At 57.5% G+C, this 55,241-nt stretch carries 59 protein-coding genes and 1 tRNA gene (2 of these 60 only partly in view); 32 read left to right on the forward strand and 28 right to left on the reverse strand.

Going from position 1 to position 55,241, the window contains the following annotated elements; genetic code table 11:
• The 8 genes from AC2FD8_RS10665 to AC2FD8_RS10700 form a co-directional block, all read left to right on the forward strand.
• A protein-coding gene (locus AC2FD8_RS10665) for a cysteine desulfurase family protein (RefSeq protein WP_496855939.1) crosses the window boundary here: on the forward strand, positions 1–494 show its 3' portion. The gene continues 550 nt to the left of window position 1, outside the view; 494 of the gene's 1,044 nt are visible here — the last part of the coding sequence; its start codon lies off the left edge, out of view; its stop codon occupies positions 492–494.
• An 18-nt stretch (positions 495–512) separates the two neighbouring features.
• Positions 513–2,033 carry a Fe-S cluster assembly protein SufB gene (gene sufB / locus AC2FD8_RS10670; RefSeq protein ID WP_496855941.1) on the forward strand — a complete coding sequence of 507 codons (1,521 nt, stop codon included), beginning with the start codon at positions 513–515 and terminating at the stop codon, positions 2,031–2,033.
• A 72-nt stretch (positions 2,034–2,105) separates the two neighbouring features.
• On the forward strand, positions 2,106–2,861 hold the full coding sequence (gene sufC, locus AC2FD8_RS10675; protein WP_496855943.1) for a Fe-S cluster assembly ATPase SufC: 756 nt from the start codon (positions 2,106–2,108) through the stop codon (positions 2,859–2,861).
• Entirely contained in the window at positions 2,861–4,141 is a 1,281-nt protein-coding gene (sufD, locus tag AC2FD8_RS10680; RefSeq protein ID WP_496855944.1) for a Fe-S cluster assembly protein SufD, read from the forward strand. Before sufC ends, sufD begins: the two co-directional genes overlap by 1 nt.
• 1 nt (position 4,142) lies before the next feature.
• Positions 4,143–4,628 carry a YIP1 family protein gene (locus AC2FD8_RS10685; protein ID WP_496855946.1) on the forward strand — a complete coding sequence of 162 codons (486 nt, stop codon included), beginning with the start codon at positions 4,143–4,145 and terminating at the stop codon, positions 4,626–4,628.
• Positions 4,625–5,185 (forward strand): Yip1 family protein, encoded by a 561-nt coding sequence (locus tag AC2FD8_RS10690; protein WP_496855947.1) that lies wholly within the window; start codon positions 4,625–4,627, stop codon positions 5,183–5,185. The genes AC2FD8_RS10685 and AC2FD8_RS10690 overlap by 4 nt, the downstream gene beginning before the upstream one ends.
• Before the next feature lie 11 nt (positions 5,186–5,196).
• On the forward strand, positions 5,197–6,417 hold the full coding sequence (locus AC2FD8_RS10695; protein WP_496855949.1) for a cysteine desulfurase: 1,221 nt from the start codon (positions 5,197–5,199) through the stop codon (positions 6,415–6,417).
• A gap of 66 nt (positions 6,418–6,483) precedes the next feature.
• Positions 6,484–6,560, forward strand: a tRNA-Arg gene (locus AC2FD8_RS10700).
• Positions 6,561–6,672: 112 nt separating this feature from the next.
• On the opposite strand, the gene AC2FD8_RS10705 is transcribed toward AC2FD8_RS10700, so the two are convergent.
• A complete protein-coding gene (locus AC2FD8_RS10705) occupies positions 6,673–7,254 on the reverse strand; it encodes a hypothetical protein (RefSeq protein WP_496855951.1) in 582 nt (193 codons plus the stop codon).
• A 398-nt stretch (positions 7,255–7,652) separates the two neighbouring features.
• Positions 7,653–8,222 (reverse strand): peptidoglycan L,D-endopeptidase MepK, encoded by a 570-nt coding sequence (gene mepK / locus AC2FD8_RS10710; RefSeq protein WP_496855953.1) that lies wholly within the window; start codon positions 8,220–8,222, stop codon positions 7,653–7,655.
• Between the two features lie 357 nt (positions 8,223–8,579).
• Between mepK and AC2FD8_RS10715 the strand changes: the two genes are divergently transcribed.
• Genes AC2FD8_RS10715 through AC2FD8_RS10730 form a run of 4 tightly spaced genes read left to right on the forward strand, consistent with a single transcriptional unit; the run spans position 8,580 to position 12,821 of the window.
• Positions 8,580–10,184, forward strand: a complete 1,605-nt coding sequence (locus AC2FD8_RS10715; protein ID WP_496855955.1) for a L,D-transpeptidase family protein — start codon at positions 8,580–8,582, stop codon at positions 10,182–10,184.
• 37 nt (positions 10,185–10,221) lie between these two features.
• The gene (gene lpxD, locus AC2FD8_RS10720) at positions 10,222–11,313 is read left to right on the forward strand and encodes a UDP-3-O-(3-hydroxymyristoyl)glucosamine N-acyltransferase (RefSeq protein ID WP_496855957.1); all 1,092 of its coding nucleotides are present in this window, start codon (positions 10,222–10,224) and stop codon (positions 11,311–11,313) included.
• Positions 11,314–11,345: 32 nt separating this feature from the next.
• On the forward strand, positions 11,346–11,603 hold the full coding sequence (locus tag AC2FD8_RS10725; RefSeq protein ID WP_170373697.1) for an acyl carrier protein: 258 nt from the start codon (positions 11,346–11,348) through the stop codon (positions 11,601–11,603).
• A gap of 9 nt (positions 11,604–11,612) precedes the next feature.
• Positions 11,613–12,821 (forward strand): beta-ketoacyl-[acyl-carrier-protein] synthase family protein, encoded by a 1,209-nt coding sequence (locus AC2FD8_RS10730; protein ID WP_496855959.1) that lies wholly within the window; start codon positions 11,613–11,615, stop codon positions 12,819–12,821.
• Positions 12,822–12,897: 76 nt separating this feature from the next.
• Here the strand turns inward: AC2FD8_RS10730 and AC2FD8_RS10735 are convergent, their stop codons facing one another.
• On the reverse strand, positions 12,898–13,488 hold the full coding sequence (locus AC2FD8_RS10735; protein ID WP_496855961.1) for an invasion associated locus B family protein: 591 nt from the start codon (positions 13,486–13,488) through the stop codon (positions 12,898–12,900).
• Positions 13,489–13,937: 449 nt separating this feature from the next.
• Here AC2FD8_RS10735 and AC2FD8_RS10740 point away from each other — a divergent pair, with 449 nt between their 5' ends.
• The gene (locus AC2FD8_RS10740) at positions 13,938–15,485 is read left to right on the forward strand and encodes a helicase HerA-like domain-containing protein (protein WP_496855963.1); all 1,548 of its coding nucleotides are present in this window, start codon (positions 13,938–13,940) and stop codon (positions 15,483–15,485) included.
• Between the two features lie 32 nt (positions 15,486–15,517).
• Here AC2FD8_RS10740 and AC2FD8_RS10745 read toward each other — a convergent pair whose 3' ends face one another.
• From AC2FD8_RS10745 to AC2FD8_RS10775, 7 genes are all read right to left on the reverse strand, one after another.
• Positions 15,518–15,790: a hypothetical protein gene (locus tag AC2FD8_RS10745; protein ID WP_475216016.1), complete on the reverse strand. Its 273-nt coding sequence runs from the start codon at positions 15,788–15,790 to the stop codon at positions 15,518–15,520.
• 163 nt (positions 15,791–15,953) lie between these two features.
• Positions 15,954–17,267: a branched-chain amino acid ABC transporter permease gene (locus AC2FD8_RS10750; RefSeq protein ID WP_496855965.1), complete on the reverse strand. Its 1,314-nt coding sequence runs from the start codon at positions 17,265–17,267 to the stop codon at positions 15,954–15,956.
• Positions 17,264–18,274: a branched-chain amino acid ABC transporter permease gene (locus AC2FD8_RS10755; RefSeq protein WP_496855967.1), complete on the reverse strand. Its 1,011-nt coding sequence runs from the start codon at positions 18,272–18,274 to the stop codon at positions 17,264–17,266. Before AC2FD8_RS10755 ends, AC2FD8_RS10750 begins: the two co-directional genes overlap by 4 nt.
• Positions 18,274–18,546 (reverse strand): hypothetical protein, encoded by a 273-nt coding sequence (locus tag AC2FD8_RS10760; protein ID WP_496855969.1) that lies wholly within the window; start codon positions 18,544–18,546, stop codon positions 18,274–18,276. The genes AC2FD8_RS10755 and AC2FD8_RS10760 overlap by 1 nt, the downstream gene beginning before the upstream one ends.
• 2 nt (positions 18,547–18,548) lie before the next feature.
• On the reverse strand, positions 18,549–19,262 hold the full coding sequence (locus AC2FD8_RS10765) for an ABC transporter ATP-binding protein (RefSeq protein WP_496855971.1): 714 nt from the start codon (positions 19,260–19,262) through the stop codon (positions 18,549–18,551).
• A 120-nt stretch (positions 19,263–19,382) separates the two neighbouring features.
• Positions 19,383–20,171, reverse strand: coding sequence for an ABC transporter ATP-binding protein (locus tag AC2FD8_RS10770; RefSeq protein WP_496855973.1), 789 nt, complete (start codon positions 20,169–20,171; stop codon positions 19,383–19,385).
• A gap of 127 nt (positions 20,172–20,298) precedes the next feature.
• On the reverse strand, positions 20,299–21,480 hold the full coding sequence (locus tag AC2FD8_RS10775; RefSeq protein WP_496855975.1) for an ABC transporter substrate-binding protein: 1,182 nt from the start codon (positions 21,478–21,480) through the stop codon (positions 20,299–20,301).
• Positions 21,481–21,631: 151 nt separating this feature from the next.
• Here AC2FD8_RS10775 and AC2FD8_RS10780 point away from each other — a divergent pair, with 151 nt between their 5' ends.
• Together AC2FD8_RS10780 and AC2FD8_RS10785 are read left to right on the forward strand one after the other, a co-directional pair.
• Positions 21,632–22,729: a PQQ-dependent sugar dehydrogenase gene (locus AC2FD8_RS10780; protein ID WP_496855977.1), complete on the forward strand. Its 1,098-nt coding sequence runs from the start codon at positions 21,632–21,634 to the stop codon at positions 22,727–22,729.
• Between the two features lie 81 nt (positions 22,730–22,810).
• Positions 22,811–23,338 (forward strand): GNAT family N-acetyltransferase, encoded by a 528-nt coding sequence (locus tag AC2FD8_RS10785; protein ID WP_496855979.1) that lies wholly within the window; start codon positions 22,811–22,813, stop codon positions 23,336–23,338.
• Between the two features lie 19 nt (positions 23,339–23,357).
• On the opposite strand, the gene AC2FD8_RS10790 is transcribed toward AC2FD8_RS10785, so the two are convergent.
• Positions 23,358–24,362, reverse strand: coding sequence for a GlxA family transcriptional regulator (locus tag AC2FD8_RS10790; protein WP_496855981.1), 1,005 nt, complete (start codon positions 24,360–24,362; stop codon positions 23,358–23,360).
• A gap of 169 nt (positions 24,363–24,531) precedes the next feature.
• Here AC2FD8_RS10790 and AC2FD8_RS10795 point away from each other — a divergent pair, with 169 nt between their 5' ends.
• Entirely contained in the window at positions 24,532–25,902 is a 1,371-nt protein-coding gene (locus AC2FD8_RS10795; protein WP_496855983.1) for a class II 3-deoxy-7-phosphoheptulonate synthase, read from the forward strand.
• Between the two features lie 54 nt (positions 25,903–25,956).
• Here the strand turns inward: AC2FD8_RS10795 and AC2FD8_RS10800 are convergent, their stop codons facing one another.
• Positions 25,957–26,643 carry a PAS domain-containing protein gene (locus tag AC2FD8_RS10800; RefSeq protein ID WP_496855985.1) on the reverse strand — a complete coding sequence of 229 codons (687 nt, stop codon included), beginning with the start codon at positions 26,641–26,643 and terminating at the stop codon, positions 25,957–25,959.
• Positions 26,644–26,885: 242 nt separating this feature from the next.
• Between AC2FD8_RS10800 and AC2FD8_RS10805 the strand changes: the two genes are divergently transcribed.
• From AC2FD8_RS10805 to AC2FD8_RS10860, 12 genes are all read left to right on the forward strand, one after another.
• Positions 26,886–27,776, forward strand: coding sequence for a YicC/YloC family endoribonuclease (locus AC2FD8_RS10805; RefSeq protein WP_496855987.1), 891 nt, complete (start codon positions 26,886–26,888; stop codon positions 27,774–27,776).
• Between the two features lie 17 nt (positions 27,777–27,793).
• Positions 27,794–28,435 (forward strand): guanylate kinase, encoded by a 642-nt coding sequence (gene gmk, locus AC2FD8_RS10810; protein WP_496855989.1) that lies wholly within the window; start codon positions 27,794–27,796, stop codon positions 28,433–28,435.
• On the forward strand, positions 28,432–28,956 hold the full coding sequence (locus AC2FD8_RS10815) for a gamma carbonic anhydrase family protein (protein WP_496855991.1): 525 nt from the start codon (positions 28,432–28,434) through the stop codon (positions 28,954–28,956). The genes gmk and AC2FD8_RS10815 overlap by 4 nt, the downstream gene beginning before the upstream one ends.
• A gap of 21 nt (positions 28,957–28,977) precedes the next feature.
• Complete coding sequence (locus AC2FD8_RS10820; protein WP_496855993.1) at positions 28,978–30,024, forward strand: sensor histidine kinase; 1,047 nt, start codon at positions 28,978–28,980, stop codon at positions 30,022–30,024.
• A gap of 184 nt (positions 30,025–30,208) precedes the next feature.
• Positions 30,209–31,249, forward strand: a complete 1,041-nt coding sequence (locus tag AC2FD8_RS10825; protein ID WP_496855995.1) for a substrate-binding domain-containing protein — start codon at positions 30,209–30,211, stop codon at positions 31,247–31,249.
• 84 nt (positions 31,250–31,333) lie between these two features.
• Positions 31,334–32,791 (forward strand): phosphate ABC transporter permease subunit PstC, encoded by a 1,458-nt coding sequence (gene pstC / locus AC2FD8_RS10830; protein WP_496855997.1) that lies wholly within the window; start codon positions 31,334–31,336, stop codon positions 32,789–32,791.
• Positions 32,788–34,149, forward strand: coding sequence for a phosphate ABC transporter permease PstA (pstA, locus tag AC2FD8_RS10835; RefSeq protein WP_496855999.1), 1,362 nt, complete (start codon positions 32,788–32,790; stop codon positions 34,147–34,149). The genes pstC and pstA overlap by 4 nt, the downstream gene beginning before the upstream one ends.
• 12 nt (positions 34,150–34,161) lie before the next feature.
• Positions 34,162–34,959 carry a phosphate ABC transporter ATP-binding protein PstB gene (pstB, locus tag AC2FD8_RS10840; protein ID WP_496856001.1) on the forward strand — a complete coding sequence of 266 codons (798 nt, stop codon included), beginning with the start codon at positions 34,162–34,164 and terminating at the stop codon, positions 34,957–34,959.
• Positions 34,960–34,975: 16 nt separating this feature from the next.
• Positions 34,976–35,683 carry a phosphate signaling complex protein PhoU gene (gene phoU / locus AC2FD8_RS10845; protein ID WP_496856003.1) on the forward strand — a complete coding sequence of 236 codons (708 nt, stop codon included), beginning with the start codon at positions 34,976–34,978 and terminating at the stop codon, positions 35,681–35,683.
• Between the two features lie 12 nt (positions 35,684–35,695).
• Positions 35,696–36,385 (forward strand): phosphate regulon transcriptional regulator PhoB, encoded by a 690-nt coding sequence (gene phoB / locus AC2FD8_RS10850; protein ID WP_496856005.1) that lies wholly within the window; start codon positions 35,696–35,698, stop codon positions 36,383–36,385.
• 127 nt (positions 36,386–36,512) lie between these two features.
• The gene (locus tag AC2FD8_RS10855; protein WP_496856006.1) at positions 36,513–37,742 is read left to right on the forward strand and encodes an acyl-CoA dehydrogenase; all 1,230 of its coding nucleotides are present in this window, start codon (positions 36,513–36,515) and stop codon (positions 37,740–37,742) included.
• A 120-nt stretch (positions 37,743–37,862) separates the two neighbouring features.
• Complete coding sequence (locus AC2FD8_RS10860; protein WP_496856008.1) at positions 37,863–38,630, forward strand: SDR family oxidoreductase; 768 nt, start codon at positions 37,863–37,865, stop codon at positions 38,628–38,630.
• On the opposite strand, the gene AC2FD8_RS10865 is transcribed toward AC2FD8_RS10860, so the two are convergent.
• The 4 genes from AC2FD8_RS10865 to AC2FD8_RS10880 are packed head-to-tail and all read right to left on the reverse strand — an operon-like array spanning position 38,627 to position 42,627.
• Complete coding sequence (locus AC2FD8_RS10865; RefSeq protein WP_496856010.1) at positions 38,627–39,496, reverse strand: acyl-CoA thioesterase; 870 nt, start codon at positions 39,494–39,496, stop codon at positions 38,627–38,629. The genes AC2FD8_RS10860 and AC2FD8_RS10865 overlap by 4 nt on opposite strands.
• A 51-nt stretch (positions 39,497–39,547) precedes the next feature.
• Positions 39,548–40,771: a serine hydrolase domain-containing protein gene (locus AC2FD8_RS10870; protein ID WP_496856012.1), complete on the reverse strand. Its 1,224-nt coding sequence runs from the start codon at positions 40,769–40,771 to the stop codon at positions 39,548–39,550.
• 18 nt (positions 40,772–40,789) lie between these two features.
• Positions 40,790–41,812, reverse strand: a complete 1,023-nt coding sequence (locus AC2FD8_RS10875; protein ID WP_496856014.1) for a phosphotransferase family protein — start codon at positions 41,810–41,812, stop codon at positions 40,790–40,792.
• Positions 41,809–42,627 (reverse strand): SDR family NAD(P)-dependent oxidoreductase, encoded by an 819-nt coding sequence (locus tag AC2FD8_RS10880; RefSeq protein WP_496856016.1) that lies wholly within the window; start codon positions 42,625–42,627, stop codon positions 41,809–41,811. The genes AC2FD8_RS10875 and AC2FD8_RS10880 overlap by 4 nt, the downstream gene beginning before the upstream one ends.
• Positions 42,628–42,731: 104 nt before the next feature.
• Between AC2FD8_RS10880 and AC2FD8_RS10885 the strand changes: the two genes are divergently transcribed.
• The 3 genes from AC2FD8_RS10885 (at position 42,732) to AC2FD8_RS10895 (ending at position 45,050) form a co-directional block, all read left to right on the forward strand.
• Positions 42,732–43,733 carry an NADPH:quinone oxidoreductase family protein gene (locus AC2FD8_RS10885; RefSeq protein WP_496856018.1) on the forward strand — a complete coding sequence of 334 codons (1,002 nt, stop codon included), beginning with the start codon at positions 42,732–42,734 and terminating at the stop codon, positions 43,731–43,733.
• A 115-nt stretch (positions 43,734–43,848) separates the two neighbouring features.
• Positions 43,849–44,298 carry a type II 3-dehydroquinate dehydratase gene (gene aroQ, locus AC2FD8_RS10890; RefSeq protein ID WP_496856020.1) on the forward strand — a complete coding sequence of 150 codons (450 nt, stop codon included), beginning with the start codon at positions 43,849–43,851 and terminating at the stop codon, positions 44,296–44,298.
• Positions 44,295–45,050: a LuxR family transcriptional regulator gene (locus AC2FD8_RS10895; protein WP_496856022.1), complete on the forward strand. Its 756-nt coding sequence runs from the start codon at positions 44,295–44,297 to the stop codon at positions 45,048–45,050. Before aroQ ends, AC2FD8_RS10895 begins: the two co-directional genes overlap by 4 nt.
• A 364-nt stretch (positions 45,051–45,414) precedes the next feature.
• Here AC2FD8_RS10895 and tsf read toward each other — a convergent pair whose 3' ends face one another.
• The 5 genes from tsf to AC2FD8_RS10920 form a co-directional block, all read right to left on the reverse strand.
• Complete coding sequence (gene tsf, locus AC2FD8_RS10900; protein ID WP_496856024.1) at positions 45,415–46,290, reverse strand: translation elongation factor Ts; 876 nt, start codon at positions 46,288–46,290, stop codon at positions 45,415–45,417.
• Between the two features lie 77 nt (positions 46,291–46,367).
• The gene (gene rpsB, locus AC2FD8_RS10905; protein WP_496856026.1) at positions 46,368–47,150 is read right to left on the reverse strand and encodes a 30S ribosomal protein S2; all 783 of its coding nucleotides are present in this window, start codon (positions 47,148–47,150) and stop codon (positions 46,368–46,370) included.
• A 166-nt stretch (positions 47,151–47,316) separates the two neighbouring features.
• Positions 47,317–48,171, reverse strand: a complete 855-nt coding sequence (olsA, locus tag AC2FD8_RS10910) for a lyso-ornithine lipid O-acyltransferase (protein WP_496856028.1) — start codon at positions 48,169–48,171, stop codon at positions 47,317–47,319.
• Complete coding sequence (gene olsB, locus AC2FD8_RS10915; protein ID WP_496856030.1) at positions 48,158–48,913, reverse strand: L-ornithine N(alpha)-acyltransferase; 756 nt, start codon at positions 48,911–48,913, stop codon at positions 48,158–48,160. Before olsB ends, olsA begins: the two co-directional genes overlap by 14 nt.
• A gap of 111 nt (positions 48,914–49,024) precedes the next feature.
• Entirely contained in the window at positions 49,025–49,207 is a 183-nt protein-coding gene (locus AC2FD8_RS10920) for a DUF3553 domain-containing protein (RefSeq protein WP_496856032.1), read from the reverse strand.
• A gap of 40 nt (positions 49,208–49,247) precedes the next feature.
• Here AC2FD8_RS10920 and AC2FD8_RS10925 point away from each other — a divergent pair, with 40 nt between their 5' ends.
• On the forward strand, positions 49,248–49,844 hold the full coding sequence (locus AC2FD8_RS10925; RefSeq protein WP_496856034.1) for a histidine phosphotransferase family protein: 597 nt from the start codon (positions 49,248–49,250) through the stop codon (positions 49,842–49,844).
• On the opposite strand, the gene AC2FD8_RS10930 is transcribed toward AC2FD8_RS10925, so the two are convergent.
• From AC2FD8_RS10930 to AC2FD8_RS10960, 7 genes are all read right to left on the reverse strand, one after another.
• On the reverse strand, positions 49,841–51,103 hold the full coding sequence (locus tag AC2FD8_RS10930) for a glutamate-5-semialdehyde dehydrogenase (RefSeq protein ID WP_496856036.1): 1,263 nt from the start codon (positions 51,101–51,103) through the stop codon (positions 49,841–49,843). The genes AC2FD8_RS10925 and AC2FD8_RS10930 overlap by 4 nt on opposite strands.
• Before the next feature lie 21 nt (positions 51,104–51,124).
• Entirely contained in the window at positions 51,125–52,231 is a 1,107-nt protein-coding gene (proB, locus tag AC2FD8_RS10935; RefSeq protein WP_170466919.1) for a glutamate 5-kinase, read from the reverse strand.
• Positions 52,219–53,253, reverse strand: coding sequence for a GTPase ObgE (gene obgE, locus AC2FD8_RS10940; protein WP_496856038.1), 1,035 nt, complete (start codon positions 53,251–53,253; stop codon positions 52,219–52,221). The genes proB and obgE overlap by 13 nt, the downstream gene beginning before the upstream one ends.
• 38 nt (positions 53,254–53,291) lie before the next feature.
• A complete protein-coding gene (locus AC2FD8_RS10945) occupies positions 53,292–53,828 on the reverse strand; it encodes a GNAT family N-acetyltransferase (protein WP_496856040.1) in 537 nt (178 codons plus the stop codon).
• A complete protein-coding gene (locus AC2FD8_RS10950) occupies positions 53,825–54,433 on the reverse strand; it encodes a LysE family translocator (protein ID WP_496856042.1) in 609 nt (202 codons plus the stop codon). Before AC2FD8_RS10950 ends, AC2FD8_RS10945 begins: the two co-directional genes overlap by 4 nt.
• Positions 54,434–54,529: 96 nt before the next feature.
• Positions 54,530–54,799 (reverse strand): 50S ribosomal protein L27, encoded by a 270-nt coding sequence (gene rpmA, locus AC2FD8_RS10955; protein WP_037306861.1) that lies wholly within the window; start codon positions 54,797–54,799, stop codon positions 54,530–54,532.
• 11 nt (positions 54,800–54,810) lie between these two features.
• Positions 54,811–55,241: the 3' portion of a 50S ribosomal protein L21 gene (locus tag AC2FD8_RS10960; protein ID WP_496856044.1), read on the reverse strand. Its footprint extends 208 nt past the window's final position; 431 of the gene's 639 nt are visible here — the last part of the coding sequence; its start codon lies beyond the right edge, outside the window — the gene reads right to left on this strand; it ends in the stop codon at positions 54,811–54,813.

The raw sequence follows: 55,241 nt of genomic DNA on the forward strand, positions 1-55,241 counted from the left end.
TGCCTGCTCAGATCAAGGGTGGCGGGCAAGAGATGGGGCGGCGATCTGGAACCGAAAATGTCATTGGAATCGCGGGGTTCGGGGCCGCTGCTGAAGCGGCTGCCAAAGATCTCGCCAATGGTGTTTGGGAGCAGGTCGAGGAATTTAGAAATATTCTAGAAAACGCTCTTGAGGCTGGTGAAAGATCACCTATTTTTGTCGGGAAAGACCAGACTCGCCTGCCGAACACGTCATGTTTCGCGTCACCTGGTTGGAAGGGTGAAACGCAGGTCATGCAGATGGACCTGTCTGGTTTTGCGGTCAGTGCGGGCTCGGCCTGTTCAAGCGGAAAGGTTCGCGCCAGCGCTGTTCTGACCGCGATGGGATTTGATGAGGGGACAGCAGCCAGCGCAATCCGCGTTTCGCTGGGACCTCGGACTACCAAGGAAGATGTGCTGCGTTTCGCCGAAACGTGGCTTGAGAAAGAGAAAAAGCATCGCGCGCGGGCCGCGTGATCTGACGGAGGGTAAACAATGGCCGCTTTGGACCAGACCCAGGTAAAAGAGGGTGTCGATCAGGAAACCGTGGATGCGGTGCGCGAGGTCAGCACTTATAAATACGGCTGGGAAACCGAGATCGAGATGGAATACGCGCCCAAAGGCGTGAACCCTGATATCGTTCGGCTGATCTCGGAAAAGAACGAAGAGCCTGAATGGATGACCGAATGGCGTCTGTCGGCCTTCGAGCGCTGGACCAAGATGGAAGAGCCGAAATGGGCCATGGTCAACTATCCTGAGATCGACTTTCAGGACCAGTATTACTATGCCCGTCCGAAATCCATGGAAGAGAAACCCAAATCCCTGGATGAGGTCGATCCCAAGCTTCTGGCTACTTATGAAAAGCTGGGCATCCCCCTGAAAGAACAAATGATTCTGGCTGGTGTCGAAGGCGCCGAAGATATGCCCGCCGAAGGCCGCAAAGTGGCCGTCGATGCCGTGTTCGACTCGGTTTCTGTTGGCACGACCTTTCAGGCCGAGTTGAAAAAGGCCGGCGTGATCTTTTGCTCGATCTCGGAAGCAATCAAAGAGCATCCTGAACTGGTGAAGAAATATCTGGGCACCGTGGTTCCGGTGTCGGACAACTTTTATGCCACGCTGAACTCGGCTGTGTTCTCGGATGGCTCGTTCGTCTACATTCCGCCGGGTGTCCGCTGCCCGATGGAGCTGAGCACCTATTTCCGTATCAACGCGGAAAACACCGGCCAGTTCGAACGGACCCTGATCATCGCTGATAAGGGCTCGTACGTGTCTTATCTGGAAGGCTGCACCGCACCGCAGCGCGACACCGCACAGCTGCACGCGGCTGTGGTCGAGATCATCATCGAAGAAGACGCCGAGGTTAAATATTCAACCGTTCAGAACTGGTTCCCCGGGGATGAGAACGGCAAAGGCGGCATCTACAACTTCGTGACCAAGCGTGCCGACTGCCGTGGGGATCGCTCCAAGGTGATGTGGACGCAGGTCGAAACCGGCTCGGCCGTAACCTGGAAATACCCGTCCTGCATCCTGCGTGGTGAGGAAAGCCAGGGTGAGTTCTACTCGATCGCGATTGCCAACAACTATCAGCAGGCCGACACCGGCACCAAGATGGTTCACCTGGGCAAGAACACCAAGTCGCGCATCGTCTCCAAGGGTATCAGCGCGGGTAAAGCGCAGAACACCTATCGTGGGCTGGTTTCTATGCACCCGAAGGCCAAAGACAGCCGCAACTACACCCAGTGTGACAGCTTGCTGATTGGCGACAAATGCGGGGCGCATACGGTTCCCTATATCGAGGTCAAGAACAACTCCTCGCGCGTTGAACACGAGGCGACGACCTCGAAGGTGGACGACGATCAGCTGTTCTACTGCCGTCAACGTGGCATGGATGAGGAAGAGGCCGTGGCGCTGGTTGTCAACGGGTTCTGCAAGGACGTGCTGCAGGCGCTGCCGATGGAATTTGCGATGGAGGCCCAGCAGTTGGTGGCCATCTCGCTTGAAGGGTCTGTGGGTTAAGCCCAAGCTCCTCTGAAATCAGAATTTACGCGGGGGCCGTGCGCCCTCTTGCGATACGCAAAAGGACTAAAAATGCTGGAAATCAAGAACCTGCACGTAAAGCTTGAAGAAGAAGACAAACAAATCCTCAAAGGTGTGGACCTGACGGTTGAGGCCGGTAAGGTGCATGCGATCATGGGGCCGAACGGCTCGGGCAAGTCGACGCTCAGCTATGTGCTTTCGGGGCGTGATGGCTATGAAGTCACCGAAGGTTCTGCCTCTCTGGACGGTGAGGACCTGCTTGAAATGGAGCCGGAAGAGCGTGCCGCAGCCGGTGTGTTCCTCGCGTTCCAATACCCGGTTGAGATCCCGGGCGTTGGCAACATGACCTTCCTGCGCACCGCTGTGAACGCGCAGCGCAAAGCGCGCGGGGAAGAGGAGCTTTCGGCCGCGGACTTCCTGAAGCTTGTGCGCGAAAAGGCGAAATCTCTGAAGATCGACGCGGATATGCTGAAGCGTCCGGTCAATGTCGGCTTCTCGGGTGGTGAGAAAAAGCGCAACGAAATCCTGCAGATGGCGATGCTGGAGCCCAAAATGTGCATTCTGGACGAGACCGACTCGGGCCTCGACGTGGATGCGATGAAGCTGGTCTCGGAAGGCGTGAACGCGCTGCGGGATGAGGGGCGTGGTTTCTTGGTCATCACCCACTATCAGCGCTTGCTGGACCATATCAAACCGGATGTCGTTCACATCATGGCCAATGGCCGCATCGTGAAATCGGGCGGTCCCGAGTTGGCGCTGGAAGTTGAAAACAACGGCTACTCTGACATTCTTGCCGAGGTGAACTGATGGCTTTACCGCAAGCAAAACAGACCGCAACCGAAGAGCGTCTGGCGTCGTTGACGATGCCTGATCCGGGCTGCACCAAGGCCGCGCGCCAAGGGGCTTTGGCCCGCGTACGCGAAATGGGGCTGCCCAGTCGGCGCGATGAATACTGGAAGTATACACGTCCGGATACGCTGGTCTCGACCGACGCGCCTAAGGCCGCCATTTTCGAATCGGGCGAGTCGATGGTGTTCAACGATGTCGATCGGCTGCAGATCGTGTTTGTCGATGGCGTGTACGACGCCGAGGCCTCGGATGATCTGAGCCTTGAAGGGGTCAAGATCGACCGGCTGGAAGATATCTGCTGCAAGGACATCCACTGGGCCAAAGATCTGTATGGCAAGCTAGAGGAGCGGGGCCAGACGCCGGTAGAGCGCCCTCTGGCTGCTTTGAACACCGCGTTCGCGACCGACGGCGTGGCCATCCATGTAACCGGCAAACCGTCGAAACCGATCAATCTGGTATACCGTCACGAATCCGAAGATTCCGATGCCATCCTGCACCATGTGGTCCGCGTTGAAAGTGGTGCCGAAGCCACGATTCTCGAGGTCGGTCCCGCCGCGTCGCGCTTTAACAAATGTATGGAAATCGACATCGCCGACAACGGAACCTTGCACCACGTACGGGCGCAGGGCCGCGATCATGAACGTCGGGCCGTGACCCACATGTTTACGCGCCTCGGTCAGGAATCGACCTACAAGTCGTTCACTCTGACAGCCAATGGTGTGCTGACCCGTAACGAGCAGGTGGTTGAACTGACCGGTGACGATGCCGTGGCCCATGTGGCCGGTGCTTGCGTCGGGGACGGTGACTTTCACCACGACGATACCGTTTTTGTCACCCATGACGCGGTAAATTGCGAAAGTCGTCAGGTGTTCAAGAAGGTGCTGCGCAACGGCGCGACAGGCGTTTTCCAGGGCAAGATCCTTGTGAAGGAAGGCGCGCAGAAAACCGATGGCTACCAGATCAGCCAGTCACTTTTGCTGGACGATGACAGCCAGTTCCTCGCCAAGCCCGAGCTTGAAATCTATGCCGATGACGTCGCCTGTTCACACGGGTCGACCTCGGGCGCGATTGACGAGACCGCTTTGTTCTACCTGCGCTCGCGCGGGGTTCCAACGAAGGACGCCACCAACATGCTGACGCTGGCTTTCCTTGCCGAGGCGGTGGAGGAGATCGAGGACGAGACACTGGCCGAAGAGATCGTGACCCGTCTGGAAGGCTGGCTTTCGCGTCACAGCTGATATGCCGGTCTCATCAGATATCGTTGCCACATACCGGGGGCCGGGGCGCGTTGTGCGCCGGCTTCTGGATATGGGGCCGCGCGAAGACCGGGCGCTGATCTTCGTCATGAGCTTTTGCATTGTTGCGTTCATTGCGCAGATGCCCAGCCTTGCGCGCCGTGCGCATCTTGAGCAGGTCGAGTTGAACATGCTGTTGGGCGGAGCGTTGTTGGGCTCGGTCTTTATACTGCCCTTGTTCTTCTACACGCTGGCCCTGGTGTCACATTGGGCCGCGCGTCTGGTGGGCGGGCAGGGCAGTGCCTATGGCGCCAGACTGGCATTGTTCTGGGCGCTCCTGTCCTCGGCGCCTTTGGTTTTGCTGAACGGGCTGGTCGCCGGGTTCATTGGCCCCGGTCCGACACAAACTTTGGTCGGATTGATTTGGGTTGCCGTTTTTGTCTGGTTCTGGTTATCCGGATTGCGACAAGCACAAAGGTCGGCTGAATGACTATCCCCCCACTGGGCCCATTGGCGAGCCTGACGCTCAGAAAACCTGCCGAAGCGGCGCGACAGATTTTGGACCTCAAACCGGGGCGAGAGGTTCTGTGGCTGGCGTTCTTTCTGGCCGTTGTCCTCAATTGCATTGCGCAATTGGGCATAGATCTGTCCATCGCCGCATCAGGTGGCCCAACGGTATCCCAATCTGTCCCAGTTGTTTTGATCCGATCCGCCGGAAGTATGCTGTTCAGCATTCTGGCCTTTCTCTATGTCGGGCGCTTTTTAGGTGGGACGGGCCGTTTCGAAGATCTGATGATCCTGACGATCTGGCTTCAGTTTCTGCAAATTGTCGCATTGGTCGCGACCTTGGCGCTGAGCTTGGTTGCGATCACCTTTATGGCCCCTCTGATCCTGGCAACGGCGATCTATAGCCTCTACATAACGCTTCATTTCCTGAATGAGGCGCATAAGTTTGGGTCGCTGGGCAAGTCCTTTGGTGTCATTTTGTTGACGGCGTTGCTGGCGGTACCTTTTGTCCTATTTCTCAACCCGTTGGGTCCTGTCTAGAAAGTTCTCTCATGTATGATGTGCAGAAAATCCGGTCTGATTTCCCGATCCTGTCGCGGCAGGTGAACGGCAAACCCCTGACATATCTGGACAATGGCGCGTCGGCGCAGAAACCTCAGGTTGTGATTGACGCCGTAACGCGCGCCTATGCCGAGGAATACTCCAACGTGCATCGCGGGCTACACTACCTCTCGAACCTCGCGACCGAAAAATACGAGTCCGTTCGCGGCACCGTTGCGCGTTTTCTGGGGGCTGTGGATGAGGATGAGATTGTCCTGAACTCTGGCACGACCGAGGGGATCAATCTGGTCGCCTATGGCTGGGCCATGCCCCGGCTTGAGGCCGGGGATGAGATCGTTCTCAGCGTGATGGAGCACCACGCCAACATCGTGCCCTGGCATTTCCTGCGCGAGCGTCAGGGTGTGGTGTTGAAATGGGTCGATGTCGATGCGGATGGCGGGCTTGAACCGCAAGCCGTGATTGACGCAATCGGCCCCAAAACCAAGCTGGTCGCGGTCACGCAATGTTCAAACGTTTTGGGCACTGTTGTCGACGTCAAGGCCATCACCGCAGGCGCGCATGCCAAAGGCGTTCCGGTTCTGGTCGATGGCAGCCAAGGCGCGGTTCACATGCCGGTCAACGTGCAGGATATCGGCTGTGATTTCTATGCCATCACCGGGCACAAGCTTTACGGTCCATCCGGTTCCGGCGCGATCTATATCAAATCCGAACGCATGGCCGAAATGCGCCCCTTCATCGGCGGCGGTGACATGATCAAAGAGGTCAGCAAGGATCAGGTCATTTACAATGATCCACCGATGAAATTCGAAGCTGGTACGCCCGGCATCGTCCAAACCATCGGTCTCGGCGTCGCGTTGGACTACATGATGGATCTGGGGATGGAGAACATCGCCAGCCACGAGGCGGGTCTGCGCGATTATGCCATGCAGCGTTTGACCGGCCTGAACTGGCTACAGGTTCAGGGTACACGGCCGGACAAGGCCGCGATCTTCAGCTTCACGCTGGATGGGGCAGGGCACGCGCATGATGTCTCGACGATTCTCGACAAGAAAGGCGTCGCGGTTCGCGCTGGTCACCATTGTGCCGGTCCTTTGATGGATCACCTCGGGGTGACGGCCACCTGCCGCGCCAGTTTTGGCCTCTACAACACCACGGATGAGGTCGACACCCTGATCGACGCGCTTGAACTGGCGCATGATCTCTTTGCCTAAATCTCGGCCGAGCCGGACAGTTTTCCAGTTGCACCCGGCTCGGAACAAGGTTAGCTAACGGCCAAGGCACCTGTAGCTCAGCTGGATAGAGCGCTGCCCTCCGAAGGCAGAGGCCAGAGGTTCGAATCCTCTCAGGTGCGCCATACAAATCTAAAAAATTTGGATACTGAAATTAACATGGATGCTCACTTTGATGAGCGACGCATTGCTTGTCCGATGTCGGTTCAACTTCCGTCAGACGGTTCGCGCCTCACCTCATTTCCTTGCGCTTTCCACGAAGTCTCCACGCGCTATTTTTTGTTTAAGCTCTTCGGTGAAAACAACATCGGCAGATTGCTCGTTGCCATGCGCAAGTCCCAACCAATTGCCCATGAAATGTGAAAGAATATCTTCGACCAATGTGAGCGCAAACTCTTGCTGTATCGCGTTCGCAAACTGTCTTGCGTTCGTCATTTTAAAGGTTTGTAGATGTGGTCTGGTCAGGACTTTGGCTAGGTTTTCATATTGCGCACCAATATGCCCAAACTCCCAGTACCTTGATCCATCCTCGCGATCACTCGACGCAAGCATCAACCTTTGCTTGGATGACTTGGAAAAGGCGATTGAGCGCCCCTCAATATGTAGAATGAACACAAACCCAGGTGCATCTCGATCATAGGATTCATACTCATGTAAGAAAACGTTGCCGCGATCTGTCCGAACTGTTCTGGTGTTCAAATCAAACCAGAAAGTCAGGACTGTAAGGCTCAAGTAGCTTTTTTCCTTGCCGGTTTTGAGTGGCTTGGTTTCGCGGATGTCACCTACAAAGCGCTTATTTCCGTCTCCATCGATGAACATCTTTTTTCCTTTACGATCAGCGTAGTCTTCGGGCTGGCGCAATTAATCTGCTCAATAACCGACTAAAGCGTTTCGGGTTTTTCCTGAATCATCAAGTGACACGAATGTCCCGAGAACGCTGAAAGCATGGCAGGGTATTCGTGTCGCAGGTTTAACCCGAAGCGACGTAATTTTTGAATCCTCAATGACGGATTTTCACAGTGTAAGACACTTCAGGGCCGCAGACATGCTACCCACCTTAACCAAACCGGGTTCGCGAGGTTCAAACGGCGCGGCTATGCTCTGCAAATCAGCGGGAGTGGGTAGGCAATTGTACTACCGATCGAGGACGAGCTTTACACGATAAAGGGCAGACCAATCGGCCTGCCATGCACTATCGCATTCGATTGAAGTACGGCCTAGCCGCGCCACGTGCGGACGATGCCGCAATCCATATGGACGAAGTTCGAACGGTAGTATTGCCCAACACCGCCTGCACGGCAGGACATGGCCGCCTTGGCCATCTGCGAAACCGAGCGGGACGCGAGGCGCAGGTCAGCCGCCTGTCCTTGCATATGCAGCGATTTCCGCGCCACCCGGCGCGATTTGGACCGCAGCATCGCGTTGGTCTGCGGTGAGCGATACCCCGACAGGAGCATATAAGGCTCATCAGCGTTCAGAAGGTTGTGCGATGCGGCCATGATGTCGATTGTGCGCAAATCCATGGACTTCACCTGGTCGGTACGCCAGTCGCGCATGAAGTGGTTCACCTCTTTCACGGCGTCTTTGATATATTTGCCGTCAACCCAGTAAACCATATCAATCCGCTCACCCGTGCGACCGGAATACATGCGGATGCGGCGGATATCGCCACCCCCACGAAGAAACCCTGCTGCGTTGGAATAAGTCGGTGCTGCCGCCACGGCCGTTGCCGCAAATGCGCCCAGAAGGGCACGACGGGTAATACCCGAAGTACTGCTCTTGGTCATTTTTCTTGTCGTCCCGTACTGTTCCTGCCTGCGCACGATGTTACGTGCACTGTCTTAATATTTTCCCATCCCAGATGGCGAATGTATGGCACAGTTGGATTCGTGGGCCAAGAAGTCTTTGAAATACACCTTTGTCAGGGGGAATTTTCGGCAGTTTTTTGCGCAGATGATGCAAATGAGTCATTTTATTCAGCAACTGAGGGTTTTCGGCATCGGGTAGATGCAAACGCGCATCAGGGTGTAAAAGAAGGAAATAAGTAAGGTATTTGTGAATAGACAAGGCCAATGACTGAAAACCATATATAAATAAAACGACAGCTAGCATCGCATAAGTTATTGAAGAACCAAGGCCATCCCATGCTCTCAGTGTTACGGACCAGTACAAGTTTTGTTTTTACCGCCTGTTTTCTGGCGACGGCCTCTATGGCGAACGCGTCGTCAGGCGAGGGATCGAACACGGCTTTTCGGATGGCGGTTGCTGAAAATACCTCTGCCTCTGATCAGATTGCCGAGTTTTACCGCAACAATGGCTTTGCGCCTTTGTGGGTCGGAGAGACGCCAGAACACGCCAAACGCCGGGCGGCGTTGATCAAAGCCCTGTCCGAGATCGAGCGCCATGGATTGCCTGCTGCGTATGACGTTCAGGCGTTGCTCGATCAGATGTCTGAGGCGCGCTCGGTTCGTGACATGGGCACGGTCGAGGCTGAGCTGACCCGTGTTTTTCTGACTTACGCAGACGATATCCACTCTGGAGCGTTGCGCCCAGCCAGTATTGACGACGGTTTGGTGCGGAAAGTTGAACGGCTTGATGCAAACCAGCATCTGAAGGCGCTCAGCGCGCAAGGTGCGGCGTATTTTGAAACTCTGATCCCGCAAACGGCCCAGTATCGCGCTTTGATGAAGCAAAAGATCGCACTGGAAAACCTGATCAGCCAGGGAGGTTGGGGGCCGACTGTTCCGGTGTCCAAACTGGAATACGGCGATGCTGGCCCGAATGTGATCAAGCTGCGCAACCGGTTGGTCGCCATGGGCTACCTCAAACCCACAGCCAGCCCGGATTTTGATGACGCCCTTCTAGGGGCCGTTCAAGCGTTTCAAACAGCGCATGGGCTGGCCTCGGACGGTGTGGCCGGGCAGGGAACGATTACCGAGTTGAACCGACCAGCCTCGGACCGGCTGAAAGCCGTCTATGTCGCGTTGGAGCGTGAACGCTGGCTGCCACGCGAACGGGGCGAGCGGCATGTTCTGGTTAATCAGGCCGACTTCTCAGCCACGATCGTGGATGACGGGCTGGTCACCTTTGAGACCCGTGCCGTGATCGGCAAGAACGTGCATGATCGCCGGAGCCCTGAATTCTCGGACGAGATGGAGCATATGGTGATCAATCCAAGCTGGTATGTGCCACGCTCGATCATCACCAAGGAATACCTGCCCAAACTGCAATCGAACCCGAACGCGGTGGGCCATATCCAGATCACGGACCGCAGTGGTCGTCAGGTCAATCGGGGTGCTGTCGATTTCACCCAGTTCACCGCACGCAACTTTCCGTTCGCTATGCGTCAGCCCCCCAGCAAAAGCAATGCGCTGGGGCTGGTGAAGTTCATGTTCCCCAACAAGTACAACATCTATCTACATGATACGCCTCAGAAATCTCTGTTCGCGCGTGAGGTGCGAGCCTTCTCGCATGGATGTATCCGACTGGCGCAACCCTTCGATTTCGCCTATGCGCTGCTGGCCAAGCAGGAAGAGGATCCAAAAGCGTTCTTTCACCGCGTGTTGAATACTGGCAAGGAAACGACTGTGAAGCTGGACAAGAAAGTGCCGGTCCATCTGATCTATCGCACCGCCTATGTCGGCCCGAAGGGCGATGTTCAGTATCGTCGCGACGTCTATAAACGCGATGCCAAGATTTGGGACGCGCTGCAAAAGGCAGGGGTGGCCCTGCCGGACGTTCAGGGGTAAGCACTCAGGGTCATTCCTACCCAAGAGGACGCCCGCCATGCAGTTCACCATCCAACAGATCGCAGATAGCCTTGGGGCCGAATGTCAGGGTGAGACAGACCTGACAATTCTGCGTGCCGCTGAACCGGGTGATGCCGGACCAACCGATCTGGCGATGGCAATGTCCCCCAAATATGCCGAAACGCTTTCAGGCGGCGAGGCTCGTGCCGCGGTGCTGTGGGAAGGCGCGGATTGGCAGGCAATGGGCCTGCGCGCTGCGATCTTTGTCACGCGTCCCCGAATGGCAATGGCAGGTATCACGGCAATGCTGGATCGGGGGCAGGGTGTTGAGGTGGGCATTCACCCCTCGGCCGTTATCGACCCGACTGCTGAAATTGGCGAGGGTGCCTCGATCGGTCCGCTGGCCGTTATCGGCGCACGGGCAAAGGTTGGCGCGGGGTCGGTGATTGGCCCACACTGTACGATCGGAATGGACGTGGTGCTGGGTGAGCAGGCCCTGCTGCGCGAAATGGTTAGCATTGGTGCCCGCGCGCAAATCGGAGATCGCTTCATTGCCCAACCCGGGGCGCGTATCGGCGCCGACGGGTTCAGCTTTGTTACTCCTGAGGTTTCCGGTGCTGAAAACGCACGCAAGACGTTGGGCGATCAGGGCGATGCAAAAGCGCAAAGCTGGCTGCGCATTCATTCTCTGGGTGCGGTGGAAATCGGCGATGATGTCGAGGTCGGCTCGAACTGCACCATTGATAACGGCACCATTCGGAACACGCGGATTGGCGATGGATCGAAGCTCGATAACCTTGTGCATGTGGGTCACAACACGCGCGTCGGGCGCGATTGTCTTCTGTGCGGACAAACCGGCGTCTCTGGCTCGGTCGATATCGGGAATAATGTGGTTCTCGGCGGCCAGACCGGTGTGGTCGACAATATTTTCATCGGCGACGGTGTGATCGCAGCGGGCGGCAGCAAGATCCTGTCCAATGTGCCGGCCGGTCGGGTGATCATGGGCTATCCAAGCGTCAAGATGGAAACCCATACCGAGATGTATAAGGCGCAGCGCCGGTTGCCTCGTTTGGCCCGCGACGTCGAGGCACTGAAAAAGGCTGTTTCCAAACAGCCTCGGAGCGATTAAATCATCCTCAGATTGATAGCCAGGGGATCAACATGAGCATCAGCGACCGCGTCATCGCAATCATTGCAGAGCAGGCCGTTCTGGAGCCATCGGATGTTACACCCGACAGCACTCTTGCGGATCTGGGTATCGACAGTCTGGGTCTGGTCGAAAGCATCTTTGCCATCGAGGAAGAGTTCGACATCTCGGTTCCCTTCAACGCCAACGAACCCGAGGCCAATGATTTCGACATCTCGAACGTGGCCGCGATCATTGCCGGCATCGAACAGCTTGTGTCGGAAAAGGTCTGACCCGGAGTGATGAAACGGGTTGTCATTACCGGCGCGGGCACCATCAATTCGCTGGGCCATTCGGTCCCCGACACGCTTGAGGCCATGCGCGAAGGGCGTTGTGGAATCTCAAACCTGGAATTCCGCGATGTTGACCGTCTGGCGATCAAGATCGGCGGTCAGGTAAGGGGGTTTGAGGCCGAAGGGCGTTTTAACCGCCAGCAAATGTCTCTCTATGATCGGTTTACGCAGTTCACGCTGACTGCTGCGAAAGAGGCGATCGACCAGTCCGGCATTCAGTTCCACGGCGAACTTGCCGCGCGATCCGGTGTAGTTCTTGGCACCGCAGGCGGGGGGGTCTCGACCTGGGATGACAACTACCGCTCGGTCTATGAGGACGGCAAAAACCGGGTGCATCCCTTTGTGGTGCCCAAGCTGATGAACAACGCGGCCGCCAGCCATGTCTCGATGGAGCATAACCTGAAGGGCCCCAGTTTTACGGTTTCGACGGCTTGCGCGTCTTCGAACCACGCCATGGCGCAGGCGTTTCAGATGGTGCGCAGCGGTGCCGCGCCTGCGATGATCACGGGTGGATCGGAATCCATGCTGTGTTTCGGCGGCGTCAAGGCGTGGGAAGGTCTGCGCGTGATGTCAAAGGATGCCTGCCGACCTTTCAGCGCCAACCGCAACGGGATGGTGCAGGGCGAAGGAGCCGGTATCTTTGTGTTCGAGGAATACGAACACGCCCGCGCGCGCGGAGCAGATATCCTGTGCGAAGTTGCGGGATTCGCCATGTCCTCGGACGCGACGGATATCGTGATGCCCAGCAAGCAGGGCGCGGCGCGGGCAATGTCGGGCGCGCTGGTGGATGCAAAGCTGAACGCCAGTGATGTGTGCTATATCAATGCTCATGGCACGGGAACCGCCGCCAATGACAAAACGGAATGTGCTGCCGTGGCGGATGTTTTTGGACCGCATGCGGATGATTTGATGATCTCATCGACCAAATCCATGCATGGCCATCTGATCGGAGGCACCGGAGCGGTGGAGCTTTTGGCCTGTATCATGGCGCTGCGGGACGGCGTGATCGCGCCCACCATCGGCTATGAAGAACCCGACCCGGAATGCGCGCTGGACGTGGTGCCAAACGTCGCACGTGAAGCCAAGGTTGACGTGGCGCTCAGCAATGCGTTTGCGTTTGGCGGGTTGAATGCGGTCCTGGCGCTCAAAAGCGTCTGACCGCAGAAAAAAGCCGCCACAAAACTGCGGCGGCGATCTCAAATCCTATAGCGTTTCGGGTTAAACCTGAAACGATTTAGTTGACGTTAACGGCCAACCCGTCAAACGCCGAAGTGAAGCCCGACAAAGACATATCCATTGTCAGAACCTGATCGGGGAAGCGTGCCGGAACCAGCGAGAAGATCGCTTTACTGCCCGCCTTCATCGCGTCAATGTCACCCTGGCTGAGACCCAGCTGCGCAACGCAGCCAACGGGCAGACAATGGTGGTAATTGTACAGTTTGCGCGGCGCACCGTCGATCGACAAGGCCAGTTGCGCCTGTAGCAGAGTTTCCAACGGAACGATCACATTGGCCCATGCAACGGCTGCTCCGCCTTCGGGCAGCTTGCCTATGGACACTTCGGCAATCGGATCACCCTGAGGACCGTTCAGAACCTGAACGATTGCACAGGGATCTTCGCCCTCCTGCGCCTTGATGCAGGATACGTCCCAATCCCCGGATTGTTCTTTGACAAATTGTTCACCCACACGCGGGCCCGATTGTCCCAGGTCAAGGCCTGCGCCCACATCGGCACCAGAGCCTTCGGAGGTCGTTTCCTGCGCGCTGACCGCACCGCACATCAAAACGGCTGCCAGAGTGTTGAACGAGAGGAGTTTCTTGAACATGAATGCCTCGGTTTGCTGTTCGTTTTGCCTCGTCTAGCATCCTTCGTCGCGGCTGTCAGTCGTTAACCGAATGGCTGAGATCAATGTGAGCGATTTCTTGGGCCAAACCCCGCTTGGGAACCATTCCCGAAATAAGAAAAGAGGGCTGGTGGAGCAGCCCCCTTTTCCAATTTTTTCTCCCCGTCGGACTGGCCGACTTATTTATGCGCAGACGTTACGAAAGGCGAAAGCAGTGGTCAACCGCTATCGCGAAATTTTAATGTACTTATCAGCACAGTCCTAAAACCGCTGACTTTTTGGAAAAAAGCCGTGCCCGAAGGCACGGCCAGTCGACAGGGAGGAAGTGCCCCCTTCGCAACCGGGGGCCACAAAGGGAACGAATAGACTATGGCAGCCAAAGGTTAAGTTTGTATGCTGGTTGCGGATCAGTGAAAAAAGGCAGCGATTACATGGGTAAAGATATATTTCTGGGCGGTGCAGGCGACGGGTATGGAACGCCGCAAGGATTGACGCTGAAATATGCAAACCGCCACGGGCTGATCGCAGGGGCCACAGGCACCGGCAAGACGGTGACGCTGCAAATCCTGGCCGAAGGGTTTTCGCAAGCAGGCGTGCCGGTTTTCCTGTCAGATGTCAAAGGTGACCTTTCTGGATTGGCCATGGCAGGCAGTGACACCCACAAGTTGCATCAGGCTTTCATGGAACGCGCGGAACGGATCGGCTTTGACGATTTTTCCTATGCCGCATGTCCGGTCACGTTCTGGGACCTGTTCGGCCAAAAGGGACACCCGGTTCGAACCACTGTTACCGAAATGGGGCCTCTGCTGCTGTCGCGTCTGATGGAGTTGAGCGAGGCGCAGGAAGGGATTCTCAACATCGCGTTCCGGGTGGCCGATGAAGAGGGCATGCCGCTGCTGGATCTCAAGGACCTGCAGGCGCTACTGGTCTGGATTGGCGAGAACAGGGCACAGCTGTCTCTGCGCTACGGCAATGTCTCAACCGCCTCTATCGGAGCCATCCAGCGTCGTCTTCTGGTGTTGGAGAATCAGGGGGGCACCAACCTGTTCGGAGAACCGGCGCTGGATCTGGCCGATCTGATGCGAACGGACGAAAACGGGCAGGGGATGGTGAACATACTGGCCTCGGACAAGCTGATGGGCGCGCCTCGGCTTTATGCCACGTTCCTGCTGTGGCTGCTGAGTGAGCTGTTCGAAGAATTGCCCGAGGTCGGCGATCCGGAGAAGCCCAAGCTGGTGTTCTTTTTCGACGAAGCACATCTTCTGTTTGACGATGCGCCCAAAGTTCTGGTCGACAAGGTCGAGCAGGTCGCGCGCCTCATCCGCTCAAAAGGGGTTGGGGTATATTTCATCACGCAGAACCCTGCCGACATACCCGAAGATATTCTGGGACAGCTTGGCAACCGGGTTCAACACGCGCTGCGCGCCTTTACCGCGCGGGACCGCAAGAACCTGCGTATGGCGGCGGAAACCTACCGCGAGAATCCCGCCTTCGATACCGAGGCAGCGATCCGCGAGGTGGGCGTTGGTGAGGCCGTGACCTCGATGCTGCAGAAGAAAGGCGTGCCGGGGATTGTCGAGCGAACGCTGATTCGCCCGCCCGGGTCGCAGCTTGGGCCGATTTCGGATGCCGAGCGTAAGGGGGTGCTGCAAGCCTCTCCGATGGCGGCGAAATATGACACGTCGGTTGACCGGAAATCCGCTTTTGAAATCCTGCAAGCCCGCGCTGAGGCTGCCGCCAAACAGGCCGAGGCTGCCGAGGCGGAAGAGATCATCGAACAACAGACCCCGATGGAGCGTGAATATAGCTCGGCTCGGAGGTACTCGGGCAGCCGGGTTGGGCGATCAACCTCTCGGGTCGTGCGTAAGAAAGACACTTTTGCAACGGCGATGAGTGAAGCCGTCATCAAAGAGCTGAAGGGAACAACCGGCCGTCGCATCGTGCGGGGTATTCTGGGCGGGTTGTTCCGAAATCGCTGATCGGAGGCGCCCAGCACAGGGCGCCAACCGGCTTACTTCAGACGACGCTGGCCTTCCTGACGGCAATAGGCATCCGCCTGTTTCACCGACATCTTGGTGGCCGGGAAGTCAATCGCACGGTCCCAGGTCACACGATCATGACGGTAAAGCTGACAGGTCACGACGCCCTGCGGAGTGTTGACCTGAACAGGTGTGGTCTCAAGGTCTTCGGGCGACGGAATACAGGCCGTCAACGCGGCCAGAACTGGCAGCATCACAACGGCTTTGGTGATCAGTGTTTTCTTGGTCAAGTCGGATACTCTCATAGTGCGTATGATCGCAAAGATCGGTCGGGTTTATTCTGAGCATAGGCCGGACCCTTTGGTTCCGGACAATGAGCGGTAGTCCCGTGTACTCAGAAACCTCTTTAAAAATCAAGAAGCCGCGCCGGTTGAGGGGCGCGGCTTCCGTATTGTGATCGTGTTGCGTCTATTTCTCGGGGATCAACCCTCGGGGGCTGAACCTGAGAACAATCAGCAAGACCAGCCCCATCGTGAACAGGCGCATATGCGCCGCACTTTCGATCAGATGCGCCTTCAGCGCACTGCCATCAGGCATGCCCGAGGTAATCAGGTTCATCAGCCACAGGCCCATCGGCTCGACCTGAACCCACAGGAACCAGATCAGGAACGCACCCAGCACGGCGCCGAAATTGTTGCCCGAGCCACCGACAATCACCATCACCCAGACAAGGAAGGTAAAGCGCAGAGGGTTGTAGGTACCCGGCGTCAGCTGGCCGTCCAGCGTGGTCATCATCGCACCGGCGATACCGCAGATGGCAGAGCCAAGCACAAAGATCTGCAGGTGGCGTCGGGTGACATCTTTACCCATCGCCTCAGCTGCGACCTCATTGTCACGAATGGCCCGCATCATCCGGCCCCATGGGCTTTTCAGCGCCATCTGTGCCATCCACAGCAGCACCAGCAGAACGATCAGGAACAGCAGCGAATAGCCCAGCTTGACCGAAAGGGTCGATGCAATCACTGGATCAAGCCCCAACCAGTCCGCCCGCGCTAGGAACGAGGGGTCTTGCTGAAGCTCAACTTCATAGCCCACCACAGGCGAGGGGCGCGGGATGCCGTAGACGTTTTTGACGCCGCGGGCCAGCCAGTCCTCGTTCTTCATGACGGCGATGATGATCTCGGCAATTCCAAGCGTCGCAATCGCCAGATAGTCCGAGCGCAAACCCAGAGCCGTCTTGCCGATCAGCCATGCGGCACCTGCGGCCAGTATCCCTCCGGCAGGCCAGGCGAGCAGGACCGGCAGGTTCAGACCGCCGATGTTGCCGGCAACCGCCGGATCAATCGCCTCAATCGCGGCGACGTTCGGGTCAAAAACTGCACGGTAGACAAAGAACCCGACGATCAGGATTCCAACAATGGCCAACGTCTGCGTGCGCCCCTTCGGCATTTTTTGCGCCACCATAACAGCCGCAACAACGGTCGCGGCCCCCAAAAGCAGCGCCAGAATGACGCCATAGCCACCCTCGGACCAGGCTCCGGGCGTTGGCGGGGTCGACACCAGGACAACCGCCAGCCCGCCCAAGGCAACAAAGCCCATGACGCCGACGTTGAAGAGGCCCGCAAAGCCCCATTGCAGGTTCACACCGATCGACATAATGGCCGAGATCAGCCCCATGTTCAGGATCAGGATCGCCGCGTTCCAGCTTTGCGTGAAGCCGGTCAAAAGGATAAGCGCGCCAACTGTGACGAAAAGCAGGGTGTTCTTGGTAACCTCGCTCATACCGATTTTCCTTTGAACAGGCCCGTGGGCTTAAACAGAAGCACGATCAGCAGGATGGCAAAGCTGACGGCGAATTTGTAATCGGTAGAGAGGAACTGAACCAATCCCGACGGTTCCAGATTTTCCGGCGCCAGATAGGTCAGCACCTTCTTCCAGGCGTATGTGATGGTTACCTCGGAAAACGCAATGATGAAGCCACCCGCGATGGCACCCAATGGGTTGCCCAAGCCTCCGACAATGGCCGAGGCAAAAATCGGCAGCAGAAGCTGGAAATAGACGAAGGGCTTGAAGCTTTTATCGAGGCCATAAAGCACGCCCGCCGTGGTCGCCAATGCGGCCACGATGATCCAGGTGATCATCACCACGCGCTCGGGGTTGATGCCGGACAGCAGCGCCAGATCCTCATTATCCGAATAGGCGCGCATCGATTTGCCGGTGCGGGTTTTGTTCAAGAACCAGAACAGAGCGGCCACGGCAATCACCGCCACAACAACCGTAATAGCCTGAGAAGTCTTGATCGCAAGCCCTTCGTTCAACCCGGACCAAGCCTTGAAGTCCCGCGCCTTGATCAAAAACCGCGCGCCGTCCGAGAACCTCTGATCATCCGGCCCGATGATGAAGCGGACGACACCGTTCATAATGAACATCACGCCCATGGACACGATCACCAGAATAACCGGTTTGGCCTTTTGTTCGCGGTAGAAGCGATAGACCAGCCGGTCGGTGACCAGCACCAGAACGATACAGCCCAGAATGGCGAAGGGCAGGGCGAGCAGAGCCGTCGGCAACGGCCCGAAACTGACCCCTGCGGCTTGTAAGCCCCAGGTGACCAGAACCGCGATCATCGCGCCAAAGGCCATCGTGTCGCCATGGGCAAAATTCGAGAACCGCAGGATGCCATAAATCAGCGTCACCCCCAACGCGCCCAGCGCCAACTGGCTGCCATAGGCGATTGCGGGAACAAGAACGAAGTTGGAGAGCGCCACAAGGGCGTTAAGAAAGTCCATTAATCTTCTCTTGTTGTAGGAAGTTCCGATTGAGGCGAGCGTTTTCGCCGATCAGCAATATGCGCCAACAAACCGATTGCGACACCAATCACTAAAGTGGTTAGGCCTTGGTCGATCGCGTCACCCGATGTTTCTACGCTTCCAAGATAGCGAGCGACTGCATCGGGGTGCCCATCAAATAGCGTTGCCACAAAAAAACCCATTGAAACACGAAGTAGTCCAAGGGCGATTGCAAGCCAAGCGATGACCTTGCCAGCATAAACAAAGAACATCGTCACCCTCCCAAGAAACTCTTACGCACTTCGGGATCGGCCAGCAGTTCCTTGCCCGTGCCGGTATAGGCGTTCCGCCCCTGAACCAGCACATATCCCTTATCCGCAATCTCCAAGGCCTGACGGGCGTTCTGTTCGACCATGAGGATCGGCAAACCGGTGCGCGAGACCTCGATGATCCGGTCAAACAGCTCATCCATCACAATGGGCGAGACACCGGCGGTCGGCTCATCCAGCATCAAAACCTTCGGCTGCGTCATCAGCGCACGGCCCACAGCAACCTGTTGACGCTGACCGCCAGATAATTCGCCCGCTGCCTGATGGCGTTTGTCGCGCAGAATGGGGAACAACTCAAAGACCTGCTCCATCGTCTCGGAAAAATCATCCCGCCGGATAAACGCGCCCATTTCAAGGTTCTCTTCCACCGTCATCGAGGTGAAAATGTTCGAGGTCTGCGGCACAAACCCCATCCCCTTTATCACCCGGTCCTGCGGCGACAACTGCGTGATGTCCTCTCCATCCAGACGCACGGTGCCTGAACGTACATCCAGCATGCCGAACAGGGCCTTCATTCCGGTCGATTTGCCCGCTCCGTTCGGACCAACGATGACGGCGATCTCGCCCCGATCCACAGCAATCGAGCATTCGTGCAGAATATCCGGCCCCTTGCCATATCCACCGGTCATCGTGTCGCCAATCAAGAAAGGCTCAGCCATTCACAGAATCCTTCTTCATCTGGCCAAAAATACCTCGGGGGAGCGCGCCTTGCGCGCGGGGGCAGCGCCCCCGGACCAAAAGATCGAGTGCGCCGCAGGCGCTCCGCTGGATTGCACACCTCACGCCCCGGCCTCCAACTTGTCCTTGTTTTTCAGGCCGGTGCCCAGATAGGCCTCGATCACATGTTCATTGGCCTTGATCTCGTCCAGGGTTCCCTCGGCCAGCACCTTGCCCTCGGCCATGCAAATGACCGGGTCGCAGATCTTGCCGATGAAATCCATGTCATGCTCGATGACGACAAAGGTATAGCCGCGTTCCGTGTTCAGACGCAGGATCGTGTCGGCGATGGTCATCAGCAGGGTGCGGTTCACACCCGCGCCGACCTCGTCCAGAAACACGATCTTGGCGTCGACCATCATGGTACGGCCAAGCTCCAGCAGCTTCTTCTGCCCGCCCGAAACCTGACCCGCCTTGTGGTCCGCCAGATGCGCGATGGTCAGGAACTCCAGCACTTCATCGGCCTTGGCCCGTAGCGCGCGTTCTTCATCAGCGATCCGTTTGCGACCAAACCATGTGTTCCACAGCGATTCCCCGGATTGCGCACCGGGCACCATCATCAGGTTCTCGCGGCAGGTCATTGACGAGAACTCATGCGCGATCTGGAAGGTGCGCAACAGGCCCTTGTGAAACAGCTCGTGCGGAGGCAGGCCGGTAATATCTTCACCATCCATCACCACCTTGCCGCTGGTCGGCGGCAAGACACCCGCGATCACATTGAACAAAGTGGTTTTTCCGGCTCCGTTCGGTCCGATCAGACCGGTGATCGAGCCCTTTTGGATTTCCAGCGATGCCCCATCCACCGCATGAAACCCGCCGAAATGCTTATGCACGTCTTCGACGACGATCATCTTTTCCCCTAGCCGCCGTTTTTCGGCGTTGTTGATTTATCCCTGTACGAAAGGTGCGGGTTTTTGACATTGAAACAGCCCGGACACAAGGCCCGGGCTGCTTGTTATTATGACTGTTAACGTAAGATCAACGGAAGTTAACGGTTTTGTTCTCGCCGTCGGTGACTTCGATCTCACGGTAGGAACCCGCGCTTTCACCGGGGCCGATCAGCTCAACACCCGAGGCACCGACATAGTCGATCTCCTGACCGGCAGCGAGCAGTTCCAGACCCTTGGCCAGTTCACCCGGATAGATCTTCTCACCCGGCGCGTTGGCAACATCCATGATCTTCCCGCCATAGTCCGCCGGGGTGGTCGAGCCTGCGGCCTGCATGGCCAGCATGAACAGGGCAGCAGCGTCATAGGATTCCGGCGAATAAGGCGACGAGCCGTCGAAACCTGCGGCCTCGGCCATGGCAAAGTACTTCTCGGCACCTTCACCACCCGAGCCAGCAATCTGACCGAACGAGCCATTCAGGTCGGGGCCGACATTGGCGGGCAGCGAGTCGCCAATCATGCCGCCGGGCAGACCGAACGTGTCAAACGCGCCGCTGTCCAGAGCAGACTGGATGATGCCAAGACCACCTTGGTCCAGATAGCCCGCAACAACCAGAATGTCGCCACCGGCCGAGGCCAGCGCGCCGACTTCGGCCGAATAGTCGGCTTTGCCGTCTTCGTGTGCCGCGACGATGGTCACTTCGCCACCCGAAGCCTCGTAGGACGATTGGATCGCGTCCGCCAGACCTTTGCCGTAGTCGTTGTTGGTGTAGGTCAGCGCGATCGAGCTGATGCCACGATCGTTAAGGATGTCGGCCATTACCTGACCTTCACGCGCGTCGGACGGCGCGGTGCGGAAGAACAGGCCGTTGTCTTCCATTGTCGACAGACCCGGCGAAGTGGCCGATGGCGAAATCATCACCATGCCATTCGGAATCGCGACGTTCTGCAGGATCGCTCCGGTAACACCCGAGCAGTCACCGCCGATGATGCCAGCAACGCCGTCGGCGATCATGCGTTCGCCGTTCGACGTGGACAGGCCGTTGTCGATGCAGCCGGTATCCGCGCGTGTTGCGGTTACAGTGGCACCGTCCAGCAGCTTGCCGGATTCGGTGACCTCGGCCATCGCCATCTCGGCGCCCGAACCCATGGCAGGCGCCAGCGATTCAATCGGGCCGGTGAAGCCGAACAGAACGCCCAACTTTACGTCTTCGGCCATTGCGGTGCCCGCCAGCAGAGCGGAGGCTGCAGTTGCAGTCAGCAGCTTTTTCATATGGTTACTCCCTATTGTGAACGTATTCGTTCTGCGCAAGACCCTAGGCAAGCATTCCGAAAAAGAAAAGTCCTAACGCAATCGTGTTTTTGCGCTTCATAATCCTATTTGTTCTCATGGTGATAACGCTGTCACTCCGAAAGGAAGCCACATGACGCTTAGACCCTTTGCGATTCTTGCCTTGATGATCAACGCAGGGCTCGCCTGCGCCGAAGAGCTTGAGACATCCCAAGGTCCGGTTCAGATCGACCCGATGATCGAAGGGCTGGATGCGCCATGGGCCGTTGGCATCCTGCCCGGAGAATCGTTTCTGGTGACCGAACGGGATGGCGATTTGCTTTATGTGTCGGACGGGAAATCTAAAACCGTGCAAGGGGTTCCGAAAGTTGCTGCCAGCGGGCAGGGCGGTTTGCTGGACGTGACCATCGCAAGGGATTTCCCACAGACGCGCGAGGTCTTTCTGACCTTCTCGAAACCTCAGAGCAATGGGGCCGGTACAGCGCTTGCCGTCGCGCGGCTGTCGGAAAACGGCAAACGCCTGACCAACACGCGCATCCTGTTCGAGGCCACGCCCGGAGGGTCGGGCGGGCGTCACTTTGGCTCTCGGGTGGTTGAGGCAGAGGACGGCAGTTTGTTTGTCACCATCGGCGATCGGGGGGACAGGCCGCAGGCTCAGGACCGCTCGAACCCAATCGGGTCGGTGATCCGCATCAACCGGGATGGCTCGGTTCCTGCAGATAACCCCTTTGTCGGGCAGGCTGGTATTCGGCCCGAGATCTGGTCCTACGGGCACCGCAACCCTCAGGGTGCCGATCTGGACGCGCATGGGCGCCTTTGGACATCCGAACATGGCGCGCGCGGTGGGGATGAGGTCAACCTCGTGCAACCCGGGCTGAATTTCGGCTGGCCGGTTATCTCATATGGGACGCACTATTCGGGCGAGGCGATAGGCGAGGGCACTGCCAAAGAAGGGATGGAGCAGCCGCGCCACTATTGGGACCCTTCCATCGCGCCGTCAGGGTTGATGGTCTATACCGGCGCGCTCTGGCCGGACTGGAGGGGCGACATTTTCGTCGGGTCGCTCAAGTTCGACTACATCGCCCGGCTGGAAGGCTCACCCTTGCGCGAGGTCGAACAGATCAGAGGCCCGGAAACCGAAAGGGTCCGGGACATCATTGAGGCCCCGGACGGGTCAATCTGGTTTATCTCGGTTGGTCAGGGCACGGTTTATCGAATGTCGCCTCTCTGATAGTCTGATATCCAATTGATGATTTTCCAAGCCATCCGACCGAACAAGCGATCCGGTGGCCAACATGATTTGGAGTTTGCAATGAGTGGCTTTGTAATTGAGCTGTGCAATTCGATGCCTCCAAAGAGCGAACTGAATTCGGTTCTGAATCAATATTACAAACTTATCGTCGAAAGAATGCACGCTATGGGGTTTGAGATTGACCCTGCGGCCCCTGAAAGCGCGCTGGCTGAATTCTGGGTCAATAAAGATGACTATTTGCCACCGAATGGTTGTATCGTTGTGGCCAGAAATCCGGCCAGAGACATTATCGGGTGCGGAATGTTAAAGCGTCTGGATTCTCAAACGGGTGAACTGAAACGGGTCTTTGTGACTGAAACGGCAAGGGGCACCGGTGCAGGGCGTGCCCTGATCGAAGCCCGCGAACAAGCTGCACGCGATATGGGCCTAAAACGTCTGGTCGCTGATACGCTTACACCAAATGTTGAAATGCGAAGTTTGTACCCCAAGCTTGGTTTCGTCGAGCTTGAAGAGCCAATCGAAACGACAACGTATTTGGATCAACCAATGCTACGAACGCACCTGCACTTCTTCTCAAAAGAGTTGTAGGTCCTTCTGCGATAGGGAATCAAACAGACAACCGTCCGCTCTGCGCGCCACGTTCACGGTAAGGCGTGGTATTGTAGTGCGCGCGGTAGCACTTGGAAAAATGACTCGGCGAGGCAAAGCCGCAGGCCAAAGCCACGTTTATCACGCTCATATCCGTCTGCATCAGCAGATTGCGGGCTTTGTGCAGCCGCAACTCCATATAATAGCGCTTGGGTGAGCGGCTTAGGTAGCGACGGAACAGACGTTCCAGCTGGCGGGTCGACATGCCGACATCTTTGGCCAGAATCGAGGGCGAGATCGGCTCTTCGATGTTCTTTTCCATCATCAGGATAACCTGGCTCAGCTTCGGATGCCGGACCCCGATCCGGGTGGGCGTGGACAGGCGCTGCGTGTCCTGATCTGTGCGGATCGAAGAATAGATCATCTGATCGGCCACGGCGCTGGCCAGACCCTCGCCATAGTCATTCGCGATCAGCTTCAGCATAAGATCAATGGATGAGGTGCCCCCCGCGGTCGTCATCCGGTTACCGTCGACCTGAAACACGGATTTGGTCAGTTCCACATTGTCGAACTCTTCAATGAAACTGTCCGAGTTTTCCCAGTGGATCGTCGCACGCTTACCCTCCAGCAGCCCCGCCTTGGCAAGCGAATAGGCTGCCGTACACAAACCACCGATCTGCAGCCCTTTGCGGGCCTCGCGCCGCATCCAGTTCAGGATTTTCTTGGTGGTTGCGGTTTTTACCTCGACCCCACCGCAGATCAGAATGATGTCATCGCGCTGCAGCTCGATCAGGTCCTGATCCAGCTTGAACGTGGTGCCCGCCGAACACGATATCATGTCACCACCTTCGCCGATGATAGACCAGGTGTAGACTGATTTGTCAGCCATACGGTTGGCAATGCGCAGGCTGTCCAGCGCCGACGCAAAGGACAAAAGAGAAAATCCATCCAGCAAGACGAATACAAAATTGATCGGCTTGTCGACGTTGCCGTCGACTTTGACAACTTGGCGTTGTTCTTGCATGGCTTTTTTGTCCTTGGTTCAGTGACCGATGCGCCTAGGATGCGCATGATTTTAAAAATACCATGATCAAAGCTTGTTTACGACGTCAAGAGCCGCAAATCGGATATGGCCTCTCTTATCGGCTTTTTGTATAGAGACCACCTGAATACTATCAGCGGAGATCAAGGCTATGACCGAATGGCAAAAATCGAACTGGCGCAACAAGCCACGGGTTCAAATGCCAGACTATACCGACGCGGCCGCGCTGGCCAAAGTCGAGGCTCAGCTTTCGCAGTATCCACCGCTGGTCTTTGCCGGTGAGGCGCGGCGTCTCAAGCAACATCTGGGGGCTGCTGGCCGGGGTGAGGCATTCCTGCTGCAAGGTGGCGATTGCGCTGAAAGTTTTGAACAATTCAGCGCGGATGCGATCCGTGACACGTTCAAAGTGATGCTGCAAATGGCGATGGTGCTGACTTACGGCGCGAAGGTGCCAGTCGTCAAAGTGGGCCGCATGGCCGGGCAATTCGCGAAGCCACGCAGCGCACCGACCGAGGTTCTGGATGGTGTTGAGCTGCCCAGCTACCGTGGTGACATCATCAACGAGCTGGCTTTCACGCCCGAAGCGCGGATTCCGAATCCAGCCAAGATGCTGCAGGCCTACACACAGGCCGCCGCCACGCTGAACCTGCTGCGCGCCTTCTCGACCGGTGGTTTCGCCGACATGAGCCGCGTGCATTCCTGGACGCTGGGCTTCACGGATGAACAGGACGTTCAGAAATACTCCGAGATTGCCGACCGCATTCAGGACACGATCGACTTCATGGGTGCGGCGGGCATCACGGCTGAGACAACGCATGAGTTCTCGACCGTTGAGTTCTACACCAGCCACGAAGGGCTGCTGCTGGAATATGAAGAGGCGCTGACCCGTCTGGACTCGACCTCGGGCAACTGGCTGGCGGGCTCGGGTCACATGATCTGGATCGGCGACCGCACCCGTCAGCCCGACGGCGCGCATGTGGAATTCTGCCGTGGCGTTCAGAACCCGATCGGTCTGAAATGTGGCCCGACCACAACAGCCGAGGACCTCAAGGTTCTGATGTCCAAGCTGAACCCCGAAAACGAAGAGGGTCGTCTGACCCTGATCGCCCGCTTCGGTGCAGGCAAGGCGGGCGAACATCTGCCGCGTCTGGTCAAAGCGGTCAAGGAAGAGGGCGCCAAGGTCACATGGGTCTGCGACCCGATGCATGGCAACACGATCAAATCGGCCACGGGGTACAAAACCCGCCCGTTCGATTCGGTTCTGCGCGAAGTACGCGACTTCTTTGGTGTGCATCAGGCCGAAGGCACCATCCCCGGCGGTGTGCATTTCGAGATGACCGGTCTGGACGTCACCGAATGCACCGGTGGCGTGCGTGCCGTGACCGAAGAGGACCTTTCGGACCGGTACCACACTGCGTGCGACCCGCGTCTGAACGCGTCGCAATCGTTGGAGCTGGCCTTCCTTGTTGCCGAGGAACTGACCCAACTGCGCCGCGACCGCACCAAGCGCGAGGCAAGCTAAGGTTCGAACAACCAAAGAAAACGGCGGGTCATTGGTCCGCCGTTTTTCTTTGGATCAATCGTCGCGCGAGGCAACCAGCCTGAGGTGCCCTTTGGCGCGTTTAAACTCTGCTTTGTCTTCAGCAAAGCCCTCAGCAAAACCGTCCGAGACTTCCAGCTTTGGCTTTGCGGGTGCCTGAACCTCGCTTACCGGTTTGAGCCGGGTGTCTTCGATCGAAAAGCGGCGCGGGGTCGTTCCGATCGTGCCGTCACTGACCATGACGCCCATGACGCGGCTGACATCCCCCAGATCGCTTTTCAGCGGCAATAGCAGCATCCGCGCCTGCATCCGGGCGCGCCCGAACGCGCCACTCGACGCCATGTCCAATTCGGCAATGGCGGGGTTGGTAAAGACCTGCTCCAGCGTATTCGTGGCTGTCTTGCGCGCCTCCGGATCGAAAAACGCGGTCAGAGGCATGCCACGCACTTCCATCCCGGCCAGCTTGTTCAGGTGGCTGCCCGCAAGGCGAAACCGGGCCAAGCCGGGCGCGATCCGCTCAAGGATGAAGGTGTATTCCAGAATATTCTCAAGCCCGCGCGGATCAATCTGCGAGCGCATAGGCACCCCATTGCCGTCAAGCAACGCGGTCCAGTAGGCCTCGGCCTGACGGATCGGTGAGAGGCTGCGCCCGCTGTCAAAGCGATCCATTGCGACAATCTTTCCAAGTTTGGACTTCGAGCCAGTCCCAAAAAAGGTTCTCATTTTCATCACCCTAGCGCCTAATCACCGTCATTTTCATAAAATGCAACATATCCGAGGCATTTTCGGCCGAACGACCGAGCTAAAGACATGATTGACACGGGTTGAGTCAATTTTGGAGCAATTCTTTAACGAATGGTTAACTTCTGTCGGACGGCTGCGGTCTCAGCAAACTCTTGCTCTGCACCGGTCAATGGCATTAGGTGCGGCAGACACGAAGACTGACAGCGATGGAAAGGGCAGTGATGATCAAATCCATGACCGGGTTCGCCTCGGGCAAGGGAGAGTTCGGCCCCCATAGCTGGACATGGGAGCTGCGCAGCGTGAACGGCAAAGGGCTGGACATGCGCATTCGCGTACCCGATTGGCTGACGGGCCTTGAGGCCGCCTTGCGGGCCGTTCTGTCCAAATCGCTGAGCCGGGGCAATGTGACCTTGTCGTTACGGATCAGCCGGGACGAATCCCAGCCGGATCTTGCTTTGAATTCGGTTGCGATGTCGGCGACCTTGGATGCCTTGCAACAGACACAGGCCATGGCCGAGGCAAGGGGGGTGGCATTGGCACCCTCCAAGGCGAGTGATCTGTTGACCCTCAAAGGTATGCTGGATGCGGGGACCGAAGCCGACGACCCGGCGCCGCTGGTCGCGCAGATGACCACCGAATTCACCCCGCTTCTGGCCGCGTTTCTCGACATGCGTCAGACCGAGGGCGAAGCGCTGGCCGCGATCCTGGCGTCTCAGCTGGATCAGGTCGCGGTATTGACTGCGCAGGCTGCCGATCTGGCCGAGCAGCGCAAGGACAAGACGGCCGAGGCGCTGCGAGAAAACCTCGCCCGCGTGCTGGACAATGCCCAAGGGGTCGAACCCGACCGGGTGGCGCAGGAACTCGCCCTGATCGCCGTCAAGGCTGACATCACCGAAGAAATCGACCGCCTCAGCGCCCATGTCACCGCCGCGCGAGACCTTCTGGCGCAGGATGGCGCGGTTGGTCGCAAGTTGGATTTCCTGATGCAGGAGTTTAACCGCGAGGCCAACACCCTCTGCTCCAAGGCGCAAAGTGCCGATCTGACCTCGGTCGGGTTGGAATTGAAGGCGGTGATCGACCAGATGCGCGAACAGGTACAAAACGTTGAATAACAGTAGGAAGAACTGACATGGCAGATCGCCGCGGCCTCCTTATCATCCTTTCATCCCCCTCGGGTGCGGGAAAATCCACATTGGCCCGCAGGCTGATGGACTGGGACAGCGAACTTGAATTTTCGATCTCGGCCACAACCCGCGCGCCACGTCCCGGTGAAGAACATGGCCGCGAATACTATTTCTTGTCCGAAGATGAATTCAAACAGCAGGTCGCTGAAGGGCAGATGCTGGAACACGCACACGTGTTCGGCAACTTCTATGGCTCACCCGCCGGGCCAGTGCGCGAGTCCATCGAATCCGGCAAGGACGTGCTGTTCGACGTGGACTGGCAGGGAGAGGTGCAGATCCGAAACTCGGACCTCGGCAAACACGCGCTGTCGATCTTCATCCTGCCGCCCTCGATCCCGGAACTGCGCCGCCGGTTGGAAAGCCGGGCTCAGGACAGCGCCGATGTGATCGGCAAGCGCATGCTCAAAAGCTGGGATGAGATCAGTCACTGGGGCTACTACGACTATGTGCTTGTAAATGACGATCTGGATTCGACTGAGGAAAAGCTGAAGACCATCGTCAGCGCCGAACGGATGCGTCGTATTCAGCAACCAAGGCTGCAAGACCACGTCCGCACTTTGCAGACAGAGTTCGAGGATCAGTCATGACGATCTATGCATTGGGCGATCATACACCCCAAATCCACGAAGACACTTGGGTTGCACCGGACGCCAACCTGATCGGCAAAGTGGTGCTGGAAGAGGGCGCCTCGGTCTGGTTTGGCTGCACGATCCGGGCGGATCACGAAGAAATCCGTGTCGGCGCGGGCAGCAATGTGCAAGAGAACTGCGTCATGCATATCGACGCAGGTTTTCCGCTGACCATCGGGACCAATTGCACGATTGGTCACAAGGTCATGCTGCACGGTTGCACGATCGGCGAGAACACCCTTATCGGGATGGGAGCGATCATTCTGAACGGGGCGAAGATCGGCAAGAACTGTCTGATCGGGGCAGGGGCATTGATCACAGAGAACAAGGAAATCCCCGACAACTCGCTGGTCATGGGGTCTCCGGGCAAGGTGGTGCGCCAGCTGGATGAGGCTGCAGCCCAACGGATCACGCTTAGTGCGCTGCACTATCAGGAAAACATGCGCAAATTCAGGAACGCCCTGAAACCAATGCCATAAGCGTCAGGTACACGGTCACACATGACTGAGAACTTTCTGGATGAATATGTGTCGGCGATTCCGATGCCCGCGCTTCTGGTCGACCAGACCGAGCGGATCATTGCCGCCAATACCGATGCCAAAACCCTGCTGAGCCAGAATATCACGGGCCGCCACTTTGCGACCATTCTCAGGCAACCTCAGGTCATTGAAGCGATCGAACAAAGCCTGCGCAGCAAGGGTCCGTCCAAAACGCGACACCTTTCAAATGATGGCGCGCAGGATACGACTTTCGAGGTGATCTGCCGCTATATGAACGGCATCGGTGCGGTGTCGGGCGGGGCGGTGCTGACGATCTTTCAGGACATCACGCATCTGGAACAAGCCAGCCAGATGCGCCGGGATTTCGTCGCCAATGTCAGCCATGAATTGCGCACCCCTCTAACCGCATTGATGGGCTTCATCGAAACCCTGCGCGGCCCGGCCCGAGATGACGACGCCGCGCGTGAGCGATTTCTGCAGATCATGACGGATGAGGCAAACCGCATGAACCGCCTTGTCGGCGATCTGCTGTCGCTCAACCGGGTCGAAAGCGAAGAACGCGTGCGCCCGAAAGAAGAAGTGGAACTGACGGGCCTGCTGCAATCCACCCTGAACTCTTTGCGCCCTCTGGCCGATGACGCCGACGTAGTGCTGACGCTTGATGCGCCGGAGGATCCGGTGACCATGACCGGCGACAGCGATCAGTTGCGTCAGGTGTTTACCAACCTGGTCGAGAACGGCATCAAATATGGCGGCAGCGGTGGCAGTGTCCAGTTGCGCGTGACCACATCAGAGAGGGACGCGGCCATGCGTGGTCCGGCAGTTCGGGTTCAAATCATCGACCGGGGGCCCGGCATTGATTCCGTTCATCTGCCGCGACTCACCGAGCGGTTCTATCGCGCCGACAGTCACAGATCGCGCCAACTAGGTGGAACCGGGCTTGGACTCGCGATTGTAAAACATATCGTTAACCGTCACCGGGGGCGTCTTCGGGTGGAAAGCGATTTGGGGAAAGGCACTGTTTTTACAGTGATTTTACCTCGATAGAAGGCGGGTTTTCGTAAAACCATCATGGCCGTGCCAAAAGATTTATGACAGTAGAACGCAAGAAAAAGCCGGCCTGTCATGAAACTGTTACATACCTGTCACAAAAGCCTTACGCACGGGTCCTAGTGGTTTGCCCAAGATCATCATGGGGGTGATCAAAAAATCAATTCTCAAGGAGACTGAGATGTCCTTTGTAAAACTGTCGGCTTCGGCTCTGGCCATTGCTGCTGTCTCGGCGACTGCTGCTGCCGCTCGTGATCAAGTTCAGGTTGCCGGTTCGTCGACCGTTCTGCCTTACGCCTCGATCGTTGCGGAAGCTTTCGGTGAAAACTTTGACTTCCCGACCCCGGTTGTTGAATCGGGCGGCTCCTCGGCTGGTCTGAAGCGCTTCTGTGAAGGTGTTGGCGAAAACACTATCGACGTGGCCAATGCATCGCGCGCTATCCGTGAAAAAGAAATCAAGGCATGTGCCGAAAACGGCGTAACCGACATCATCGAAGTTCAGATCGGTTATGACGGCATCGTTTTCGCATCCGACATCAACGGCAACTCGTTCGAGTTCACGCCAGAAGACTGGTACAAAGCCCTGTCCGCGCAGATCGTTGTGGACGGCGAGCTGGTCGACAACCCCAACAAAACCTGGGCTGACGTGAACCCCGCGTTCCCGGCGCAGCCGATTGCAGCGTTCGTCCCCGGCACCAAGCACGGCACCCGCGAAGTGTTCGAAGACAAGGTCATCCTGGCCGGTTGTGAGCATCTGGGCGACTTCGACGTCTACAAAGCCGCCAATGGTGACGACAAGAAAGCAGCCGAGAAAGCCTGTATCGCACTGCGCACCGACGGTGTTTCGGTCGATATCGACGGCGACTATACTGAAACTCTGGCCCGTATCGACAGCAACAAGGACGGCATCGGCGTCTTTGGTCTGGCCTTCTACGAAAACAACACCGACAAGCTGCAGGTTGCAACCATGTCCGACGTTGTTCCCTCGACCGAGTCGATTGCCAGCGGCGAATACCCCGTGTCGCGTCCGCTGTTCTTCTACGTGAAGAAAGCCCATATTGGCGTGATCCCCGGCCTGAAAGAATACGCTGAGTTCTTCGTCGCGGACGAGATCGCAGGCCCCGACGGTCCGCTGGCCGCCTATGGTCTGGTCTCGGATCCCGAGCTGGTCAAAGTTCAGGAAGCTGTTTCGAACGAAACCGTTCTGGGCGGCGGCTCCTAAGTCCTCTTGTGACTTGAACCGGGGCGGTCTAAGCGCGCCCCGGTTCTTTTTGACTCCAACTACTGCCACCCTGACGGAGTTCCCATGGCGTTATCCTGGCTGTTGATCATCCTGCTTGCGCTTGCGGTGATCGGATTTTTCACGGGTCGATCCCGTGCTTTGGCAAGTGCGGGCGGGGATTCCCGAGCGCTGCACTCTCTGCCTTCTTATTACGGCTACAATGTCGCTCTGACTGCACTGGTTCCGGCCCTGGTCGTTCTGATCATTTGGTTGCTGGCGCAACCGATGATCATTGAACGCTCGGTCTCGGGCTTGATCCCCGAAGGCTCGGATCGCGGCCTGGTGATGAGCGAGGTGCGCCGCGTCGCTGACGGTCTGGACGGGGCAGTGGCCGCAGGCGCCATGACCGAGGCCGCGGCCCGCAACGCCAATGCCGATATTGAGGCGCTGACCGACACGCTGAAAGACGCGGGGCAGGTTCTGACGCAAGATGTCTCGAAACCAATTCTGATTGCCGCTCAGACCTATCGCAGCATGACCGCGACTGGTCAGGTTGCGATGCAGGTTGTGGTGCTGGCGCTTGCCTTGCTGGGGGCAGCTCTTGCCTATACCCGCACGAACAAGGATTTCCGCGCCCGCAACGTGGTTGAACAGGGCATTCTGGCGCTGCTGCTTTTGGCTGCCTCGATCGCGATCCTAACCACCATCGGTATCGTTTTGTCGATGTTCTTTGAGACGCTGAATTTCTTCCAGTTGCACTCGTGGAAGGATTTCTTCTTCGGCAGCACCTGGGCCCCGAACTTCCGTGGCGGCTCTGAACTGTCGATCCTGCCGCTGCTGTGGGGCACGCTTTATATTTCGGTGATCGCGCTGCTGGTTGCTGTGCCGATCGGACTGTTTGCGGCGATCTACCTGTCGGAATACGCCTCGGGCGCGACCCGGTCTGTCGCTAAGCCGCTGCTTGAGATCCTCGCGGGTATTCCGACCATCGTTTATGGTCTGTTTGCGCTTCTGACGGTCGGCCCTGCGCTGGTGTCGATGTTTGGCGAAGGCGGCTTTTTCGGCGTGGGCTGGATGGCCAGTTCGAACGCGGTGCTGACGGCGGGTCTGGTGATGGGCATCATGCTTATCCCGTTTGTCTCATCCCTTTCCGATGACATCATCAACGCGGTACCTCAATCGATGCGCGACGGCTCGCTTGGGCTGGGTGCCACCCATTCCGAGACCGTCCGTCAGGTCGTTCTGCCTGCTGCACTGCCGGGGATTGTGGGTGCAATCCTGCTGGCAGCCAGCCGCGCCATCGGCGAGACGATGATTGTGGTGATGGCCGCTGGTGCCATCGCCAAATTCTCGGGCAACCCGTTCGAAGCGATGACAACCATCACAACCCGGATCGTCAGCCAGTTGACCGGCGATACCGACTTTGCCAGCCCTGAAACGCTGGTGGCTTTTGCGCTGGGTCTGACCCTGTTCATCATCACGCTGGGGCTGAATATCTTCGCCCTCTATATCGTGCGCAAATACCGGGAGCAGTACGAATGACCGACATTTCCCAAACCCCCGGCGCGACCCCGGCGGCGGAACCCAAACACGGGTCGCTGTTCGAAAAGGACATTCGCACCAAAAAACGCAACGCGGCCGAGACGCGGTTCAAGATGTATGGCATCGCCGCCATCGGAATCGGCCTGCTGATGCTGATCGTTCTGGTCACCAATATCGTGACCGCCGGTACCGGAGCGTTCCAGCAAACGTTTCTTGAGCTCAACGTCGAGCTGAAAGAAGACAAGCTGGACAAGAAAGGCAACCGCAATATCGACGACATCAAGAAGGTTTCGACCTTTGGATACGCACCGCTGATCGCTTCGGCCGTCGAGGCTGAGGTGCAGGAACTGGGCATCCAGACCGATCTGTCTCCGAAACAGATGGGGGGCATCCTGTCCAAGGCTGCGCAGGCAGAACTGCGGAATTATGTAATCGCCAACCCCGATGAGATCGGCAAAACCGTCAGCTTCCGCTTTCTGGTCAACAGCCGTGTCGATGGCTACATGAAGGGCCGCGTAACACGCGAGTCCATCGCCAATGACAAAAGCATCACGGTGGCGCAGCTGGATTTCGTCGATCAACTGCGGGATGCGGGTGTGCTGTACAAAGCGTTCAACCCCGATTTCATCCTGGGCTCGGACGCTTCGGACCAACGGCCCGAGGCTGCAGGGATCGGTGTGTCGATGCTGGGATCGCTGTTCATGATGTTCGTTGTGCTGGCGCTGGCGTTGCCGATTGGCGTGGCGGCCTCGATCTATCTTGAGGAATTCGCGCCACAAAACCGGCTGACCGACATTATCGAGGTGAATATCTCGAACCTCGCCGCTGTTCCGTCCATCGTGTTCGGTATTCTGGGTCTGGCCGTTTTCATCAACTATATGCACCTGCCAACCTCGGCGCCGCTGGTGGGCGGTCTGGTGCTGACGCTGATGACGCTTCCGACCATCATCATTTCGACCCGTGCATCGTTGAAGGCGGTTCCGCCGTCGATCCGGGACGCCGCACTTGGGGTAGGGGCCTCGAAAATGCAGGCGGTGTTCCACCATGTCCTGCCGCTGGCCGCACCCGGCATTCTGACCGGTACGATCATCGGTCTGGCTCAGGCTTTGGGGGAAACCGCACCGCTGCTGTTGATCGGGATGGTGGGCTTTATCGCCTCGAACCCGCCCGATGGGCTGGTGGCGGGTTTCCTGTCTCCGAACTCGGCCATGCCGGCGCAGATCTACGAATGGTCCAAACGCGCCGACCCGGCCTTTTACGAACGCGCATGGGGCGGGATCATCATCCTGTTGATCTTCCTCGTGACGATGAACACCATCGCGGTCATCCTGCGCCGCCGCTTTGAACGCCGCTGGTAAGAGGGCGCTATTATGAATGACATGACACGAGTGGAGAGAACCGTGGACTCCAAAGCCATCAAGATCGCCGCGAACAACGTTCAGGTTTACTACGGTGAGACGCACGCCATCAAGGACGTCAACGTCGAGATCGAAGACAAGACCGTCACCGCATTTATCGGCCCGTCGGGCTGCGGTAAGTCGACCTTCCTGCGCTGCCTGAACCGGATGAACGACACGATCGATATCTGCCGGGTCCAGGGCGATATCCTGCTGGACGGTGAGGATATCTATGACAAGCGCGTCGACCCCGTGCAGCTGCGCGCCAAGGTGGGCATGGTATTCCAGAAACCGAACCCGTTCCCCAAGTCAATCTATGACAACGTGGCCTATGGCCCGCGCATTCACGGCCTTGCCAAGAACAAGGCGGACCTGGATGAGATCGTCGAGAAATCGCTGCGTCGCGGCGCCATCTGGGATGAGGTCAAGGATCGTCTGGACGCCCCGGGTACCGGCCTGTCGGGCGGTCAGCAGCAACGCCTGTGCATCGCCCGCGCTGTCGCGACCGAGCCTGAGGTTCTGCTGATGGACGAGCCATGCTCGGCCCTCGACCCGATTGCAACCGCGCAGGTTGAAGAACTGATCGACGATCTGCGCTCGCGCTATTCGGTGGTGATCGTGACCCATTCGATGCAGCAGGCCGCGCGTGTCAGCCAAAAGACCGCGTTCTTCCACCTGGGCAATCTGGTCGAGTTCGGCGAGACCGGACAGATCTTCACCAACCCGGTAGATCCGCGCACGGAAAGCTACATTACAGGCCGGATCGGCTGAGCAGAGGTATTTCGAGATGAACGATTCAGAACAACATATCGCCTCGGCATTCGACCGGGAACTCGAAGCGATTCAAGCACATATCATGAAGATGGGCGGTCTGGTCGAAGCCGCGATCATGGGTGCAGCACGCTCGTTGGAAACGCGGGACACGGAGTTGGCCCAGCAGGTGCGTCAGGGCGACAAAGCCATCGACGCGCTTGAGGATATCATCAATGAGGAAACTGCCCGTCTGATCGCCCTGCGCGCACCCACGGCAAGTGACCTGCGGTTGGTGCTGTCCGTGCTGAAGGTCTCGGCCAACCTCGAACGGATCGGTGACTATTCCAAGAATATCGCCAAGCGGACCACGGTGCTGGTGGACTCGGGCGAAATCAACGGGAGTGCCTCGGCGCTGCGCCGCATGGCGCGTGAGGTTGAGGTGATGCTGCGTGATGCGCTGGACGCCTATATCCAGCGAGATGCCGAACTGGCCACCGATGTCATAGAACGCGATGAAGAGGTGGACCAGATGTATAACGGCCTGTTCCGCGAATTCCTGACCTTCATGGCCGAGGACCCGCGCAGCATTTCGTCCTGCATGCATCTGCATTTCATCGCCAAGAACATCGAACGCATGGGTGATCACGTGACGGCTATTGCCGAACAGGTCGTGTATCTGGTCACCGGCGAGCGACCGACCGAAGCGCGCCCCAAGGCCGACACAACATCGCAAACCGCCTAGGAGACGCCCGAAATGTCTGCAGATCAACCAACTGTTCTGGTGGTCGAAGATGAGCTCGCCCAGCGTGAAGTGCTGGCCTACAACCTTGAGGCCGAAGGCTTTCGCGTCTCGAAGGCGGGCAGTGGTGATGAGGCAATGTTACTGGTGGATGAAGACTGCCCAGACATAATTGTTCTGGACTGGATGATGCCCAATCTCAGCGGGATCGAGGTCTGCCGACGCCTTAAAACAAGACCCGATACCCGTGCCATTCCGATCATCATGCTGTCTGCGCGGTCCGAAGAGGTCGACAAGGTGCGCGGGCTTGAAACCGGCGCAGATGATTATGTGGTCAAACCATACTCAGTCGTGGAACTCATGGCTCGCGTGCGCACTCAATTGCGCCGCGTGCGGCCCGCGACGGTGGGTATTCGGCTGGAATTCGACGATATCGTGCTGGATTCCGAGACCCACAAGGTCAGCCGTGGCAGCCATTCGCTGAAACTGGGACCGACTGAATTTCGCCTTCTCAGCACCTTCATGGAAAAACCTGGTCGAGTCTGGAGCCGCGAGCAATTGCTGGACCGGGTCTGGGGCCGCGACATCTATGTCGACACAAGGACGGTCGATGTGCATATCGGCCGTTTGCGCAAGGCGCTGACACAGTATGGCGGCAATGATCCGGTGCGGACCGTACGCGGGGCAGGGTACGCCTTGGGATAAAAGGGGAAGGGGCGTTCTTGGCCTCCTTCCTATGACTTTTACTCATACTGGGGTGTCAAACTCTTGCTGTTTTTCCTAGAGGTGCCACGTTACTGTGCAGCAACTTCAGGCAGACCGGAGACACCCCATGAACGCCCCCGCCACCAAACCGACATTGCGCGCAAAAGACGCGCCGGATCTGGGAAAGTTTGCCTGGGAGGATCCGTTCCGTCTGTCCGACCAGTTGTCAGAAGACGAACGCATGATCGCCGACAGCGCGCGCGCGTACGCGCAGGAAAAGCTGCAACCCCGCGTGACCGCCGCGTTTCAGAACGAAGAAACCGATCCCGAAATCTTTCGTGAAATGGGCGAGATGGGCCTTCTGGGCACTACGATCCCAGAGGAATATGGCGGCCTTGGCGGCAGTTATGTGGCCTACGGCCTTGTCGCACGCGAGGTTGAGCGCGTCGACTCTGGCTACCGGTCGATGATGTCAGTACAAAGCTCGCTGGTGATGTACCCGATCTATGCCTACGGGTCCGAAGAACAACGCCGCAAATACCTGCCGAAACTGGCGTCGGGCGAATGGATCGGCTGTTTCGGCCTGACCGAGGCGGATGCCGGTTCCGACCCCGCAGGCATGAAAACACGGGCCGAAAAGATCGACGGCGGATACCGCCTGACTGGCACCAAGATGTGGATATCGAACGCACCGATCGCGGATGTCTTCGTGGTCTGGGCCAAGTCAGACGCGCATGACGGCAAAATCCGCGGGTTCGTTCTGGACAAAGGTCAGCCGGGTCTGTCTGCGCCAAAGATCGAAAACAAACTCAGCCTGCGGGCCTCGATCACCGGGGAAATCGTGCTGGATGGCGTCGAGGTGGGCGAGGGTGCCTTGCTACCTCATGTGCAAGGTCTGAAAGGCCCGTTCGGCTGTCTGAACCGCGCGCGCTATGGGATCAGCTGGGGCGTGATGGGCGCCGCCGAACATTGCTGGCACGCAGCGTTGCAATATGGTCTGGACCGCAAGCAGTTCAACAAACCGTTGGCGCAAACGCAGCTGTATCAACGCAAACTGGCCGACATGCAGACGGAAATCGCTCTGGCTCTGCAAGCAAGCCTGCGTGTCGGCCGCCTGATGGATCAGGCCGAAGCCGCGCCCGAGATGATCTCAATCGTGAAACGCAACAACTGCGGTAAAGCGCTGGACATCGCGCGCATGGCCCGTGACATGCACGGTGGCAACGGTATCTCGCTGGAGTTTCAGGTTATCCGCCACATGGTCAATCTGGAGACTGTGAACACCTATGAGGGCACTCATGACGTTCACGCTCTTATCCTTGGGCGCGCGCAAACTGGGCTGCAAGCTTTTTTCTAGGTCTTAAAGGCGGTTAGGTGTAGGGTTTGATCTAGGGCGACACCAATCTGTAATACGTGTAATTGGTATTATGGTAAATATTAGAGCCGCCAATCAAACCCAACCACCGAGGATAACGATTTGGAACTCAGCGGAAAGACAGTTGTCATAACCGGCGCCGCTGGCGGTATTGGTAAAGGTCTCGCTGAGAGATTCGCGGCAGACGGCGCCACCGTTGTCTGTTCCGACATCGACGGAGCATCTGCACAAGCCTTGGCGGAGGAAATCGGCGGACACGCGTTTCCGTGCGACGTCTCCAGCGAAGCGCAGATCAAAGCCCTGATCGAGCATGTCGAGGACAAGATTGCTCCGATCGACCTGTTTTGCGCCAATGCCGGAATTCTGACACTCGGCGGTTTGGACGTGCCAGACGAAGACTGGAACCGTATCTGGGACACCAACGTGATGTCTCATGTCTGGATGGCCCGTCACCTTGTTCCAAAGTTCGTCGAACGAAGACATGGATACATCATGATCACGGCGTCGGCTGCCGGGCTGTTGAACCAACCGGGCGCCGCCCCCTATGGCGTCACCAAACACGCGGCCATCGGTTTTGCCGAATGGTTGGCGTTGACCTACGGCCACAAGGGTTTGAAGGTTTCGGCACTCTGCCCGCAAGCTGTCAGATCCGAGATGACACGCGGTCATGAAACCTCGGTCGCGGCCATTGATGGAATGCTTGATCCGAAAGACGTCGCGCAAGCCTGTGTGGACGGTATAGAGGCCGAGCAATTCCTGATCCTGCCGCACCCCGAGGTCCTTGAATACATACGTCACAAAACGGCAGATTATGACCGTTGGCTGGTCGGCATGAACAAGCTTAATCAACAGTTTATAGGCGACCCTTAAGATCTGCCCTTCGGTCGTCGCATCAACCCTTCTTGCGCGACCGAAGCCACCAAAACGCCATCTTGGGAATAGATCGAACCGCGATTGAAAGACCGCCCCTGCCCCGTCCACGGCGATTCCATCACATATAGATGCCAGTTTTCAAAACGCACCGGCGCATGAAACCACAACGCGTGATCCAGGCTCGCGCCGTTGACCTGACCGGTGAACCAGCTCAGACCATGTGGCCGCATGCCGGAACTCATCAGGCTCATGTCAGAGGCATAGGCAAGTATCAGATGTTGCGTCCTAGGATCGGTTGCTGCCGCGCCAGGCATGCGGAACCAAATCTTGTTTCGATCGTCAGATACAGCGGGCTGAAATGGATCCAGATGATCAACTTCACGCACTTCTATAGGACGCTCGCGCAACAGCTCTTTTTTCATTATTTCAGGGGTTTGGTTAACATACTTATAGCGCAATTCGTTGCGCGACGGGTAGGTTTCCGGGCTTTCGATAGACGGCATCGGATGCTGATGAGACCACCCCTCGTCCTCAATATGAAAGGATGCAGACATATTCAGGATCTGCTTTCCATGCTGGATCGCAACAACGCGCCGAGTTGTGAAAGACCCTCCGTCTCTGGCCCGATCCACTTGATAAACCACGGGAATACTAGGATCGCCCGGGCGAATGAAATAGGCGTGCAGGGAATGGCAGAGCCTGTCATCGACCGTTCTATAGGCTGCGGCCAGTGCTTGCGCGATCACCTGACCGCCAAAGATCCGTGTTGGGGTCTCTCCGCCCGAACCAGTGCCCCGGAACAGATCGACCTCAAGCCGTTCAATGTTCAGAAGGTCCAGAAGAATGCGCTCAGCTTCGGTCATGGGAGGCTCGATCTTGTTGGTTTCGGGGATGAGCTATCAACACAAACACCATCAATCAATCACCGAACCCAAGACTAATGCCTTGAGTTCCGCGCGGGACGGATAAGAACTGGACGGAGACAATTGAGTGAAAAACACAGCCGTCAAGTCCAGCGCCGGGTCGATCCAGAAATAGGTCGAGGCCATACCGCCCCAACTGAAATCCCCAACGGATCCGGGTACTCCGGTACGGCCGGGATTCAATATGACAGAGCCGCCTAACCCAAACCCCATACCCTGCATCGGTTGTTCCGCAAAACTACGCGGTCCCATCGAGGCAATGTCGCCCGGTAAGTGATTGATCATCATGAAATCTACCGTCTTCGGGCCCAATAAGTGTTCGCCACTGGTCTGCCCTCGATTTCGCAGCATCTCGGCAAACTGGCTATAGTCGTCTATCGTTCCGACCAAGCCGCCACCGCCTGAAAACGTGGTTGTTGCCTCAAAAGGCGACGATCCGGGCTGATCGACCAGCCTCAGCGTCTCGTCAGATTGAGCGGCCGAACGCAGAGCCATCGCATCGCCGGCCAGCGGGGTATAGAGCGACGCAAACCTGTCGCCTGCGTCTTTGGGGACGGCAAAGGCAGTCTCATGCATACCGAGCGGCTCAAATATCTCCTGCTGGAAGAATTGGTCCAGAGATTTGCCTGAGACAACCTCGACGACGCGCCCAAGGACGTCGGTGCTGACCGAGTACTCCCACCGGCTGCCCGGTTGAAAAGCCAGTGGCAACGCGGAAAGATCACTTACTCGATCCCTCAGAAGCCCCTGATTTGGTTTGAATATCATGTCCTGCTCATCCATTGCCGATGGCAGAAGACCGGGATTGAAGGGATAGCTGAACCCGCTTGTATGGGTCAAAAGCTGATGAAGTGTCGGCGGCGGCGCGGCCTCGGTCTGATCCAACCGCGAGGCATTGGGAACCAAAGCTTGAGGCGCAGAAAATTCAGGCAGATACTCGGACAAAGGGGCGGCCAGATGGATCAACCCGCGCTCAATCAGCGTCATCACGGCAACTGAGGTGATCGGTTTGGTCATCGAGTAGATACGCACCAGCGTGTCACGCTCGAACGGCAGTCCGGCCTCGATGTTGCGCTGGCCGCAGGCGTGGAAGAAGACCTCTTGCCCTTTGTGTTTCAAAAGAAAAGCGCTGCCGGGATATTTTTGTTGATCCACATAGCGTTGCATCCACGAACGAATGCGATCCAACCTGTCTTGATCCCACGTTAGTGGCATTCCAATAACCCCTTTGCCCTAGTCGTCCAAAGCCTGCAAACCATGCTGCGCAAAAAGCGGAACGTAGTCACCGAACAGTTTCGCCCGGCCCGGGTCCGAGGCATTGCCGTCCAGCGAACGTTTGTAGACGCCCTGCAGAATGGCGGCCATTCGAAAGAAGGTGAAGGCCAGATAGAACCCAAAATCCTTGATTTCCGGCAGCCCACGCCGCGCACAATATTGCTCGACAAAGTCTCTATCACTGGGCAATCCGAGGGTTTTTCGCTCAATCCCGGCCAACCCCCGCCCTTCTGGACCCGGAGGCAGCTGCCACTGCATGATCACCGCGGCAAGGTCGGCGTAAGGGTGGCCGATTGTCGACAACTCCCAATCCAGCACGCCGATGCATTTTGTGCTGTTGCGTTCAAACATCAGGTTGTCGATCCGGTAGTCGCCATGCACAAGACTGCGCTGACCATCATCTTCGGGCAAAGCCTCCTCCAATCCTGAGATCAGCGCATCCATCTGGGTGATCTTTATGGTCTCGGACGCGCGGTACTGCTTCGTCCAGCGCGCGATCTGGCGCTCAAAATAATTGCCCTCCGGGCCATAGTTGGCGAGGCCGACCGCTTCGATATCCACAGAATGCAGCGCGGCCAGCACCCGGTTCATTTCATCCATGACGGCGGCGCGTGTTTCGTTGCTTTCACCGGTCAGGGTCGGTTCCAGGAAAACACGACCGTCTAGGTGTTCCATCACGTAGAAAGCGGACCCTATGACTGAGGTGTCTTCGCATAGAAGAAGCACCTCGGGCACCGGCACGTCACTGCCTGCAAGCGCTTGTTGCACCCGAAACTCTCGCTCCACCGCGTGCGCGGATTTCAGAAGCTTTCCCATAGGCTTACGACGCAGAACGTACGTAAGGTCCGGAGTTTTCAATGCAAAGGTCGGGTTGGATTGCCCGATATCGAATTTACGTGCCTGCAGCGGGCCGCGATACCCTTTGAGGTTCGCGGCAAGGTAAGTATCGACAGCGTCCAGATCGTTTGTGTCCATCGTCAAAACGCTTCGGCAAAGATGTTGCCTGCTGTGACCACGTTGATGCCACCGGACACGGGGATGACGGCTCCGGTCACATAGCTGCCCCCTCGCCCGCACAGAAACAGCATGCAGCCAGCGATGTCTTCGTCGCGCCCCACACGGCCCAGAGGAACGGATTTGCCAACCTTCTCGCGCGTTGCCTCATCTGCAGTCGCAAAGGCGGTCATGCGCGAAACAAACGGGCCGGGCGCCAGCGCGTTGACGGTGATGTTATAGGGCGACAGTTCCTTGGCCAGGATTTTGGTCAGGTGCAGCACAGCCGCTTTCGACGCCGAATAGCTGTATGCCCCGTCGCCCATGGGAACCTCTCCCATGACCGAGCCCACATTGACCACCCGCGCCGGGTCTTCGGCGGTGCCGGATTTCATGAGCAACGGCAACAGTTTCTGCGTCAGCTCAAACACCCCCGCGACGTTGACGGACATCACTTTGTCCCAAGCGTCATGAGGGAATTGACCTAGAGGCGCACCCCAGGATACGCCGGAGTTATTCATTAATATATCAAGGCGTTCCGTTCGTTTATTGATCTCGGCAACGACATCATCAATTCCGTCTTTATTGCCCAGATCCCCGGCAAAACCTTCGGCGCTGCCGGGGGCATCCAGCGCGTTCAGCTCCGCCGCGACGGCCTCGCAGGCGTCACCTTTGCGGGAGGCGATCAGCACATGCGCTCCGGCCCGAACAAGCGCCTCCGCGGCCATGCGGCCAATTCCGGTAGCACCGCCGGTGACCAGCGCCACCTTTCCATCCAAAGAAAACAGGGTTTCCGGGGTCATGTTGCACTCCTTGCTTGTCGTGGGGGAAAGAGGACGCGCCGTTGACAGTGCCCAATCCCGCCCCAAAACTCCATCTCAACAATAGCAGGAACTATGAGGGCAACATGCAAGCATTACTCAGCGTCGCAGCGGGGGGACCGGAGACTCTGGACCTGACCACCCTGCCCGATCCAATCCCCCGCCCCGGAGAGGTTCTGGTCGGCATAAAAGCCGCCGGTGTGAATTTTCCCGATACGCTGGTGATCCGTGACCTCTATCAGATGAAACCCCCACGCCCCTTTGCGCCCGGAGGCGAAATCGCAGGCGAGGTGATTGCGCTTGGCGACGGTGTCGAGGGTTTCGAGATCGGAGATCGCGTTCTGGCGCTGACCGGTCATGGCGGCTTTGCCACGCATCTTGCGGTTAAAGCCAAGGACGCTATCAAATTTCCCGAAACCATGCCCTTTGATGAGGCCGCGTGCTTTATCTTCACTTACGGCACCTCGTACCATGCCCTGAAGGATCGGGCGGCTCTGGAACCGGGTGAGACGCTGTTGGTTCTGGGCGCTGCGGGCGGCGTTGGATCAGCCGCGATCGAGTTGGGCAAAGCCATGGGCGCGCGGGTTATTGCAGCGGTTTCTACACCAGACAAAGCGGAATTCTGCCGCTCGATCGGTGCGGATGAAACGATCTTGTATCCCGGCAACCCGGACAAAGACGCGCAAAAGGCGTTTTCTAAAGATATCAAGGCCCTCGTCGGCCATGACGGCGTTGATGTTATCTATGACGCGGTCGGTGGAGCCTATGCAGAACCAGCGCTGCGCAGCATCGCATGGAAAGGCAGATACCTAGTTGTCGGTTTTCCGGCTGGTATTCCAAGCGTACCACTTAATCTTGCACTGCTTAAAGGATGTCAGATTGTTGGCGTTTTCTGGGGCGCGTCCGTCTTTCGCGAACCTGAGGCGCATGCCAAAAACATAAGCGAATTGTTTGATTTATACGCAGCAAGTCAAGTTAAACCCCGGATTACGGCACGCTTCCCATTGTCTCAGGGCGCTGCGGCAATAGAGCTTCTATCCCAGCGCTCTGTTCTCGGTAAAGTTGTGGTTACAATTGACGAGACATAGTTGTATCCGGTTGCATCTTGGTCAGCATTGTCAGCCCACTCGCCTCATTAGAGCAATGCCATGTGGACATTTCCATTAGATGCCGTTTAAGAAACAAGGATGGGGACGAAAATTAATGAATAAAATTCTTGTGTTGAATGGCCCGAACCTCAATCTTTTGGGCACCCGACAGCCTGAGGTCTACGGCAGCACCACCTTGCAGATGGTCGAGGAACAATGCGTGGCCCATGGCGCGACCCTAGAGCTTGAGGTCTCGACATTTCAGTCCAACCACGAAGGTGCGCTGATTGACGCCATCCATCAGGCTCGTGACACACAGAATGGTCTGGTTCTGAATGCAGGCGCCTATACCCACACGTCGATTGCCCTCATGGATGCGATTGCCTCTGTGGAACTGCCTGTGGTCGAGGTTCACCTTTCCAACATCCACGCGCGGGAAAGCTTTCGCCACACATCCTACATCGCGCCGGTTGCGCTTGGGCAAATCTGCGGATTTGGCGCGCAGGTCTATGTAATGGCGCTGGATGCATTGGCGGCACATCTGAAACCAGGGGGCAATGCATGAAGCTGAGGGAGTATCTTCGCTTTGTCAGCTACGCCAGAACCCTGGAAGAGCTTTGGGATGCCCATTGCCGACAGATGGCCGGATTTGGGTTTGATCGGCTGATCTATGGATACACCCTTTATCGCACTGCCACGTCTTTGGGTGACCCAGAGGATTTTGTCATCCTCAGCAACCATAAGCGCGAATACGTGGACGGCTTTCTCGGTGATAGCAGGTATTCCAACGCTCCGATGCTGCAATGGGCTTTGAACAACGATGGCGCGGCAAGCTGGGGGCTGATTCAGGACCTGGCCTTGAACGGAGAACTCACACCCGAGCAGCAGAAGGTTGTGGATTTCAACAAGTCGCACAACGTGCTGGCTGGATATACCGTCAGTTTCAATTCAGTCTCGGTGCGGTCCAAGGGCGCGATCTCGCTATCGGCCGAAGAGAGCCGCAACCAGGACGAGATTGACGCCATGTGGGAAGAGCATGGCGAGGATATCCTTCTGATGAACAACATCGCACATCTCAAGATCCTGACGCTGCCCTATACACCTCCGAATCGGTCGCTAACCAAACGCCAGAGAGAAGCGCTTCAATGGGTCGGTGATGGCAAAACGACCCAAGATATTGCCCTGCTTATGGGGCTGACGGCCGCGACAGTCGAAAAACACCTGAGGCTGGCACGCGAATCGCTTTCGGTCGAGACGACGGCCCAGGCTGTCCTGAAAGCTGCACTACACAACCAGATGTATGTGATGGAAGCCTAGCCACCAAAGGTTGACGCCAAACCGCGTCAATTTACCCTAGGTAAGGAAATCATGACTTCCCATCTTCACGGGAAAATTGCAGATTGATACCGTTCCGTGAGTGGTGGCTTTAGCCAAGGAACATTCGATTGGATCTTTGCAATACCAGAGCTCTCCAATCACTCTGACTTTTGGAGCGCCTATTCGTCCGCGTACCGATGTCGGAATTTTGGAGGGTCCCGACCATCCCCATCATGAGGGGCCCTCCATTCACCTGCTGCTTGAGCAATCAAACCAATCTCTGAGCACAAAAAAACCGGCCACATTGGACGTGACCGGTTCCGAATTTCGTCAGGCCCCTGTAACCGGGGCCTGAAGCAAAGGCTTAGCCCTGTGCCGCTTTGGCAACTTCTGCTGCGAAGTCTTCTTTTTCGACTACGATGCCTTCGCCGACTTCCAGACGGATGAAACCGGTGATGGTTGCGCCTGCTTCTTTGGCCGCTGCTTCGACGGTCAAGTCAGGGTTCACGACGAACGGCTGGTTCAGCAGCGTCGATTCAGCCACGAATTTCTTCATACGGCCTACGATCATCTTCTCGATCACCTGCTCCGGCTTGCCGGATTCGCGAGCGATGTCCATCTGAACCTGCTTTTCTTTCTCGACAACAGCCGGGTCCATGTCTGCCTCGGACAGAGCCGCCGGGTTCACAGCCGCGATGTGCATCGCAACCTGCTTGCCGATCACCTCGTCGCCACCGGTCAAAGCAACCAGAACGCCGATTTTGCCCATGCCGTTGGTGGCTGCGTTGTGGACGTAGGACACAACGGTGTCGCCCGACAGTTTGGCCATACGACGAACCGACATGTTCTCGCCAATGGTGGCGATCTTGTCAGTGATAGTGTCTGCAACGGATTTGCCGCCCAGATCAGCCGCCAGCAGCGCGTCGACATCTGCAACGCCTTCTGCGGCAAACGCGATCTTGCCAACCATTTCCTGGAATTCAGCGTTTTTCGCAACGAAGTCGGTTTCCGAGTTCACTTCGACAGCAACACCGTTGCCACCGTTGACGTGAACAGCAACCAGACCTTCTGCTGCGGTACGGCCCGATTTCTTGGCCGCTTTGGCCAGGCCTTTGGTACGCAGCCAGTCAACGGCTTCGTCCATGTTGCCGCCGGTTTCGGTCAGCGCTTTTTTCGCGTCCATCATGCCTGCGCCGGTCGAGTCGCGCAGTTCTTTAACCATTGCTGCTGTGATTGCCATCTTTTGGCTCTCCTCAATTCAAACGGAATTGGGGCAGGTCATACCCTGCCCCATATGTCATTTACGTGACGGGCAGCTTACGCTTCGGCCGGAGCTTCGGCAGCTTCTTCTGCAACGACTTCTTCAACCGGTGCTTCTTCGAATGCGCCTAGGTCAACACCAGCAGCACCCATCTGAGCGGTCATACCATCCAGAGCGGCACGCGCGGCCAGATCGCAGTACAGCGCGATGGCGCGGGCTGCGTCGTCGTTGCCGGGGATGATGTAATCAACACCGTCGGGCGAGCAGTTGGTATCGACAACGGCCACAACCGGGATACCCAGTTTGTTGGCTTCGGCGATGGCCAGTGCTTCTTTTTTGACGTCGATGACGAACAGAAGGTCGGGAACGCCGCCCATCTCGCGGATACCGCCCAGCGACGCCTGCAGTTTGGTCTGGTCACGCTCCATGCCCAGACGCTCTTTCTTGGTTAGGCCTTCGGCACCCGATTCCATGGCTTCGTCGATCTGGTTCAGACGGTTGATCGACTGGGAAACGGTTTTCCAGTTGGTCAGCGTGCCACCCAGCCAGCGGTGGTTCATGTAGTACTGAGCCGACTTTTCAGCGGCATCTGCGATCGGCTGAGCAGCCTGACGCTTGGTACCAACGAACAGAACGCGGCCACCTTTGGCAACGGTGTCACGAACAGCCTGCAGCGCCTGATCCAGCATCGGAACGGTCTGGGTCAGGTCCATGATGTGGATGCCATTGCGCGAGCCGTAGATGAACGGGCCCATGCGGGGATTCCAACGCTGTGTCTGGTGACCAAAGTGAACGCCAGCTTCCAGCAGCTGACGCATGGTGAACTCGGGAAGAGCCATGCTATTTTCCTTTTCCGGTTTACGCCTTGGCGGGGGTGAAAGAAGCGGATGCTCCAACCGGCGGTCTTGATGAGGATGTCTCCCTCAAAAAGCCCAAACCCCGCCTGCGGGTTTGAATGGCGCGCGTATAAGACAGGTTTGAAGGCAGCGCAAGGGCCAATCGCCCTTATTTTTCAAGCCGCGCCAGGCTGTGCGCGTGACGAACCGCCTCTTCACAATGGGCGGCCAGTGCCTTGCGGTTTTCAAAGTCGCTGACCTTGGCCGGCGCGTGGTAGATCAGCTCGACCGCCCCTTGCCTGCGCGCGCCGAGTGTCTTCAGCAGATGTGGGCCGAAATCCATGTCGCCCCACCAACCGTAGAACCGATCCGGCTCACCTTCAGGCGCGTGAAACACCACCGAGACAGGCTGAACATACATGAAATCCCGCAGCTCATCTACAAAGAACGCGGCAAAGAGCGTTGTTTTAAAAGGCAAAACCCTAAGACCATCGGTTGAGGTACCCTCAGGGAAAAACAGCAGCTTATGCCCCGCCTTCAAGCGCGTTTCGAACAGTTGCGTCTGCTCTTTTGCCTTCTTCCGGTTGCGTTCGATAAAAACCGTTCCGGTTGCGCGTGCCAGCCATCCGATACCAGGCCATTTCGCCACCTCGGCCTTGGAGACGAAATAAACCCGTTTGCGGGCGTTCAGCGCAAAGATATCCAGCCATGACGTGTGATTGGCCACTACAGCTCCACGCTCCGCCATCAGGTCTCCGGAAGTGCGAAAACCTATGCCCAGAATTCGAAAGGCGTTGCGGCAAACAAATTGAGTGATGAACGGAGTGATCGGTCGGCGAATACCGAACAAGGGGAGTTCGATCAAGCGTATCGCCAGCAAGATGATCAAGCCACCAAAGACCAACAGCGTCAACGGTACGCCACGCAAGAAAACCAGTACCCACCCCAGCGGGCCAAGGTGAATCGCATCGGGCGCATCATCACTGTTCCAAAGCGGATCACTCACGGGTTCAGGCTCCGCCATAGATGCGCTTTTGCCGCTCGTTCATCCGCGCGGTATCTAGGATCAAGCAGACATCTGTGGTGTTAAAGCTGTGGTCGATAAAGGCCCCCTCGCCCACGAAACCACCCAAACGCAGATAGGCTTTGATCAGCGCGGGCACCTGCACCATGGCCGCCCTGCGGTCGAGGTCTTCAGGCGCCACGAGGTTCATGGATTGAAACACATCCGGCTGCGCGCGCACCCGCAGATCGTCAGGCGCCAGGTGGTTGTGGTGTAGCATTGACAAGGGCTGGGCCAGCGCGGTGATATCGGTACCGTGAAAGCTGGCGACGCCAAACAGAACTTCGATCTCACGCTCGGTGACATAAGCCGCCAAACCGTTCCACAAGTGATACATCGCGGTGCCGCCGCGATAGTCGGGATGCAGGCAGGATCGGCCAAGCTCCAGCAGCTTGCGACCGCTTTGCTTCAGAACGGTCAGATCGTATTCGTCTTCGGAGTAAAACTGGCCCAACTCCACTGCACGTTCGCCCGGTAACAGCCTGTAAACGCCAACAGTTTCCCCGGTTTGGTCATCTATCGCCAGCATGTGATCGAAATACGGATCGAACTTGTCCTGCTCCAGTCCAGCGTCGTGGTCGACCATCTCTCCGCCGCCACCTAGCTCACGCACAAACACGTCGTAGCGCAGGCGCTGCGCTGCGCGCAGGTCCTGTTCGGTTTCAGCAAGGCGAATGGTGAAAGAAGGGCCTGAATCCGGCATGTCGTTCCTTAAAGTTGCCTTCGGCTGATACCGCAGCAGTTCCCTCAAAGGCAATACAGGTCCTGTCTGGTGTCTGGCTTGGCATTTGCGTTAACCTTTCCTAAACCAGTTTCACGGATCAAAGACCGGCATCAAGGCGATACGCGTACCGTCGATTACCACTTTCCCCTGCTCGCGGAAGTTCACGGTAATCTTGCCCCCGATATTGGACTGCACCTGTCCAACGCCCCAATCGGGGAAATCGGGGTGGCGGACGAACATGCCCGGTGCAAAAATGGCATTGAGGTCTGTCATGGGGGCTCCGGTCCGGTGGCAGATACAGCAGGAGGTACGCATGGGCGCCACAGACGTCAACCTGGCCGAGCTGATCGGCTCGCGCATTTGTCACGATCTGATCAGCCCGATCGGAGCCATCACCAACGGGCTAGAGCTGTTGGATATGGTCGGCGCGGTGCAAGGCCCCGAGATGGAGCTGATCTCGGGCAGTGTCGGCAGCGCCGGCGCGCGTATTCGGTTTTTCCGAGTGGCTTTTGGCTCGGCCAGTGATCAGCCATTGGGGCGTAGCGAGGTGGCCGAGTTGTTGAAAGACGTGGAGCGCGCGGGTCGTGTGCGGGTAAATTGGAACCTGACCGAGGCTGTGCCGCGCAATCAGGTCAAACTGGCCTTTCTGGCTCTGATGTGCTGCGAAAGCGCGATGCCGTTTGGTGGGCAGGTCGATATTTCGGCCTCTGACACCGGTTGGCAGGTGACTGGTACAGCCGATAAATTGAACATTGACAATGACTTATGGAAGAATGCTGCGACCGGCAACTTCGCCAACAAGGTCACCCCTGCGCAGGTTCAGTTTGCCTTGCTGCCGGAAACAGCCGCGACCATGGGGCGGCGGGTTGCGGTCGAAACCGCCACAACCCGCGTCGCCCTGAGGTTCTAGGCGCGGGTCGTTCCGTTGCCGCGCACCAGGTATTGAAAGCTGGTCAACTGCGCCGCGCCTACAGGACCACGTGCATGCATTTTGCCCGTGGCAATCCCGATCTCGGCGCCCATTCCGAACTCACCGCCATCCGCGAACTGGGTTGACGCGTTGTGCATCAGGATGGCGCTGTCTAGCCGTTCAAAGAAGCGGACCGCAGCCGCGTCATCCTCGGTCATGATGCAATCTGTGTGGTTCGAACCAAATTGCTGGATATGCGCAATGGCCGCGTCGATGTCGGCAACAGGTTTGGCGGCAATGATGCTGTCCAAAAACTCTTTGCCCCAATCCTCAGAGGTGGCTTGGGTGGTTCCATCAACGGCCAGAACTCCTTCGGCATGAACCTCAACCCCGGCGGCCATGAGCGCGGCAATCACATCGCGCCCTAGCGTTTCGGCCACGTCCTGATGGATCAGCAGACACTCTGCCGCGCCGCAAATACCGGTACGACGGGTCTTGGCGTTCAGCACAACGTCCAACGTCTTTTGCGGATCGGCGGCCTTGTCGATGTAGATATGCACAATGCCTTCAAGATGCGCAAAGACCGGCACGCGCGCCTCACGCTGAACCAGCCCAACTAGCCCTTTGCCGCCACGCGGAACGATGACGTCGACATAGTCGGTCATGGTCAACAATTCCTGCACCGCCGCGCGGTCGCGTGTCGGCACAAGCTGAATCGAATCCTCAGACAGGTTCGCGGCCTTCAGACCTTCGACCAAACAGGCGTGGATCGCGGTGGAGGAGTGAAAACTCTCGGACCCGCCGCGCAGGATCACGGCGTTACCGGATTTCAGGCACAACGCCCCTGCATCCGCCGTCACATTGGGGCGGCTTTCGTAGATCACCCCAATGACACCCAACGGCGTGCGCACACGCTGAATATTCAGGCCCGAGGGCATATCCCACTCGGTCATCACCTCGCCTACCGGATCGGTCTGATCAGCCACCGTGCGCAAGCCATCGACCATGCCCTGAATGCGGTCCTCGTCCAGCATAAGGCGGTCCATCATGGCAGGGCTCAGGCCCTTTTCGCGTCCGAACTCCAGATCCTTTTTGTTGGCTTCGATAATTTGGGCGCGATTTGCCCAGACGGCCTCTGCCGCTGCGATCAGGGCTGCATGTTTGCGCTCGGCCGTGGCAAAGGCCAGTTCGCGCGCGGCGGCCTTGGCGCGCTTACCCAGATCGGCCATCAGAGCGGGAATATTGTCGAAATCCTTCATAACCTTAGCCTTTCTGCACCCTTATAGCGCCAAATCGTCCCTGTGGATCAACGCTGCACGACCGGGGTAGCCCAGCGTTGCCTCAATTTCCGAGGATTTTCGTCCTTTGATCGCGTCAGCCTCCTGCGCAGTATAGCGGCTGATACCCTGCGCCAGCCGACGCTCTTGCAGATCAAGAATGGCAACCGGATCGCCACGTCCGAAATCACCGGTCACTTCGACGATACCCGCAGGCAATAGGCTTTTGCCATTCGAAAGCGCCTTCGCGGCGCCATCGTCGATCGTGATCTCTCCGCGTGGTTTCATCGCCGAGATCCAGCGCTTGCGCGCCGCATGCGGATCAAGCGTTGCCGTGAACCACGTGCTGTTCGCGCCATTCTCAAGCGATTGCAACGGGTTGAGCGTCGATCCTTCGGTGATCGCCATATCGCAACCTGCAGCCGTCGCCATCTTGGCTGCCATCAGCTTGGTCTTCATGCCGCCTTTGGAGAGGCCGGATCCAGCATCACCGGCCATCGCCTCAATCTCGGGCGTGATCTGGTCGATCGTGTCATAGCGCGTGGCCGAAGCATCTTCGTTCGGATTGCCGGTATAGAACCCGTCCACATCCGACAGAAGAATCAATTGGTCCGCACCAACGGTCACTGCGATCTGCGCGGCCAGCCGGTCATTGTCGCCATAGCGGATTTCATCCGTGGCGACGGTATCGTTTTCGTTGACGATAGGCACAACGCCAAGGCCCAAAAGTGTCTCAAGTGTCGCGCGTGAGTTCAGATAACGGCGACGATCCTCGCTGTCTTCCAGCGTCACCAGCACTTGGGCCGTGGTGATCTGGTGCGGGGTCAGCGCCTCTTCGTAAGCACGCGCCAGACGGATCTGACCAACAGCCGCTGCGGCTTGAGATTGCTCCAGAGCCAACGCCGCCGCAGGCAGGCCCAAAACACCGCGCCCCAAAGCGATCGAGCCAGAAGACACCAGAATCACGTCCGTGCCCTGCCCTTTCAGCCAGGCCACATCCTGAGCCAGTGATTTCAACCAGTCTGAGCGTAGCTGTCCCGTGTTCCGATCCACCAGCAAAGCGGACCCGATCTTGACCACCAGCCGACGGGCTGCGGTCAGGGTTGCCACGGCGCGACCTCTTCAGCGGGTTTCTGGCGCAGGCGGTTTTCGTCGATCTGAGAACGCAGGGCGCGCAGCACCTCAGTCACGCCAAGATGCGCGACGCCCGACATCGTCATGACGGGGCCACCAACGGCCTCTTCCAGCTCGGCCTTGGCCAAATCACGTTCTTCGTCATCCAGCGCGTCGACCTTGTTCAGAACCGTGATCCGAGGTTTCTCGGCCAGTTCTCCGCCATAAGCCTCAAGCTCATGGATAATAGTGCGGTAGTCTTCGGCCACGGTTTCCGAGGTGCCGTCGACCAGATGCAACAACACGGCGCAGCGCTCAACGTGACCCAGAAACCGGTCTCCGATCCCACGCCCTTCATGAGCGCCCTCAATCAAGCCCGGAATGTCGGCCACCACAAATTCCACATTGTCCACGCCCACAACGCCCAAATTGGGGTGCAGAGTGGTAAACGGGTAGTCGGCAATCTTAGGCCGTGCGTTTGAGGTCGCAGCCAGAAAGGTCGATTTGCCGGCATTGGGCATGCCCAACAGACCAACATCCGCGATCAGTTTCAGCCGCAGCCAGATGGTGCGATCAATGCCCGTCTGCCCCGGATTGGCCCGACGCGGCGCCTGATTGGTCGCTGACTTGAAGTGAAGGTTGCCAAATCCGCCATTGCCACCTTTGGCCAGCAAAACCCGCTGCCCGACCTCGGTCAGGTCGCAGATTACGGTCTCCTCGTCTTCATCAAGGATTTCGGTCCCGACGGGAACGCGCAGGATGATGTCGTCACCATCCTTTCCGGTGCGTTGCTGACCGCGACCCGGTTGGCCGTTCTTGGCAAAGAAATGCTGCTGATAGCGGAAGTCGATCAGGGTGTTCAGCCCATCCACGACCTCGGCCCAGACGGACCCGCCTTTGCCGCCGTCCCCGCCATCAGGGCCGCCGTATTCAATGTACTTTTCGCGTCGGAAGCTGACGCAGCCGCCACCTCCGGCCCCGGACCGGATGTAGACCTTTGCTAGATCGAGAAATTTCATAGTCTGTCCCCTACTGCAAAGGCCCCATCGGCCACAAGTCAGAGTTTCTTTGTATAGGTCCAGGTGGGCACATTCGCGTCGCGCGCCACCGAATAGCTTTCTGCATCGCCCAGATACTGGAACCCGCAATGAGTCAGTACCCGCGCCGAGGCCGGATTGTCCTGAAACACGCTGGCGAACATATTGGCGTTCTCAAGCGGGTTGGCATCGACCAGGGCCTCGACCGCCATCGAAGCAATACCTGTGTTCCAATAGACAGGCGCGACCCAATAGCCAACCTCGGACTGGTTGCGATCGAGCCGTTGCAGCGAGATCAGGCCGATCAACTCGGGTCCGCCATCCTTGATGGCGTCCATCGCCCAGACGTCCTCATCCCGGTCTTCCGCCATCGAGCGGGTCACGAAGGCCTCAATCGAACCAGGCGGCAACGGGTGCGGAATCGACGTGGTCATCCGCGCCACACGCTCATCCCCTGCGTAATATTCGATAAGCCCCATATCCGACCGACGCAAAGGGCGCAGGTCGAACCGCTCGGTTTCGATGACCGGCTGATTTATGATTGCTTCAAGTTTCATAAGTGCGTTCCTCCTCCGAACAACACAAAAAGTACGGACGCAACAGTCAGACTGGCGAGCGTCCACATCAGATATTTTTCCGCAGGCCGACCTTCAACCACATGGGCGATCCGGTCCCCTGCAAATGTCCAGATCGGGTGCAAAACGACCTGGCAAAACAATAAACAAAGAGCGATCGTGAGCGTCGCCTCAAAACTGGACGTCCCTGCCGCAACAAACCCCGTAAACCCAGCAATGATCATCGCCCAGGCCTTTGGGTTCAGCGGATGCACAATCAGCCCGGACACAAAGCCCGGTGCTTTCCCACCCGCTTTCGCGCGAGACAGCCTCAGATTGGCGATCTTCCAGGCCAGCCAGCAAATATATGCGGCAGAAGCGTATTTCAGCACTTCAAACACCATTGGGGCCTGATCGGCCACCTGCATCAGGCCAAAGCCCACGGGCCAGATGATCAGTTGCTTGCCCAACACGACCCCGGCCACGAAAGGCAAAGCAGCGCGAAAGCCATAGCGCGCACCTGTTCCCATCAGGACCATGTTGGCCGGTCCCGGCGTGCCGACCTGTGAGGCGGCAAAGATAAGGAAACTGGTGGTTGCGACGGGCATTGCTGTTCTGGATCACGACTGCGTTAAAACGAAAAAGGGACCGGCATTTTCTGCCGGTCCCCCATGAATTTTTTATTAAACCTTCTGGGTTTCGGCTTACTCTGCGGCCTCCGCCACTGGCAGGACCGAAATGAAGGTGCGGTTTTTAAGTCCCTTGTGGAACTTCACGGCGCCATCGGTGGTTGCAAAGATCGTGTGGTCTTTGCCAATGCCTACGCCTTCGCCCGGCCAAAACTTGGTGCCGCGCTGACGCACGATGATGTTGCCTGCGATGGCAGCCTGGCCACCATACAGTTTCACGCCAAGGCGGCGACCCGCTGAGTCGCGACCGTTACGGGAGGAACCGCCAGCTTTTTTATGTGCCATTCTCTCTCTCCTTAGCCTTTAGCCAGTTCTTTGGCCTGTTCGATCCAGCCTTCACGCTCGATCCGGCCTTTGAACGACAGTTTCTCGTCCATAACAGCTACATCTGCTTCCGTCCATGCCGCGATCTGGGCAAAGGTGGTGATGCCTGCTTCGAGAAGCTTCTTCTCAAGCGCGGGGCCAACACCGGACAGTTTCTTCAGATCGTCTGTGCCTGCTTCAGCAGCGGGTGCTTCGGCTTTGGCAGCTTTCTTGGCCGGTGCTTTCTTGGGTGCAGCCGCTTCGACCGCAGCCGCAGAAACCGAACCGGTTGCAGCTTTGATGCCCGACTTGTCAGCGCCCGACGACAGGATGTCGGTGATTTTGACCAGTGTCAGTTTCTGACGGTGGCCAACAGTACGCTTCGAGCTGTGCTTACGACGGCGTTTGACGAATTTGATGACCT

Source organism: Ruegeria sp. YTSC192 (assembly GCF_059609705.1).

What these genes read in the sequence shown, in the direction of transcription:
- AC2FD8_RS10795 (WP_496855983.1), top strand. Translation starts at nt 24,532, where the DNA reads ATGACCGAATGGCAAAAATCGAACTGGCGCAACAAGCCACGGGTTCAA.
- AC2FD8_RS10800 (WP_496855985.1), bottom strand. Translation starts at nt 26,643, where the DNA reads ATGAGAACCTTTTTTGGGACTGGCTCGAAGTCCAAACTTGGAAAGATT.
- pstB (WP_496856001.1), top strand. Translation starts at nt 34,162, where the DNA reads ATGAATGACATGACACGAGTGGAGAGAACCGTGGACTCCAAAGCCATC.
- AC2FD8_RS10815 (WP_496855991.1), top strand. Translation starts at nt 28,432, where the DNA reads ATGACGATCTATGCATTGGGCGATCATACACCCCAAATCCACGAAGAC.
- AC2FD8_RS10825 (WP_496855995.1), top strand. Translation starts at nt 30,209, where the DNA reads ATGTCCTTTGTAAAACTGTCGGCTTCGGCTCTGGCCATTGCTGCTGTC.
- pstC (WP_496855997.1), top strand. Translation starts at nt 31,334, where the DNA reads ATGGCGTTATCCTGGCTGTTGATCATCCTGCTTGCGCTTGCGGTGATC.
- sufD (WP_496855944.1), top strand. Translation starts at nt 2,861, where the DNA reads ATGGCTTTACCGCAAGCAAAACAGACCGCAACCGAAGAGCGTCTGGCG.
- AC2FD8_RS10855 (WP_496856006.1), top strand. Translation starts at nt 36,513, where the DNA reads ATGAACGCCCCCGCCACCAAACCGACATTGCGCGCAAAAGACGCGCCG.
- AC2FD8_RS10870 (WP_496856012.1), bottom strand. Translation starts at nt 40,771, where the DNA reads ATGCCACTAACGTGGGATCAAGACAGGTTGGATCGCATTCGTTCGTGG.
- AC2FD8_RS10865 (WP_496856010.1), bottom strand. Translation starts at nt 39,496, where the DNA reads ATGACCGAAGCTGAGCGCATTCTTCTGGACCTTCTGAACATTGAACGG.
- AC2FD8_RS10950 (WP_496856042.1), bottom strand. Translation starts at nt 54,433, where the DNA reads ATGCCCGTCGCAACCACCAGTTTCCTTATCTTTGCCGCCTCACAGGTC.
- rpsB (WP_496856026.1), bottom strand. Translation starts at nt 47,150, where the DNA reads ATGGCTCTTCCCGAGTTCACCATGCGTCAGCTGCTGGAAGCTGGCGTT.
- AC2FD8_RS10790 (WP_496855981.1), bottom strand. Translation starts at nt 24,362, where the DNA reads ATGCAAGAACAACGCCAAGTTGTCAAAGTCGACGGCAACGTCGACAAG.
- AC2FD8_RS10920 (WP_496856032.1), bottom strand. Translation starts at nt 49,207, where the DNA reads ATGACAGACCTCAATGCCATTTTTGCACCGGGCATGTTCGTCCGCCAC.
- phoU (WP_496856003.1), top strand. Translation starts at nt 34,976, where the DNA reads ATGAACGATTCAGAACAACATATCGCCTCGGCATTCGACCGGGAACTC.
- sufB (WP_496855941.1), top strand. Translation starts at nt 513, where the DNA reads ATGGCCGCTTTGGACCAGACCCAGGTAAAAGAGGGTGTCGATCAGGAA.
- olsA (WP_496856028.1), bottom strand. Translation starts at nt 48,171, where the DNA reads ATGGCGGAGCCTGAACCCGTGAGTGATCCGCTTTGGAACAGTGATGAT.
- gmk (WP_496855989.1), top strand. Translation starts at nt 27,794, where the DNA reads ATGGCAGATCGCCGCGGCCTCCTTATCATCCTTTCATCCCCCTCGGGT.
- AC2FD8_RS10880 (WP_496856016.1), bottom strand. Translation starts at nt 42,627, where the DNA reads ATGACCCCGGAAACCCTGTTTTCTTTGGATGGAAAGGTGGCGCTGGTC.
- olsB (WP_496856030.1), bottom strand. Translation starts at nt 48,913, where the DNA reads ATGCCGGATTCAGGCCCTTCTTTCACCATTCGCCTTGCTGAAACCGAA.
- AC2FD8_RS10780 (WP_496855977.1), top strand. Translation starts at nt 21,632, where the DNA reads ATGACGCTTAGACCCTTTGCGATTCTTGCCTTGATGATCAACGCAGGG.
- AC2FD8_RS10750 (WP_496855965.1), bottom strand. Translation starts at nt 17,267, where the DNA reads ATGAGCGAGGTTACCAAGAACACCCTGCTTTTCGTCACAGTTGGCGCG.
- AC2FD8_RS10685 (WP_496855946.1), top strand. Translation starts at nt 4,143, where the DNA reads ATGCCGGTCTCATCAGATATCGTTGCCACATACCGGGGGCCGGGGCGC.
- AC2FD8_RS10925 (WP_496856034.1), top strand. Translation starts at nt 49,248, where the DNA reads ATGGGCGCCACAGACGTCAACCTGGCCGAGCTGATCGGCTCGCGCATT.
- AC2FD8_RS10760 (WP_496855969.1), bottom strand. Translation starts at nt 18,546, where the DNA reads ATGTTCTTTGTTTATGCTGGCAAGGTCATCGCTTGGCTTGCAATCGCC.
- lpxD (WP_496855957.1), top strand. Translation starts at nt 10,222, where the DNA reads ATGCAGTTCACCATCCAACAGATCGCAGATAGCCTTGGGGCCGAATGT.
- AC2FD8_RS10705 (WP_496855951.1), bottom strand. Translation starts at nt 7,254, where the DNA reads ATGTTCATCGATGGAGACGGAAATAAGCGCTTTGTAGGTGACATCCGC.
- AC2FD8_RS10820 (WP_496855993.1), top strand. Translation starts at nt 28,978, where the DNA reads ATGACTGAGAACTTTCTGGATGAATATGTGTCGGCGATTCCGATGCCC.
- AC2FD8_RS10895 (WP_496856022.1), top strand. Translation starts at nt 44,295, where the DNA reads ATGAAGCTGAGGGAGTATCTTCGCTTTGTCAGCTACGCCAGAACCCTG.
- AC2FD8_RS10740 (WP_496855963.1), top strand. Translation starts at nt 13,938, where the DNA reads ATGGGTAAAGATATATTTCTGGGCGGTGCAGGCGACGGGTATGGAACG.
- AC2FD8_RS10730 (WP_496855959.1), top strand. Translation starts at nt 11,613, where the DNA reads ATGAAACGGGTTGTCATTACCGGCGCGGGCACCATCAATTCGCTGGGC.
- mepK (WP_496855953.1), bottom strand. Translation starts at nt 8,222, where the DNA reads ATGACCAAGAGCAGTACTTCGGGTATTACCCGTCGTGCCCTTCTGGGC.
- AC2FD8_RS10930 (WP_496856036.1), bottom strand. Translation starts at nt 51,103, where the DNA reads ATGAAGGATTTCGACAATATTCCCGCTCTGATGGCCGATCTGGGTAAG.
- AC2FD8_RS10745 (WP_475216016.1), bottom strand. Translation starts at nt 15,790, where the DNA reads ATGAGAGTATCCGACTTGACCAAGAAAACACTGATCACCAAAGCCGTT.
- rpmA (WP_037306861.1), bottom strand. Translation starts at nt 54,799, where the DNA reads ATGGCACATAAAAAAGCTGGCGGTTCCTCCCGTAACGGTCGCGACTCA.
- AC2FD8_RS10735 (WP_496855961.1), bottom strand. Translation starts at nt 13,488, where the DNA reads ATGTTCAAGAAACTCCTCTCGTTCAACACTCTGGCAGCCGTTTTGATG.
- AC2FD8_RS10695 (WP_496855949.1), top strand. Translation starts at nt 5,197, where the DNA reads ATGTATGATGTGCAGAAAATCCGGTCTGATTTCCCGATCCTGTCGCGG.
- tsf (WP_496856024.1), bottom strand. Translation starts at nt 46,290, where the DNA reads ATGGCAATCACAGCAGCAATGGTTAAAGAACTGCGCGACTCGACCGGC.
- AC2FD8_RS10690 (WP_496855947.1), top strand. Translation starts at nt 4,625, where the DNA reads ATGACTATCCCCCCACTGGGCCCATTGGCGAGCCTGACGCTCAGAAAA.
- AC2FD8_RS10805 (WP_496855987.1), top strand. Translation starts at nt 26,886, where the DNA reads ATGATCAAATCCATGACCGGGTTCGCCTCGGGCAAGGGAGAGTTCGGC.
- AC2FD8_RS10885 (WP_496856018.1), top strand. Translation starts at nt 42,732, where the DNA reads ATGCAAGCATTACTCAGCGTCGCAGCGGGGGGACCGGAGACTCTGGAC.
- sufC (WP_496855943.1), top strand. Translation starts at nt 2,106, where the DNA reads ATGCTGGAAATCAAGAACCTGCACGTAAAGCTTGAAGAAGAAGACAAA.
- aroQ (WP_496856020.1), top strand. Translation starts at nt 43,849, where the DNA reads ATGAATAAAATTCTTGTGTTGAATGGCCCGAACCTCAATCTTTTGGGC.
- AC2FD8_RS10755 (WP_496855967.1), bottom strand. Translation starts at nt 18,274, where the DNA reads ATGGACTTTCTTAACGCCCTTGTGGCGCTCTCCAACTTCGTTCTTGTT.
- AC2FD8_RS10715 (WP_496855955.1), top strand. Translation starts at nt 8,580, where the DNA reads ATGCTCTCAGTGTTACGGACCAGTACAAGTTTTGTTTTTACCGCCTGT.
- AC2FD8_RS10725 (WP_170373697.1), top strand. Translation starts at nt 11,346, where the DNA reads ATGAGCATCAGCGACCGCGTCATCGCAATCATTGCAGAGCAGGCCGTT.
- pstA (WP_496855999.1), top strand. Translation starts at nt 32,788, where the DNA reads ATGACCGACATTTCCCAAACCCCCGGCGCGACCCCGGCGGCGGAACCC.
- obgE (WP_496856038.1), bottom strand. Translation starts at nt 53,253, where the DNA reads ATGAAATTTCTCGATCTAGCAAAGGTCTACATCCGGTCCGGGGCCGGA.
- AC2FD8_RS10945 (WP_496856040.1), bottom strand. Translation starts at nt 53,828, where the DNA reads ATGAAACTTGAAGCAATCATAAATCAGCCGGTCATCGAAACCGAGCGG.
- AC2FD8_RS10775 (WP_496855975.1), bottom strand. Translation starts at nt 21,480, where the DNA reads ATGAAAAAGCTGCTGACTGCAACTGCAGCCTCCGCTCTGCTGGCGGGC.
- AC2FD8_RS10770 (WP_496855973.1), bottom strand. Translation starts at nt 20,171, where the DNA reads ATGATCGTCGTCGAAGACGTGCATAAGCATTTCGGCGGGTTTCATGCG.
- phoB (WP_496856005.1), top strand. Translation starts at nt 35,696, where the DNA reads ATGTCTGCAGATCAACCAACTGTTCTGGTGGTCGAAGATGAGCTCGCC.
- AC2FD8_RS10765 (WP_496855971.1), bottom strand. Translation starts at nt 19,262, where the DNA reads ATGGCTGAGCCTTTCTTGATTGGCGACACGATGACCGGTGGATATGGC.
- AC2FD8_RS10785 (WP_496855979.1), top strand. Translation starts at nt 22,811, where the DNA reads ATGAGTGGCTTTGTAATTGAGCTGTGCAATTCGATGCCTCCAAAGAGC.